This is a genomic window from Lentzea albida (genome assembly GCF_900111005.1).
GTDB classification, from domain to species: Bacteria; Actinomycetota; Actinomycetes; order Mycobacteriales; family Pseudonocardiaceae; genus Lentzea; species Lentzea albida.
Genome location: NZ_FOFV01000010.1, coordinates 227,998 through 285,668 on the forward strand (window position 1 = coordinate 227,998; position 57,671 = coordinate 285,668).

The window sequence follows — 57,671 nt, forward strand, 5'->3', positions numbered from 1 at the left end:
CCGGATCCGGTGTGGTGAAGGTGCCGCACGGACGCTGGACGTTCAACGGGTCGACAGTCGCTGTGCCAGCCAGTACGCCACCTCGGTGAGCAGTCCGGGGTCCACCGGCTCGCGCAGCAGGCGGCGGTAGGACGTCAGCGCCGGGGCCCGGGAGTCGCGCCGCAGCAGGTGCGTCAGACCGGGCACCCGGCGGACGTCGGCGCCGGGCACGAGGGAAGCGACCACGTCGAGGTCGTCCGGGTCGACCTGGAGGTCCTTGTCGCCGGTGATCGCGAGGACCGGCGCGGTGATGCCGGGCAGGTCCTCGCGGGGGTCGTAGGCGAGTTGCTCGCGCCACCAGCGGGCGTTGACCTTCATTCCGCCGACGCGGGCGACGTCCGTGGTGGTCGCTTCCAGCGCGGCCAGTTGCCGGGAACCGATGCGGCCCAGCAACGGCGTCAGCGGCCGCACGGGACGGGGGAGCGTGCCCGCGACGCGCGAGGCTTGCCAGAGCAGGGCCTCCTTGCCGGAACGGGCGTAGCCGGCGAGCAGGACGACGGCCGCGGGCCGTTCGTGGGCGCCGAGCCACAGGGCGTGGACGGCGCCCTCGCTGTGCCCGACCACGCCGACGGCCTCGGACCTGATCTCCGGCCGTTGCCGCAGCGCGGTGAGGGCGGCTGCGGCGTCCGCGCGGTTGTCGAGGAAGCCCGCCTGACGCCAGTCGCCGGGGGAGGCACCCACCCCGCGCCGGTCGTAGCGCAGGGACGCGATCCCCGCTGCCGCAAGGGAGTGCGCGAGCGGACCGCCCAGGTCCATGCGCACGCGTCCGGCGTTGGAGTCGCGGTCCACCCGTCCTGAACCGGGTAAGCAGAGCACCGCGGGGTGCGGACCCGGTCCTGGAGGCAGCGTGAGCGTGCCGTGCAGGGTGTGACCGTCGGCGTTGAGCGAGATCTCGGTGGCCGTGCCGCGGACGTGGTGGTCGATCATGGTCGCTCCTCACTGTTATCAGTTTTGAGAACAGTATCACCGGTGAGATCGTGGTGGCCATGGCCGACTTGGACCTCCTGTTGCACCCGGTCCGGCTGCGCATCGTGCAGGCGCTGCTCGACGGGCACCCCAGCACGACCACGCAGCTGCGCGAACGCCTGCCGGAGATCGCGCCGGCGACGATGTACCGGCACGTCGCCGTCCTCGCCGACGCGGGCGTGCTCGAGGTGCTGCAGGAGAAGCGGGTGCGCGGCATCATGGAGCGCACCTACCGGCTGCGCTGGGACCGCGCGCAGCTCGACGAGTCCGGCCGCGCCGCCATGACCCCCGACGACCACCGCCGCGCGTTCACCGCGTTCACCGGCAGCCTGCTCGCGGAGTTCGGCCAGTACCTGGCCCGCGACCCGGCCGACCCGGTGGCGGACGGTGTGACCTACCAGCAGGCCGCGCTCTGGCTGACCGACGAGGAGCACGCGGAACTGCTGGCCGAGCTGCGGGCCGCCGTCACGGCGCGCACCGGCCGATCGCCGGGCGAAGGTCGCACCCGCCGGATGGTGAGCCTGGTGGCGATGCCCGTCGAGGAGTGACGCCGTCCCGCAGACCACTCAGGAAGCCGGTTGCGCGGGTCAGCGGGGTTCGTAGCGCCGCAACGGCTGCGACCGCCGCACCAGCTCGCGCAGGTCGGTGAGGGTGCCGTGGGCCGCGCCCACGGCACGCGCCTGCACCAGCACGTTGCCCAGCGCCGTCGCCTCGGCGGGCCCCGCGACCACGGGCAGGCCGCACGCGTCGGCGGTGAGCTGGCACAGCAGCTCGTTCTGCGAGCCACCACCGACGACGTGCACGACCTCGACTTCCTTGCCGGACAGCCGCTGTGCGTCCTCTACGGCGTCACGGTGGGCCAGCGCCAGACTGTCCAGGACGGACCGCACGACCTCGGGCGGGGACAGGCTCTTCCCGCACCACCGCTCGATGCGCGCCGGCATGTCACCGGGCGGCAGGAACACCGGGTCGTTGGGGTCGAACACCGCCCCGGACGCCGTCGCGGCCTCCCGCAGCAGGGGCTCCAGCCGGGCGTTCCACGTCCGCAGGCACTCCTGGAGCAGCCACAGGCCCATCACGTTGCGGAGGTAGCGGATCGTGCCGTCGACGCCGCCCTCGTTGGTGAAGTTCGCCGCCCTGCTCTCCTCGGTGAGCACCGGCTCGGGCAGCTCGACGCCGACCAGCGACCAGGTGCCGCAGGAGATGTAGGCGAATCGATCATTCGTCGCGGGCACGGCGACGACGGCGGAGGCGGTGTCGTGCGAGCCGACCGCGGTGACCGGCACACCCTCGAAAGCGCCCGCCGGGTCTCCCGGGTGGCGCAGCGGCGGCAGGAGGCCGGGCAGGTCACGGGTCAGCTCGGGTGACCACTGTCCTGTTCGGACGTCGATCAGGCCCGTCGTGGTGGCGTTGGTGTACTCGGCGCCGCGCTCGCCGGTGAGCCAGTACGAGATCAGGTCCGGGATCAGCAGGAGCTGCGAGGCCTGGGGGAGCAGGGATTCGGCCCTGAGCTGGAACATCGTGTTGAACGGCTGGAACTGCAGGCCGTTGACCTCGTACAGGCCCTCGGCCGGTGTCACACCCTCGGTGCGGGAGTCGCGGTAGCAGAACGGGTCGGCCAGCAGCTCGCCGGACGCGTCGAGCAGGCCGTAGTCGACGGCCCAGCTGTCGATGCCGATGCTGTCGACCTCACCGGCGAGCCGCAACCCTTCGAGGACCTCGCGGTGCAGGCCGCGGACGTCCCAGCGCAGGGAACCGCCCTGGTGCACCGGCCCGTTCGCGAACCGGTGCACCTCCTCGACGTGCACGGCGTCGTCGGTGACGACCCCGCGGACCACCCGGCCGCTGGACGCACCGAGGTCGACCGCCGCGACCGCAGTCGGTCTGGCCGTCATCGCAGGAACGCCGCTGCCACGCCGGCGTCGACCGGCACGTGCAGGCCGGTCGTGAGGGACAGGTCGCCCGCTGTCAGCGCGAACACCGCCGCCGCCACGTGCTCGGGCAGCACCTCGCGCTTGAGCAGGGTGCGCTGGGCGTAGAACTCGCCGAGCTCCTCCTCCGGCACACCGTAGACCGCGGCTCGCTGGGCGCCCCAGCCGCCGGCGAAGATGCCGGAGCCGCGGACCACGCCGTCCGGGTTGATGCCGTTGACGCGGATGCCGTCGGCGCCCAGTTCGGCCGCCAGGAGGCGCACCTGGTGGGCCTGGTTCGCCTTGGCCGCGCCGTAGGCGACGTTGTTCGGGCCGGCGAACACCGCGTTCTTGCTGGAGATGTAGACGATGTCGCCGCCCATGCCCTGTGCGCGCATGACCCCGGCCGCCTGCTGCGACACCAGGAACGAGCCCTTGGCCATCACGTCGTGCTGGAGGTCCCAGTCGGCCTCGGTGGTCTCGGCGAGGGGTTTGGAGATCGACAGGCCCGCGTTGTTGACCACCAGGTCCACGCCGCCGAACGCCAGCGACGCCGCGCGGAACGCCTCGGCGATGCCGGAGGCGTCGGTGACGTCGACCGTCACCGGCACGGCCACGTCCGGGGAACCGATCCCGGCAGCGACCTCACGTGCCGCGTCACCGTCCCGGTCGGCGACCACGACGCACGCGCCCTCGGCCGCCAGCCGCACGGCGACCGCCCTGCCGATGCCCGAACCGCCACCGGTGACGAGCGCGACACGGGTGGCCAGCGGCTTGGGCTTCGGCATCCGCTGGAGCTTCGCCTCTTCGAGCGCCCAGTACTCGATGCGGAACTTCTCGCGCTCCTCGATCGGCGCGTACCGCGAGACCGACTCGGCGCCGCGCATCACGTTGATGGCGTTCACGTAGAACTCGCCCGCCACGCGCGCGGTCTGCTTGTCGCGGCCGAAGCTGAACATGCCGACGCCCGGCACGAGCACGACGGCCGGGTCGGCACCGCGCATCGGCGGGCTGTCCGGCTCGGCGTGCCGCTCGTAGTAGGACCGGTAGTCGTCGCGGTAAGCGGAGTGCAGCTGCCCCAGGCGTTCCACGACGTCCGCGAGCGGCGCGGTCGGCGGCAGGTCGACCACGAGCGGCCGGACCTTGGTGCGCAGGAAGTGGTCCGGGCACGACGTGCCGAGCGCGGCGAGTTCGGGATGCCGTTGCCGCGACAGGAAGTCCAGCACCACCTCGGAGTCGGTGAAGTGGCCGACCTGCGGGCTGTCGGTGGAGGCCAGGCCGCGGATCACGGGCGCCAGTTCAGCGGCACGGAGATGCCGTTCCTCCGAAGCAAGAGGTTCGTGCACCACCGGGCCGAACGGCTCCGCGCGGCCGTGCTCGTCGAGGTAGCGCTGCGCACCGGCGATGATCTCCAGCGAGTGCGCCTCGCACTCCTCGCTCGTCGCACCCCACGCCGTGATGCCGTGCCCGCCCAGGACGACCCCGATCGCCTGCGGGTGGTCGCGCCTGATCGCCGCGATGTCCAACCCCAGCTGGAAACCCGGTCGTCGCCACGGCACCCACGCCACGCGGTCGCCGAAGCACGCCTTGACCAGCGCCTCACCGTCCGCGGCCGTCGCGAACGCGATGCCGGCGTCCGGGTGCAGGTGGTCGACGTGCGCCGCGTCCACCAGCCCGTGCATGGCCGTGTCTATCGACGGCGCCGCGCCTCCCTTGCCGTGCAGGCAGAAGTCGAACGCGGCGACCATCTCGTCCTCGCGCTCCACACCGGGGTAGACCTCGGTCAGCGCGCGCAGCCGGTCGAGCCGCAGCACCGCGAGCCCGGACTCCTCCAGCGTGCCCAGGTCACCACCAGATCCCTTGACCCACATGAGGTCCACCGGCTGTCCGGTCACCGGGTCGACCTGCGACCCCTTGGCCGAGGTGTTGCCGCCCGCGTAGTTGGTGTTGCGCGGATCGGCGCCGAGCCGGTTGCTCCTGCCCAGCAGTGCTCGCACCTGCTCCATCACGCACCCCACCCGGCGGCCTCGCCACCGACTCGTTCCGCGACGATCCGCTCCGCGTACCCGGACCGCCGGTACGCGGCCATCGGATCCGGGTCCAAGCTCATCTCTTCGCGCAACTCGCGCAGAAGTGGCCGCACGTCGGTGTTGTAGGCGTCCATCAACGCGGCGTTCGCGCCGAGCACGTCCCCGGCCTGCTGTGCCGCGGCCAGTTCGGCGTGGTCGACCAGGAGCGCCTTCGCCGTGGCCTCCTGGACGTTCAGCACCGACCGGATGATCGCCGGGATCTTCGGCTCCAGGTTGTGGCACTGGTCGAGCATGAACGCGATGCCGGCCGCAGGCTTCAGCGCGTCCGCCAGCACGATCTCGTGCATGATCCGGAACAGTTGGAACGGGTCGGCCGCCCCGACCATCAGGTCGTCGTCGGCGTAGAAGCGCGAGTTGAAGTCGAACGCGCCGAGCTTCCCGGCCCGCAGCAGGAACGACACGATGAACTCGATGTTCGTGCCCGGCGCGTGGTGGCCGGTGTCGATCACGACCTGCGCCTGGTCGCCCAACTGCTGGCAGTGCGCGAACGCCGTGCCCCAGTCGGGCACGTCCGTCACGTAGAAGGCGGGCTCGAAGAGCTTGTACTCCACCAGCATCCGCTGATCCGGGCCGAGCCGCGCGTACGTCTCCCGCAACGCCTCGGCGAGCCGGTCCTGGCGGGCGCGGATGTTGTCCTGGCCGGGGTAGTTCAGCCCGTCCGCGAACCACAGCTTGAGATCACGCGATCCCGTGGCGTCCATGATGTCGACGCACTCGAGGAGGTGCCCGAGAGCCTTGCGCCGCACCGAGGCGTCCGGGTGGCAGACGCTGCCGAGCTTGTAGTCGTCGTCCTGGAACACGTTCGAGTTGATGGCCCCCAACGCTACGCCGCGCTCACGGGCGTAGGAGGCGAGCTTGCCGTAGTCGTCGACCCTGTCCCACGGGATGTGCAACGCGACGGTCGGCGCGACCCCGGTCAGCCGGTGCACGACCGCGGCGTCGTCGATCTTCTCGTACGGCGTGCGCGGAACTCCCTGCTGCGCAAAGACCTTGAATCGCGTGCCGGAGTTCCCGTACGCCCACGAGGGGGTCTCGATCCGCTGGTCGCGCAACGCGTCTTTCACACTCATCGTTCTCCCCAAAACTCAGTCGAGGTGGAAGACCTCGTCGAGCGGCGTCATCCGTTCGTCGGCGTTGCCGTCACCGACGAAGAACTCCGCCATCTCGGTCTGCCAGCGCGCGTTCACCTCGGTGCGCGCCATCTCCGCGAGAGCCGCGTCGAAGTCGTCGCACTCCAGGTAACCGACGAGCAGGCCGTCCCCGGCGAGGAAGAGGCTGTAGTTGCGCCATCCCGCGTCGCTGAGGGCGGCCCGCATCTCCGGCCACACCTCGCGGTGCCGCGCCCGGTACTCCTCGAGCCGGTCGGCGCGGACCCGCAAGGTGAAGCAGACGCGCATGTCAGAAGTCGAACTGGTCGATGTTGTCCTTGGTGAACACCGTCGGCGGGCCGAGCACGACCTCGCCCTTGGCGCCGATCGTGTAGTCACCCAGGTCGCCGGCCTTGTACTTCTCGCCCTCCGCGCCGGTGATCTGCCCGGACGCGAGCGCGGCGGCGGTGTAGGTCGCGAGGTAGCCGAGCTTGCTCGGGTCCCACAGCGCGAACGACTTGACCGTGCCGTCCTGCACGAACTTGCGCATCTGGTTCGGCGTGCCGAGACCGGTCAGCTGGACCTTGCCCTTGTACTCGGACGAGCTGAGGTACCGGGCGGCCGCCGCGACACCGACGGTGGTCGGCGAGATGATGCCCTTGAGGTTCGGGTGCGCCTGCAGCAGGCCCTGGGTCTTCTGGAACGACGTCTGGTCGTCGTCGTTGCCGTACGCGGTCTCGACGAGCTCGAGACCCGAGTACTCGGGCTTCGCGAGCTCGGTCTTCATGACCTCGATCCACGCGTTCTGGTTGGTGGCGTTGGGGGTCGCGGACAGGATCGCGATCTCGCCGGACCCGCCGACCGCCTCGCTGATCAGCTTGACCTGACCGGCGGCGATCTCGTTCGACGTGGCCTGGTTGATGAACACGTCCCGCGCGTCCGGCGCGGCGTCGGAGTCGAACGTGACGACCTTCAGGCCCTGCTGGCGCGCGCTCTTCAGCGCGGGCGCGACGGCGTTGGCGTCGTTCGCCGAGATCACCAGCGCGTCCTGCTTCTGCTGCGCCGCGGTGTTGATGTAGGTGACCTGTGAGGACGCGGCCGCGTCGGACGGTCCGGTCGGCTTCACCTCGGCCTTGATCGCGGTGCCCGCCTGCTCGGCGCCCTTCTGCGCCACGGTGAAGTACGGGTTGTTGACCTGCTTGGGCAGGAACGTGATCTTCAGACCCTCCTTGAGGGCCGCGTTCGGATCACCCTTCGCGGCGTTCGTGGCGCCACCGGTCTGGTCACCGGCGCTGTCCTTCGTGGTGCCACCACCGCAGGCGGTGAGCGCGACGGCCCCGGACACCACCAGGGCAAGCACTAAACGTGTGTTCATGGCGCGGCCTTCCTCAGACTTGCGACGCGACGGGTGACGGACGGGGCGAGAACGCTCACCAGCAGCAGGAGGCCGGTGACGATGGTGAGGACCTCCGTGGAGGTGTCCTGCAGGATCAGGAGGTTGCGCAGGCCGCCGAGCAGCAGCACGCCCGCGAGCACGCCGAACAGCGTGCCTTTGCCGCCGAAGATGGACACGCCCCCGAGCAGCACGGCGGCGACGACGGCCAGTTCGAGCCCGAGCCCGTTGTCGGCGCGGGCGCTGGAGAACCGGAACGTGTAGACGATGCCGGCGATCGCGGCCACGGCCCCGGCGAGCACGAACAGGGACAGCTTGATCCGCTTGACCCGGATGCCGGAGAACCGGGCACCCTCCTCGTTGGCGCCGATCGCGTAGACGGACCGGCCGAACGAGCTGGCGTGCAGCGCGACTCCGAACAGGACGGCGAGCACGGCGGCCAGCACGATCGGGTACGGGATGTCCGTGCCGGGCACCGGGGTCGTGCCGAACGACGTGTAGCTCGCCGGGAAGTCGGCGACCGCGGTGTCGCCCAGGACGACCAGCGCGAGGCCGCGGTACAGGGCGAGCGTGCCGATCGTGACGGCCAGCGACGGCAGTCCGAGCCGGGTGACCAGCAGTCCGTTGACCGCACCGCACACCGCCCCGACCACGATCACGGTCGGCAGGATCGTCTCGAGCGACCAGCCCGCGTTCCACAGCCAGCCGATCATCGCGCTCGACAGGCCGAGCACCGACGCGACGGACAGGTCGATCTCGCCCGCCACGACCACCAGCGTCAGCGGCAGCGCGATCAACGCGATCTCGCCGATGTCGAGGCCGAGGTAGAAGAGGTTGCCGCCGGACAGGAACGAGCCGTCCGTGCCGGCCTGACCGGTCAGCGCGACGACGATCAGCAGGAACACCAGCGCGGTCTCCCACCGCAGGAAGTTACGCATGGCTGGTCCCTTCCGAGGTGCGCAGGGCCTTCGCCAGCCGCAGTGCGAGGAGCCGGTCGACGGTGATCGCGCTGAGCAGCAACGCGCCCGAGATCGCCTGCTGCCAGAACGCGGGGATCTGCAGCACCACCAGGCAACTCGTGATCGTGCCGAGCAGGAGTGCGCCGAGCGCGGCCCCGGTCACCGTGCCCGACCCGCCGAAGATCGCGACACCGCCGACCACGACCGCCGCGACGACCTGGAGTTCGAGCCCCGTGCCCGCCGCCGCGTCGACCGTGCCGTACCGGGCCACCCACAGCGCCCCGGCCAGCCCCGCGACGAGTCCGGAGAGGACGAACGTGGTGAGCATCCGCTTCGCGACCGGGATGCCCGCCAGTGTCGCGGCCTCGGGGTTCGAGCCGATCGCGTACAGCTCGCGGCCGGACCGGTAGGAGCGCAGGTACACGGCCGCCACCACGATGACGACGAGCGTGATGAGCACGAGCACCGGGATGCCCATGACTCGGGCGCTGCCGAGGTTCAGCAGCGCGTCCGGGAGGTTCGCCGCGTTGACCTGCTTGCCCTGGGCCAGTGCGAAGTCGACGCCGCGGAACACGTACAGCGTGCCGAGCGTGACCACGAGGCTGGGGACGTTGCCCAGTGCCACCAGAAGGCCGTTGAGCAGTCCGCACGCCAGCCCGACCGCGATGCCGAACCCGATGCCCAGCAGCAGCGGGGTGCCGGGGTTGTCGGCGAAGTGCTGGGCGGTGAGGAACGCGGACAGGCCGAGCACCGAGCCCACGGACAGGTCGACGTTGCGGGTGATGACGACGAGGGTCTGACCCACCGCGAGCAGGGCGACGATCGAGGCGTTGAGGAGGAGGTCGCGCAGGCTCTGCGGCTGGATGAAGCGCGGGTTGACGATCGCCGTGGGGATGACGACGAGCGCGAGGGCCACGACGATGCCGAGTTCGCGGACGCGGCCGACCCGGGTGGAGAGGCGCCGGGCCGCGGTGCGGCGGGAGGGTGCGACGGCGGGGGTGAGTTGAGCGGTCACGGGCCCACCGCCAGGGCTCGGTTCGCGACGGCCTTGCGGCCCACGGCCTTCCGGCCCACCGCCGGGGTTCGGCTCGCGCGGGCCGTCCGGCCCACCGCCAGGGCCGGGCTCACGACGGCCGCCCGACCCGCCACCGTCCGGGCGGCGACCACACGCCCTGCCACGCCTTCCTGCGCCGTCACTTCGCCCCCACCTGACCCGCGGCCGCCAGCGCCACGCGTTCCTCCGTCGCCTCGGCCCGCGAGAACTCCTCCACCAGCCGCCCTTCGTGCATCACCAGCACCCGGTCGGCCATGCCCAGCACCTCCGGCAGCTCCGACGAGATCATCAACACCGCCACGCCCTGCCCGGCCAGTTCCGACAGCAGCCGGTGCACCTCGGCCTTCGTCCCGACGTCGATGCCGCGGGTCGGCTCGTCGACGATCAGCACGGACGGCCCGCGCGCCAGCCACTTCGCCAGCACGACCTTCTGCTGGTTGCCGCCGGACAACACGCCGACGGGGTCGCCCAGCCGGGAGAACTTCAGCCGCAGCTTCACGGCCCAGTCCTGCGCCAGGGCGCGCTCGGAACGTCGCCGCAGCAACCCGAAAGTCGACAGCCGGCCCAGTGAGGCCAAAGCGGTGTTGCGTTCGATGGACGCGTCCATCACGAGTCCCTGCTGGCGGCGGTCTTCCGGCACGAACCCGATGCCGGCGGCCATCGCGGCGGTGGGGGAGCCGTACTTGAGCTTGCGGCCACCCACGTGCACGGAACCGCCGTCCGGGCGGTCGATGCCGAACACCGCGCGCGCGACCTCGCTGCGTCCGGCTCCGACAAGTCCTGACAGGGCGACGATCTCGCCCGCGCGGACGTCGAACGACACGTCGGTGAAGACGCCCTCGCGGGTGAGTCGCCGCACCGCCAGTTTCACCTCGCCCGCCTTGACGTCCTCCTTGGGGAAGAGCTGCGAGAGCTCGCGTCCGACCATCCTGCGCACCAACGAGTCCGGCGTCTCCGGCTCCAGCCCGCCGGACCACACGAACTCGCCGTCGCGCAGCACCGTGGCGCGTTGGCACAGCTCGAAGACCTCGTTCAACCGGTGCGAGACGAACAGCACGGCCGCGTCCTGCGCCCGCAACGCCCGCACCACACCGAAAAGTCGCTGCACCTCGTGGGCGGACAGGGCGGCGGTCGGCTCGTCCATGACGATCACGCGGGCGTCGAACGACAGCGCCTTGGCGATCTCCACGAGCTGCTGGTCCGCAATGGACAGTCCACGCGCCGGGCGGGCCGGGTCGAGGCGGACCCCGAGGCGGGAGAACAGCTCCGAGGTCCGCGCGTGCAGGGCGGCCACGTCGATGCGGCGGCCGAACCCGAGCGGCTGGCGGCCCATGAACACGTTCTCGGCCACCGACAGGTCGCCGAACAGCGTCGGTTCCTGGTAGATGATCGCGATGCCCGCGGCCAGGGCGTCGGCCGGACCGGAGAACCGGCGCTGCTCGCCGTCGACCAGCACCGCGCCCGCGTCGGGGCGGTGGACGCCCGCGAGGGTCTTGATCAGCGTCGACTTGCCGGCGCCGTTCTCCCCGAGCAGCGCGTGGGCCTCGCCGGGCAGCAGTTCCAGCGACACCCCGGACAACGCGCGGACGGCGCCGAAGGACTTGCTCACCTGCTCCAGTGCCACCACGGGAGGTCGGTCCACGTCCGTGTCTCCTCGATGTTGAAACGTTTTAACACCTGAGTTACGAGCACTCTGAGTGCGCTACGTCACCATGTCAAGGGTTGCGGGGTACGATTCGTTGTCACGTTTCAACAAAGGAGCCGCCGGTGAAGCCGTCAGTGGGCATCCGCGACGTCGCGCAACACGCCGGCGTGTCCAACGCGACCGTCTCGAACGTGCTGAACCGGCCGGACGTCGTCGCCCCGGCGACCAGGCAACGGGTGCTGGCCGCGATCGAGCAACTGGGCTTCGTGCGCAACGAGTCCGCGCGTCAGCTGCGCGCGGGCCGCAGCAGGGTGCTCGCCTACGTCGTGCTCGACGCGGCGAACCCGTTCTTCACCGACGTGGCACGTGGTGTCGAGGACGCGGCACGGGAGGCGGGCCTCGCCCTCTTCCTCTGCAACAGCGCCTCCGACGGCGGCCGCGAACGCGAGTACCTGGAGCTGCTGCACGAGCAACGCGTCGAGGGCATCCTGATCACCCCGGTCGACACGGAGAGCGCACAGCTCGCCGAACGCGGCACGCCGATCGTGCTGGTCGACCGCGAGGCGACGGACGGCACGCGGTGCTCGGTCGCCGTGGACGACGTGCTCGGCGGCGAGCTCGCGGTCACGCACCTGATCGAGAACGGCCACACCCGCATCGCGATGGTCGGCGGCCCGCTGTCCATCCAGCAGGTGCGCGACCGCCGCGAGGGCGCGCTGCGGGCCCTGCGCAACGCCGGTCTGCCGGACGACGCCCTGACGTTCCTCGAGACGAAGAGCCTGCAGGTGTCGGAGGGCCGGGGTGCGGGGGAGAGGCTCGTCGGCCTGCCCGCGTCCCGCCGGCCCACCGCGGCGTTCTGCGGCAACGACCTGGTCGCACTCGGTCTGCTCCAGTCGATGACGCAGCAGGGCCTGCGCGTGCCGGACGACCTCGCCGTCGTGGGCTACGACGACATCGACTTCGCCGCGGCCGCCGCCGTGCCGCTGACGTCGGTGCGCCAGCCGCGCGAACAGCTCGGCCGCACCGCCGCCCAGCTGCTGCTCGCGGAGAACGAGCCGGACCACGAGCACCGGCACGTGAAGTTCCAGCCGGAGCTGGTGGTCCGGGCCTCCACCGCGATCAGGCGACGCTGATCGGCGGCCGTTCGAAGCGGAGGAAGCCGCACGGTTGGATCACCCGTCGGGTGGGCACCCAGAGGTGGTCCCGAGCCCGAACGGAAAGGCCTTGCTCATGCCGTCGGACACAGTTCTCCTCGCCGACCGGTACAGGTTGGGTGAGGTGCTCGGCACCGGTGGCGTCGCGGAGGTGCGCCGGGCCAGGGACGTCCTGCTGGCACGGGACGTCGCGGTCAAGCTGTTCCAGCCGGGTGACGACCTCTCGGACGCGCGCCGCATCGACAAGGAGATCTGCGCACTGGCCGGGCTGTCGCATCCGGGCCTGGTCAAGGTCTACGACGCCGATCCCTCCGGCGAGACTCCGTACCTGGTCCTGGAGCTCATCGAGGGCAAGACCCTGCGCGATCGCATCGCGAAGGGGCCGATGTCCGTCGAGGAGGTGCGACGGGTGGGGGCGGCCCTCGCGGACGCGCTGGCCCACGTCCACTCCCGCGGTTTCATCCACCGCGACGTCAAGCCGTCCAACATCCTCTTCGACGACGACGGCCTGCCGCGTCTCGCCGACTTCGGGCTGGTGCGCTCGGCCGACGAGGCGGGTCTGACCAGGACCGGCCAGGTGGTCGGCACGGCCGCCTACCTCGCGCCGGAGCAGGTGCGGGGCGAGGACCTCACGTCGGCGGTCGACGTCTACGCGCTCGGGCTCGTCCTGCTGGAATGCCTCACCGGGCAGCGCGAGTACCAGGGCGCCGAGGTCGAGTCCGCGGTCGCCCGCCTGCACCGGCCCCCGGCGATCCCGGACGACCTGCCGTTCGACCTCGTGCGACTGCTGTCGAGGATGACCTCCCTGAGCGTGGCCCGCCGCCCGTCCGCCCACGAGTGCGCCGAAGCCCTGCGCACCCCCTCCGCGGACACGCCCACCGTCGTCGTGCCGAAGCCGCGCTCCCGCGGACTGCTCGCGGCCGCGTCGGCCGTGGTGCTGATCTCGGCCATCGGCACGGGGATCAGCGCGTGGAACAGCGTCACCGCGACCGGTGCCGACCAGCCGGAGACGACCGCTCCCGCCTCGACCGGGACCCCGGTGAGCACCGCGGTGGTCACCCCGGCGCCCGTCGCGGTGCAGCCGTTGCCGCCGGCCGACGCGCCGCCCGCCGTGCAGGCCGTGGACAACCGCAAGGCCGCCCCTCCTCCCGCACCGGCGGACAAGGGCAAGGCCGCCTCCGGCAAGGGAAAGCCCGGCAAGGGCGAGAACAAGGGCAAGGGCTGATCACTCGTCCCTGTCGCGGTGGCTGCCGCGCAGGGAACCGGGGTGCGCCTTGGCCGACGGGTCGTTGCGCGTCTTGATGAGACTCGCGACCGTGACGACCACCAGGATTGCGATGATCACGCCCAGGCTGAGCGGGGTCGGCACCTCGGGCACGCTCTCCGAGATGTCCACGTGCGCCCAGTGCAGGATCAGCTTCACACCGATGAACGCGAGGATGATCGCGAGACCGGCCGAGAGGTAGACCAGTCGGTCGAGCAGGCCCTTGACGAGGAAGAACAACGCCCGCAGGCCGAGCAGCGCGAACGCGTTGGCGGTGAAGACGATGTAGGGCTCCTCGGTCACGCCGAACACCGCGGGGATCGAGTCGAGCGCGAACAGCAGGTCGACGCCGCCGATCGCGACCAGCACGATGAACAGTGGCGTGGCGAGCCGCTTGCCGTCGACGCGGGTGAAGATCTTGCCGCCGACGTAGTCGTCCGTGACGGGGATGAGCTTGCGCGCGGTCTTCACCACGACGTTGTTCTCGACGTCGGGGTCCTCGTCGCGGTGCCGGAAGAGCTGCACGGCGGTGAAGATCAGGAGAAGGCCGAACAGCAGGAACATGAACGAGAACAACGACAGCAGCGTCGCGCCCACGGCGATGAAGATGCCGCGCATGATCAGGGCCAGCACGATGCCGAACGTCAGCACCTTGTGCTGGTGCTCCTCGGGCACCAGGAACGTCGTCATGATGATCACGAAGACGAACAGGTTGTCGACCGAGAGGCTCTTCTCGACGATGTAGCCGGCGAAGTACTCCGCGCCGAACCCGCCGCCGTGCGCGCTGGCGAACCACACGCCGAAGGCGACCGCGACGAGGATGTAGAACACCGACCACAGAGTGGCCTCGCGGAAGCCGATCCGGTGTGGTCTCCACGCCGCCAGAACCAGGTCGACCGCCAGCAGCAGGACGATCACACCGATCGTCGTCGCCCACGTCAGTCCGCTGATCTCCAGCACCGCAACCCCTCCGGCCGCCCGGTCCGTCCGCAGGGGACGTTACCGGGCGGACGGCCGGAGCGCCGTCAGGGACTCGTCGTGAACTCCGGTGTCGTCACCCGGTCGAACCCGACGCGCCGGGTCGGTCCGGTCATCGTCAGCTTCACCGCGGAGTGGATGTTCGCGCTGGACGTGCCGACGTGCAGCTCGACGTCCCCGGGATCGACCTGGCGGTGGCCCGCGCGGCCGGTGTAGGAGGTCAGGTCGGCGTGCAGCCGGGCGGTGACGGTGCGGGTCTCGCCGGGCTCGAGGTCCACCTTCGCCGCGCCGACCAGCTGCCGCACGGGCCGCGCGACCTCGGCGACCGGGTCGTGCAGGTAGATCTGCACGACCTCGCTGGTCGGGACGTCCGTGTCGTTGCGCACGACCACGTGCACCGTGCAGAAGCCGTCGGTCGGCCACTCGCGTTCCTCGCAGCCCGCCGTGACCCACGAGGCCGGTGCGTAGGAAAGCCCGTGCCCGAACGGGAACAGCGGCGTCGGGTCCACGTTGCTGACCTCGGTGCGCCTGCCGAGCTGCGCGCTCAGGTAGGTCGAGGGCTGGCTGGAACCGGCGCCCGGGAAGCTCACCGGGAGCCTGCCGGACGGGTTGACGCGTCCGCCGAGGACACCCGCGAGTGCCGGTCCGCCCTCCTGGCCCGGGTAGAACCCGCACACGACGGCGGCCAGCCGGTCGACCTGCCGGGACAGGTCGTAGGGCCGGCCCGAGAGCAGCACGAGCACGACCGGCATGCCGGTGCCGAGCACCGCCTCCAGCAGTTCCTCCTGGCGGCCGGGCAGCTTCAGGTCCGCGGCGTCACATCCCTCGCCGGACGTGCCGTTGCCGAAAAGTCCCGCCTGGTCGCCGAGCACGACGACGCAGACGTCCGCCTGCCGGGCCGCCTCGACGGCCTCGGCGATCTCGTCGTCCGTCCCGCCGAGCACGGGACAGCCGCGCGCGAACACCACGTCGTGGTCCTGGCGCAACGCCTCCACCACGGTGGTGACCTCGACGCCGATCTCCACGTCCGGGTGGTGCACGCCGACGTGCAGCGGGAACGAGTAGCAGCCCATCATCGCGCCCGGCTCGTCGGCGCGCGGGCCCACGACGGCCAGTCGCTTGCCCGTCAACGGGAGCACACCGTCGTTCTGCAGCAACACGATCGAACGCTCGGCCACCTCGCGGGCGAGCGCACGCGACTCCTCGTCGTCCAGGTCGAGGTCCGCGGCGGGCGCGGGGGAGTAGTCCGGGTCCAGCAGGCCCAGCTCGACCTTCTGCGTCAGCACGCGCGTCAACGCCCTGTCGACGAGCTCGACGTCCACGCGGTGGGAACAAAGGCCTTCGAGCAGCGGCTCGCCGAAGCAGTCCACAGTGGGCAGTTCGACGTCGATGCCGGCCGCCAACGCCAGCGCGGCCGCGTCCTCGCGCCCGGCGGCGACCCCGTGCAGCTTGTGCAGGAACGCCACGGAGAAGTAGTCGGACACCAACGTCCCGGTGAAACCGTACTCGTCGCGCAACCGGTCGGTGAGGAGCGTCGCGTCCGCGGCGGCGGGCACACCGTCGTTGTCGGCGTAGGAGTTCATGACCGACCTGGCGCCCGCCTTCAGCGCCATCTCGAACGGCGGCAGGACGACGTCGGCGAACTCGCGCGGGCCGATCGAGACGGGGGCGTGGTTGCGCCCGGCGCGCGAGGCCGAGTAGCCCGCGAAGTGCTTGAGCGTGGCCACGATCCCGGCCAGTTCGAGGCCTTCGACGTAGGCGGACCCGATGAGGCCGACCAGGTGCGGGTCCTCGCCGATGGTCTCCTCGACCCGGCCCCACCGCAGGTCGCGCGTGACGTCGAGGACGGGGGCGAGGCCCTGGTGGATCCCGAGGCGGCGCATGGAGTCGCCGATCCGCGCCGCCATGCGCCGCACCAGGTCCGGCTCGAACGTGGCGCCCCAGCACAGCGGTGACGGGTACACGGTCGCCTGCCAGGCGGCCAGCCCGGTCAGGCACTCCTCGTGCGCCACCGCGGGGATCCCGAAGCGGCTCGCCTCGATGATCTGCCGCTGGGTGCGGGCGAGCGTGCGCGCGCCGACCTCCGGCGCGATCGGCCGGGTGCCGAACACGCGGGTGAGCTGGCCGATGCCGTACCGGGTCAGCTCGTCGAAGTCCCGCGGTGCCACGGCGAACTCGTGCTGGTGCGGGGCCATCTCGCCGACGGCGTCGATGCCGACCCAGACGCCCTGCAGCTGCGCGACCTTCTCCTGCGGCGTCATGCGCGCGACCAGGTCGCGCACTCGGTCGGCCACGGGGGCGTGCGGATTGCGCCAGACCTCGTCCGGCGTGGTGGCTTCTGTCGTCACAGGAACAACCTCAGGGTGTCAGGGGACGTGTCGACCGCCGGACGACCAGATCGGTGCCCAGGGTGATGTGGGTGTCGGCGGGCTCGTCGCCGTTGATGAGCCGCACCAGCAGTTCGAGGGCGCGGTGGCCCATCTCGCGGATCGGCTGCTCCACCGTCGTGAGCGGCGGTGTGCACAGCGCGGACTCGGGGATGTTGTCGAAGCCGACCACCGAGACGTCCTCCGGCACGCGCAGGCCGAGTTCGAGCGCCGCCTCGATCGCGGCGATCGCGGTGGTGTCGTTGGCGGCGAAGATCGCGGTTGGCCGGTCGGGCCCGCTCAGCAGCTCACGAGCGGACGCGGCGGCCACCTCGGCGTCGTAGTCGCCCCTGCGGACCAGCGACTCGTCGACCGGCACCCCCGCGCTGGCGAGCGCTCCGCGGTAGCCGGTCTCGCGCTGCTGCGCGGACTTCAGGTCCGCGCGGCCGGTCAGCATCGCGATCCTGCGATGACCGAGTTCCAGCAGGTGCTCGGTCGCGAGCCGCCCGCCGTGCAGGTTGTCGGAGTCGACCGTGGGCAGCGCCGCGCGGCCGGTGTGCGGGTCGACGGCGACCACGGGCGTACCGGGGATGCCTTCGAGGTCGACGGCGGGCGTGACCAGCACGGCTCCGTCGACGAGGGTGCCGCTCAGCCGCGTCAGGTACCGCTGCTCCCAGCCGTGGGGGTCACCTGTTCGGCCGCCCGCCGAGTAGACGACGAGTTCGAAGCCGGTGCCGCGGATCGCGTCCGCCGCGCCCTTGAGCAGTTCGGTGCTGAACGGCTCGATGTCGGCGACGAGGATGCCGATGACGTTCGTCCGGTGGTTGCGCAGGCTCTGCGCGACGAGGCTCGCCTCGTACCCCAGGTCCTTGATCACGGCGGTGACCCGCGCGAACGTGTCAGCGGAGACGCCGTAGCGGTTGTTCAGGACCTTGGAGACGGTGGCGACCGAGACGCCGGCCTGAGCGGCGACGTCCTTGATCGTGACGCGGGAGCGTGGGGGCACCGGGTCAGGCTAGCCGTGTAAAACGTTATCGACAACGATTGACACGACACGGGTTCTCGCGGCAGTCTCTGGCCCCAACACACGCAGTCCAACCGGCCGACGTCGTCAGGAGTGGACCCCCGATGCGTTCCAGAAAGCCCCTTGCCCTCTTCGCCGCCGCGGCGTTCGTGCTGGCCGGGTGCGGTGGTGGTGGCGGTGATGCCTCCACTGAAGGCCCCGTGACGCTCACGTGGTGGCACAACAGGACCACCGAACCGATGAAGTCGAAGTGGCAGCAGATCGCCGACGACTTCCACAAGACCCATCCGAACACCTCGTTCACGATCGAACCGATCCAGAACGAGCAGTTCCAGACCAAGGTGCCCCTCGCACTGCAGGGCAACACCCCTCCGGACCTCTTCCAGCAGTGGGGCGGCGGAGCGCTCGCCGACCAGCTGAAGTCCGGCAAGCTCGCCGACATCACCGAGGCCTCGTCCGGTTGGATCGGGCCGCTGGCCAAGAACGCCGACGGCTGGAAGGTCGGCGGCAAGCAGTACGGCGCGCCGTACCTGATGCACGCGGTCGGGTTCTGGTACCGCAAGGACGTCTTCGCCAACGCGGGAATCACCTCGACACCGACCACTGTGGACGAGTTGAACGCCGCGGTCGCGAAGCTGAAGACCGCGGGGATCGTGCCGATCGCGCTGGGCGGCAAGGACCGCTGGCCCGACGCGTTCTACTGGGCCTACTTCGCGGTGCGCCAGTGCTCGGTCGACACGCTGAAGAAGGCGGTCGAGAAGACCGAACTGGCCGACCCCTGCTTCACCAAGGCCGGGGAGAACCTCAAGAGCTTCCTGGACACGAAACCGTTCCAGGACGGGTTCGTCGGGACGCCCGCTCAGCAGGGGGCGGGCAGCTCGGCGGGCCTGGTCGCCAACGGCAAGGCGGCCATGGAGCTGCAGGGCGACTGGCAGCCCGACGTGATGCAGGCGCTCACCGAGGACAAGGAACTCGCCTCGAAGATCGGCTGGTTCCCGTTCCCGAGCGTGCCGGGCGGGCAGGGCGATCCGACCGTGATGCTCGGTGGCGGTGACGGGTTCTCCTGCACCACGCGTGCCGCCAAGGCGTGCGCGGAGTTCCTCGGGCACCTCGTCGGTGACGACGTGCAGAAGATCCTCGCCGAGACCAACTCCGGTCTGCCGGTGACCCCCGCCGGTGTGGCGGCGCTGAAGAGCGAGCCGCACAAGGTGATCGCCGCGGCCATGTCCAAGGCGTCGCACGTGCAGTTCTACTTCGACACCGCGTTCCCGACCAAGGTCGGTCAGGCCCTCAACGACACCATCGCGAACTTCTTCGCGGGTCAGGGCGGACCCGACACCATCGTGAAATCGGTGAGTGAAGCAGCTGCCGGGAACAAATGATGAGTGCCGCGATCACCACGCGGCCGCCGACCGCCCCCGTGCCGCACGCGCCAGCGGCCGGGGGCACCCGGCGGCGGTCCCGACTCCGCACCCGCCTCGAGCTCGCGTTGCTGCTGGCCCCGGCACTGGTGTTGTTCGTCGGATTCGTCATGATCCCGATCGGGGTCGCCGCGTACTACAGCCTCTACTCGTGGAGCGGCTTCGGCCCTCTGACCGACTTCGTGGGCCTCGACAACTACGTCGACGCCCTGTCCGGTGACGTCTTCCAGAGCGCCGTCGGGCACAACATGATCATCGCGGTGCTGTCGATCGTCGTGCAGCTGCCGCTCAGCATCGGCCTGGCCATGCTGCTCAACCGCAAGCTGCGCGGCCGGACGTTCCTGCGGATGGTCGTGTTCGCGCCGTACGTGCTGTCCGAGGCCGTGACGGCCGTGATCTGGCTGCTCATGCTGCAGCCCGGTGGATTCGTCGACGAGGTCCTGCGCGCGGTGGGACTCGGCGGGCTCGTGCAGCTGTGGCTCGCCGACCAGTCGATGGTGCTCTACACGTTGTTCCTCGTGATCACGTGGAAGTACATCGGGTTCGGCGTGATCCTGCTGCTGGCCGGGTTGCAGGGTGTGCCGGCCGAACTGCGAGAGGCAGCCGCGCTCGACGGCGCGAGCCCCTGGCAGACCACCCGGCACGTCGTTCTTCCGTTGCTGGGACCGACGATCCGCGTGTGGATCTTCCTCTCGGTGATCGGGTCGCTGCAGCTGTTCGACCTCGTCTGGATCATGACGCTCGGCGGTCCCGCCAACGCGTCGACGACCATGGCGGTCTACCTCACCGACCACGGCTTCAAGCGCTACGAGTTCGGCTTCGGCAGTGCGGTCGCGGTGATCCTGTTCATCATCTGCTTCGTGTTCGCGTTGTTCTACCAGCGGTTCGCCCTGCGCAGGGACACCGAGGGCGCTGTGACGTCGGGGGTGCGCTGAGGTGGTACGCCGCAACAACATCACCGGTTACCTGGCGGCGATCGCCGTCATCGGTGTGACCGTGGTCCCGCTGCTGTTCGTCGTGCTGGGCGGGTTCCGCACCACGGCGCAGATCAACGCGTCGCCCGCCGGGCTACCGGGGCCGTTCGTGTTCGACAACTACGTCGAGGTCGCCACGTCGCCGCAGTTCTGGCGGCTGCTCGGCAACAGCGCGCTGATCGCGGTGATCGCCACGACGCTGGCGGTCGGGCTCGGCTCGATGGCGGCGTTCGCCTTGTCCCGCTACGCGTTCCGGGGCAGGGAAGGGCTCTACACCCTGTTCACGCTCGGCCTGCTGTTCCCGCTGGGCGTCGCGGCGCTGCCGCTGTACCTGTGGCTGCGCCAGCTCGGGATGCTGGAGAACCCGCTCGGCGTCGCGATCCCGGAGGCGGCGTTCTCGCTGCCGGTGACGATCGTGATCCTGCGGCCGTTCATGCACGCGATCCCCGGTGAGCTCGAGGACGCCGCACTGCTCGACGGCGCGGCCAAGCTCGGTTTCTTCTGGCGGATCCTGCTGCCGCTGTCGCGGCCGGCGCTCATCACGGTGTCGGTGCTCGCGTTCGTCACCAGCTGGAACTTCTTCCTGCTGCCGCTGCTGGTGTTCAACGACTCCACCAACTTCACCCTCCCGCTCGGCGTGGCGATGTTCCAGTCCGAGCACACCCAGGACACCGCGAAGGTGCTCGCCTTCACCGCGTTGTCCATGATCCCCGCGCTCACGTTCTTCGTGCTCGCCGAACGCCGGATGGTGGGCGGCCTGACCGGCTCTGTGAAGGGATGACCGTGCGAATCCGACTGGCAGTTGGCCTCGCCGTGCTGGTGGTGGCCGCGCAGGCCGCGCCCGCCTCGGCCGGGGGACCGTTGCAGGGCGTCACGAAGAGGTACGTGGGCAGTGCGGTGGCCGTCCAGCACCTCGAGGCCGAGGCGGACTACAAGGCGGTGCTGACGCGGGAGTTCGACAGCGTCACGCCGGAGAACGAGATGAAGTGGGGCACCGTCGAGGCGGTGCGCGGCCAGTACGACTGGTCCGGCGCGGACGCGATCGTGGCCTACGCGAAGAAGACCGGCAAGTCCGTGCGCGGCCACACCCTGGTGTGGCACAGCCAGTTGCCCGACTGGGTGGGCGGTCTGGAAGCGGCGGAGCTGCGCGAGGTCGTGCGCGACCACGTGAAGACCGAGGCCGGCCGGTACCGCGGCAAGATCCGGGCGTGGGACGTCGTCAACGAGGCGTTCAACGAGGACGGCACGCGCCGGCCGACGGTGTTCCAGGAGAAGCTCGGCGACGGCTACATCGCCGACGCGCTGCGCTGGGCGCACCAGGCCGACCCGAAGGCCAAGCTCTACATCAACGACTACAACATCGAGGGCCTCAACCCGAAAAGCGACGCGACGTACGAGTTGGTGCGTTCGCTGAAGCGGCAGGGCGTGCCCATCCACGGCGTCGGCATCCAGGCGCACCTCTCGCTCATGTACGGGTTCCCGTCCGGCATGAAGGAGAACATCGCGCGGTTCGCCGCGCTCGGCCTGGACGTCGCGATCACCGAGGCGGACGTGCGGATCCCGTTGCCCGTCACGCCCGAGAAGCTGGCCGCGCAGGCGGACTACTTCGGGCAGGTCTGGGACGCCTGCCACGCGGTGAAGCGGTGCGTCGAGTTCACCACGTGGGGCTTCACCGACCGGCACTCGTGGGTGCCGGACGTGTTCCCCGGTGAGGGTGCCGCCTGTCTGTTCGACGAGAACCTGGTGCCGAAACCCGCCTACGCCCGGCTCAACCACCACGGGCCGCGGCCGCGGTAGCCGTGCCTCGGCGCGGCACTCGTAGCACCCCGGTGGTGCGGTCTGTTCCGGCCGCACCACCGGGCACCACCTCAGGACTTCGCTGCAGGCTCTAGCGGGGAGCGTCCACTTGGCACAGTTCGAGAACCCGATCCTCCCCGGCTCGCACCCGGATCCGTCGGTGTGCCGGGCGGGATCGGACTACTACCTCGTCACCTCGACGTTCGAGTACTTCCCCGGCCTGCCGATCTACCACAGCCGGGACCTGGTGCACTGGCGGCTGCTCGGGCACGTGCTGGACCGCCCGTCCCAGCTGCCGTTGCAGGGGGTGCGGGCGTCCGGTGGCCTGTACGCGCCGACGATCCGGTACCACGACGGCGTGTTCTACGTGGTGTGCACGCTGGTCGACGGCACCACCAAGAGCGGCAACTTCGTCGTGACGGCCGCGGATCCGGCCGGCGAGTGGTCGGAGCCGCAGTGGCTGCCCGAGGCGGACGGGTTCGACCCGTCGCTGTTCTTCGGCGACGACGGCCGCGCGTGGTGGACGGGCACCCGCGAGGTGCCCGGTGGCGGGCCCGGTCAGACCGAGGTGTGGCTGCGCGAGTTCGACCCCGTGCACAGGGAGCTGATCGGGGACGAGCACGTGCTGTGGACAGGCGCGTTGCGGGACTCCGTCTGGCTGGAGGCGCCGCACCTGTACGAGGTGGGAGGGAAGTACGTGCTGCTCTGCGCGGAGGGCGGCACGGACTTCGAGCACTCGGTGGTCGTGGCGACGGCGGACGAGGTCACCGGCCCGTACCGCGGTTCGCCGCTGAACCCCGTGCTGACCCACCGCCACCTCGGTCGTGACCACCCGATCGCCGCCGCCGGGCACGCGGACCTGGTGCTCACGCAGCACGGCCAGTGGTTCGCGGTGTTGCTCGCGACCCGGCCCTACGGCGGTTACAACTACAACCTCGGGCGCGAGACGTTCCTCGTGCCGGTGTCCTGGGAGGCGGGCGGTCCGGTGTTCAGCCCCGGTACGGGCAGGGTGGAGACGCGGTACGACGTTCCGGTGCTGCCCGCGCACCCGTGGCCGGAGGTGCCGGAGACCGACGACTTCGACGGGCCGGTCCTCGACCCCTCGTGGATGTTCCTGCGCACACCGGACGAGGTGTTCTGGTCGCTCGCGGACCGGCCGGGTCACCTGCGGCTGCGGGTGCGCCCGGAGTCGGTGACGGACCTGGCCACGCCGAGCCTCGTCGTGCGGCGCCAGCAGCACCAGGACTTCCACGCGTCCTGCGTGCTCGAGTTCGACCCGGCCCGGCCGGGGGAGACCGCGGGAATGGTGTTGCTGCAGAACGACGAGCACCACGTGCGGCTGCTGCTCGGCAGCCACCGCGAGGTCACCCTCGTGGTCCGCGCCGGCGGGCAGGACACCACGCTGGCGCGGACCACGGTGCCCGGCGGCGCCGTGCGCCTGTGCTTCGAGGCGACCGGCCAGGACCACCGGGCGCTGGTCGCCTCGGGCGGTGGCGAGTGGCGGCCGCTGGGCGAGCCGTTCGACGGACGGGTGCTGAGCACGCAGGCGGCAGGCGGGTTCACCGGCGTGCACATCGGACTGCTGGCGACGAGTTCCGGTGCGCCGAGCGGGTCGTGGGCCGACTTCGGCAGCTTCACCTACCGCGGGCTCAGTCCCTCGCGAGAACGTTCTGCAGCAGGGTGAGCGCCTGTTTGGCCACGACGTTGAACATGCCCATGGTGGTGTCCCGCTTGCCGAGCACCACCATGAGCGTGTCCTCGTCGACGCCGAACACGCCCACCTGACCGGAGTCGCCCTCGAAGAACACCGCCTTCGGGAGGCCGATCCGGGCCTGCGAGGTGAACTGGCTCGCGAGACCGGCGGAGGCCGCGGCCATCGCCGCGACGCCGTCGTCCTCGACGTCGCGCGTGACGCCGCACAGCACCAGGCCGTCCCGCGTCGCGATCAGCACACCGTTGATCGAGATCGTGTCGATGCTGCCGTGGATCTCCTGCAGTGCCTCGGTCATCTTCCTGGCGTTGGTGCCCGCTGCCTGTCGCGCCATCGCCGGTGCGGCCACCGGCGTCGTCGATCCGCGCCTGCGCAGGGGCAGCGCGCCGGAGTTCTGCGCTGCCTGGGTGGACATCGCGGTCAGACCGTCAGGTCGGCTTCGATGGCCTTCAGGCTGTGCCTGGCGAGCGCGAGGTTGGCGCGTTCGCGGTCCAGCACGAGGTAGAGGAACAGCGAGTCACCCCGCTTGCCCTGCGACAACAGGCGGATCAGGTGGTACTGGCGGTGCAGGGTGATCAGGATGTCCTCGATCTCGTCGTTCAGGCCGAGAGCCGAGATCACCCGCTGCTTGGACCGCACGACCTCCGTGTTGCCGGCCGCGGCCACCTCGAGGTTCAGCCAGTCGCCGCCACCGATGGACCCGAGCGACATGCCGCTGTCGTAGTCCACGAGCGCCACCCCGAGCGCGCCGGTGATGTTCATGGCTTCTTTGAGCGCCGTTTCGATGTTCATTCCGGTGTTCGTCTCCTCGTGCGCGCCTGTTCACACGCGGTGACGACTTCCCCGAGTCTCGACCGAAATCCGCTGGCAGACCGCGTGATCACGTCACCCTACGTCGCGACGCGGGGGCGAATGACAGGCCCGTTCGGAGCAACGTGCACGCGTTCGTGTCTCTTTAGGACCGAACGTGCGCACTGCTCACAATCTCTACATAGGACCGGTGGAGGTAGGCCTGGAGCACCGCGCCGACCCACGGGAAGTCCGCCCTCAGCTCTCGCAGGATGCCCAGCGTGGGGGTCCGTGGTGGTGTGGTCCTCGATGTCCAGTGTCACGGTCGTGCCCGGCGGACACGACTCCGCCCTCACGTCCCGTGCGACGGGACGTGGGGGCGGAGCAGGAGTGCAGCACCCTGGCCGGGCGGTGTCCGGGCTACTTCGGGTCGAGCACGAACAGCGGGATCAGCCGGTCCGTCTTCTCCTGGTACTCGGCGTAGTTCGGGAAGGCCGCGACGGCCCGCTCCCACCACCGCGCCCGCTCCTCGCCGTCGACCTCGCGCGCGGTGTACTCACCCTTCGCGGTGCCGTCCTGCAGCGAGATCTCCGGGTACGCCTTGATGTTGTGGTACCAGGTGGGGTGCTCGGGGGCACCGCCCTTGGACGCCACGACCGCGTAGCTGCCCTCGTGCTCCACGCGCATCACCGGGGTGTAGCGCAGCTTGCCGCTCTTCGCACCCCGGACGGTCAGGAGCACGATCGGCCTGCCCGCGACCTTGATGCCCTCGGTCGTCCCGGTCTCCAGGATGGTCTTGGTCTGGTTCTGGACCCACTCGGTCGGGCTGAGTTCCACGTCTGCCATGAGACGATCAACGCATCCGGGCCCCGCCGCATTCCTCGGCGCGGCCCGGAGCCCCACGACCTGCGGGTTCTTCACCTGAGCGGGTGAGGCTCACCGCCGGACCATGGTCCTCTGCACCGCGATGAACACCAGCAGCAGGACGCCGATCACGATCTTCGTCCACCACGAGCTGAGCGTGCCCTGGAACGAGATCAGCGTCTGGATCGTGCCGAGCACCAGCACCCCGGCCAGCCCGCCGAGCACGTACCCGACGCCGCCCGCCAGCAGCGTCCCGCCGATCACCACGGCCGCGATGGCGTCGAGCTCCATGCCCACGGCGTGCAGGCCGTAGCCGGAGAGCATGTAGAGGCTGAACAGCAGCCCGGCCAGCGACGAGCAGAGGCCGCTGATGACGTACACGCCGACCTTCACGCGGGTGGTCGGCAGGCCCATCAGCAGCGCGGACGACTCGCTGCCGCCCACCGCGTACACCGTGCGGCCGAAGCGGGTGCGGTGCAGCACGTACATCGCGGCCGCGACGACGAGCAGTGCGATCACGACGTTGTAGGTGATCGTGACGCCGCCCGGCAGCTCGATCGCAGCGGTGGCGACGTCGCGGAACGTCCTGTCCTTGATGGACACCGACTCCACGCTGATCACGAAGCACAGGCCGCGGGCGAGGAACATGCCGGCGAGCGTGACGATGAACGGCTGGATGTCGAACTTGTGGATCACCAGCCCCATCAGCAGGCCGAGCGTCGACCCGATCAGCAGCACGGCGACGACCACCAGCGGTACCGGCCAGCCCGCCTGCAGCCCCGAGGCCGTGACCATGGTGGACAGTGCGACGACCGAGCCCACGGACAGGTCGATGCCGCCGCTGAGGATCACGAACGTCATGCCCGCGGCGAGGACGATCAGGAAGGCGTTGTCGATGAACAGGTTCGCGATCACCTGGCCGGACGCGAACCCGTCGTAGCGCGCCGAGCCGACGCCGAACGCGAGGACGAACAGCGCGACGGTCGCGAGCACCGGCAGGAAGCGCGACGGCACGCGCGGGGCGAGAGTGGTCATGACGGGACCGCCACCTTCCGGAAGCTCAGCGCGGCACGGGCCTTCGGTGCCTGGACCAGGCACACGGCGATCACGACGACCGCCTTGAACACCAGCGTCACCTCGGGGGCGACGCCGATCGTGTAGACGGTGGTGGTGAGGGTCTGGATGATCAGCGCGCCGAGCAGGGTGCCGGTCAGCGAGTACCGCCCGCCGGCGAGCGAGGTGCCGCCGATGACGACGGCGAGGATCGCGTCCATCTCGATCCACAGACCGGCGTTGTTGGCGTCGGCCGCGCTGACGTTCGAGCTGATCATCAGGCCGGCGATGCCCGCGCACACGGCGGCGAACACGTAGACGGTCCAGATGATGGTCCTCGACCGCACACCGGCGAGGCGGGAGGCCTCGGGGTTCACCCCGACGGCCTCGATCAGCATGCCCAGTGCGGTCTTCCTGGTCACGAACGCCACCAGCCCGAGCACGAGCAGGCTGATCAGGATCGAGATCGGCAACACCAGGAACCCGGCGCCGACCTGCTTGTAGGCGGTGTTGTTGACCGTGACGATCTGGCCCTCGGTCACGAGCATCGCGACACCGCGACCCGCGGTCATCAGCACCAGGGTGGCGATGATCGGCTGGATGCCGAGCCCCGCCACCAGGAAGCCGTTCCAGAGCCCCAGCACCGCGCACAGCACCAGGGCGATGGCCATTCCGGCGATCGCGGTGCCGGCGCTGCCCGACGTTCCGATGTGGACACACGTCACGGCGCCCGCGATCGCCGCCACCGCGCCGACCGAGAGGTCGATGCCGCGGGTGGCGATCACCAGCGTCATGCCGAGCGCGATCAGCAACGTCGGGGCGCCGTTCTTCAGCACGTCGACGAGGCCGCCGTAGAGGGCGCCGTCCTGCATGCGCAACGAGAAGAAGGAGGGCGTCACGATCAGGTTGAGCAGCAGTAGAGCGGCCAGTGCGAGCAACGGCCACAGCAACCGGTTCTTCACGACACCACCTTCTCCGGCGCGGCCCCGCCCGCGATGAGTTCCACGACCTCGTCGACGCCGGTCACCGAGCCGTCCAGCTCGGCGATCTTGCGCCGGTCGCGCAGCACGACGATGCGGTCGGAGATGCGCACGACCTCCTCCAGTTCCGCGGAGATGAACAGGACCGCGGTGCCCTCCGCGGCCAGGGTCGTGACGAGCTGCTGGATCTGGGCCTTGGCACCGATGTCGATGCCGCGCGTCGGTTCGTCGAGGATCAGCAGCCGCGGCTCGGTGACGAGCCAGCGCGCCAGGAGCACCTTCTGCTGGTTGCCGCCGGACAGGGTGCGCACCAGCGCGTCCGGGTTGGCGGGCCGGATGTCGAGCGCCTTCAGGTACTTCTCGACCAGCTGGTCCTTGGTCCTGCGCGGTAGCGGGCGCGTCCAGCCGCGTGCGGCCTGCATCGCGAGCACGAGGTTGTCGCGGATCGAGAGGTCCGCGACGAGGCCCTCGCCCTTGCGGTCCTCGGAGCTGAACGCGATGCCCGCCGCGATCGCGGACCGGGGCCCGCGCAACCGCAGGGGCTTGCCGTCCACGACCAGCCTGCCGGAGTCCGCTCGGTCCGCGCCGAAGAGCAGCCGGGCGAGTTCCGTGCGGCCGGAGCCGAGCAGACCGGCGAGGCCGACGACCTCGCCCGCGCGGATCTCCAGGTCGAACGGGTCGATGGCGCCGCGCCTGCCGAGCTCCGACGCGTGCAGCAGCACCGGTCCGTCGGGGTGGCGCTTCTCCGCGGCGTCCTCGATGGCCTCCAGCGCGCCGAGGTCGCGGCCGATCATCTGCGCGATGAGCGTGCGCCGGTCCACGTCCGCGGTCAGGTGCTCGCCGACGAGGGAACCGTTGCGCAGCACCGTCATCCGGTCGGAGATCTCGTAGACCTGGTCGAGGAAGTGCGACACGAACAGGATCGCCACGCCCTCGTCGCGCAGCACGCGCATGATCCGGAACAGCTCGGCGACCTCACCCGCGTCCAGGCTGGACGTCGGCTCGTCGAGCACCAGGACGCGGCAGTCGACGGCGATCGCGCGGGCGATGGCGACGAGTTGCTGCACGGCGATCGGGTGTTCACCGAGGCTCGACCCGGGGTCGATGTGCACCCCGATGCGCGCGAGCACCTCCCCGGCGCGCTTGCGCATCGCCGGGAAGTCGATGCCGCCGAACCTGCGCGGTTCGCGGCCCAGCAGGATGTTCTCCGCGACCGTGAGGTTCGCGCAGAGGTTGACCTCCTGGTACACCGTGCTGATCCCGGCGTGCTGGGCCTCGCCGGGGGAGGAGAACGCCACCTCGTCACCACCGAGCACGACCTGCCCGCCGTCGGGCCGGTGCACGCCGGTCAGGGTCTTGATCAGGGTGGACTTGCCGGCGCCGTTCTCGCCCATGAGGGCGTGCACCTCGCCGGGGAACAGCCGGAAGTCGACGTCCTGCAACGCTTTCACGCCGGGGAACGCGAGGCTGATGCCCCGCATCTCGACGACCGGTGGTGGTGGTTCGTTCAACGGCGGGGTCATGGGCACTGGCCTTCGTCGTTGGGGCCGCGGGGCCCGTCATCGGGATGCGCGTCCACGACGGGCCCCGCGGTGCTCGGGGGGTCTTGCCTCGGTGCCGGGGCGTGCCGGCGGCTTTCCGCCACCGGCACGACCACCGGCTCAGTACTGGCGCTGGGGGAGCGCGGCCTTCGCCTGCTCCTGCGTGAACGTGCCCTCCTCGGTCACGACGCGGTTGGGCACCTCCTCGCCGGCCACGACCTTCTTCGCCAGCTCCATCAACTGCTTGCCCAGCAACGGGTTGCACTCGACGATGAAGTTGATCTCGCCGTTCGCCAGCGCCTGCATGCCGTCCTTCACCGCGTCCACGGTGATGATCTTGATGTCCTTGCCGGGCACCTTGCCCGCCGCCTTGATCGCCTCGATCGCGCCCAGGCCCATGTCGTCGTTGTGCGCGTACACCACGTCGATCTTCGGCTGGGACTTGAGGAACGCCTCCATGACCTGCTTGCCGCCGGAGCGGGTGAAGTCACCGGTCTGCGAGGCGACGACCTTGATGTCGGGCTTCGACGCGATCTTCTCCTCGAAGCCCTTCTTGCGGTCGATCGCGGGCGCCGCGCCGGTGGTTCCCTGCAGTTCCACCACGTTCGTCGGGCCGGAGGCGTTCGCCACCAGCCAGTCGCCCGCCCGGCGGCCCTCCTCGACGAAGTCGGAGCCGAGGAACGTCTTGTAGAGCGACGTGTCGTCGGAGTCGATGGAGCGGTCGGTGAGGATCACCGGGATGTTGGCGCGCTTGGCCTCCAGCAGAACCGTGTCCCAGCCCGTTTCGACGACGGGGCTGAACGCGATCACCGACACCTTCTGCTGGATGTAGGAGCGGATCGCCTTGATCTGGTTCTCCTGCTTCTGCTGCGCGTCGGAGAACTTGAGCTCGATCCCGGCGGCCTTGGCCTCGTCCTGGATCGACTTGGTGTTGGCGGTGCGCCAGCCGCTTTCGGCGCCGACCTGCGCGAAGCCCATGGTGATGGTGCCGCTGCCGGACGAGGCGGTGCCTCCACCGCCTCCCGAGCCGCACGCGGTGAGCGCGCTCAGCAGGACCACGCCGGCAACTGTCGTGATCTTCTTCAGCACTGGGATTCCTCCGGGGTGACGACGGTGTCGCGGAGCCTGACCGCCTGTCCTCCAGCTGTCAGGTGCACAAGAGTGAACGCTCACAACTGCTGCGTCAAGGCCTTGCTTGTAACAAGCACGCAGCCCTATGTTAACGCTCACTTCCGAGCTTGGGAGGGAACCCCGTGTCCCGCAAGCACGTCCTGTTGAGCGCCGCACTCGCGGCATCCCTGCTGGTTGCCGTCCCCGGATCCGGGGCGGCCGCCGAAACCGACTACACGATCAAGATCGACGCCACCAAGAAGGGCGCGTCGATCGACGACTCGATGTACGGCGTCTTCTTCGAGGACATCAACCGCGCAGCCGACGGCGGCCTGTACGCGGAGCTCGTGCAGAACCGGTCGTTCGAGTACGACCCCGCGGACAACGCGGGCTACCACGGCCTGACTTCCTGGGCGCCGCACAGCGGCACCGTGGACGTCGCCGACGACGCCGGACGCCTGAACGAGCGCAACCGGCGTTATCTGAAGCTCGGCCTGCCCGCCGGTGTGATCAACTCCGGCTACAACAGCGGGATCGCCGTGCGGGAGGGCCAGCGCTACGACTTCTCCGTCTGGGCCCGCGCCGACCGGCAGGCGCAGCTGACCGCCACGATCACCGACCCCGCTGGGAACGCCCTGGGCGACCCGGTGAACGTGCAGGTCCGCGGCGACGGCTGGACCCGGTACAGCGGAACGGTCCGGGCGAAGAAGACCTCCACCACGGGCAGGCTCCTCGTGACCGGTGCCGGCACCGGGACCCTGCGGCTCGACATGGTCTCGTTGATGCCGCAGGACACCTTCAAGGGCCACGGCCTGCGGCGCGACCTCGCCGAGAAGATCGCCGCGCTGAAGCCCGGCTTCGTCCGGTTCCCGGGCGGCTGCCTGGTCAACACCGGCAGCCACTACGGCTACGACGCGCCGAACTTCGAGCGACGCCGGTCGTACCAGTGGAAGGACACCATCGGCCCGGTCGAGCAGCGCGCCACCAACTGGAACTTCTGGGGCTACAACCAGTCCTACGGACTCGGCTACCACGAGTACTTCCAGTTCTCCGAGGACATCGGCGCCATGCCGCTGCCCGTCGTGCCCGCGCTGGTCACCGGCTGCGGCCAGAACCGCGCGACCGACGACCCCGCGTTGCTGGCGCGGCACGTCCAGGACACGCTCGACCTGATCGAGTACGCGAACGGCCCGGCCGACTCGGTGTGGGGCCGCAAGCGCGCCGAGATGGGGCACCCCGAGCCGTTCGGGCTCACGCACCTGGCCGTCGGCAACGAGGAGAACCTGCCGGACGAGTTCATGGCGCGCTTCGTGCGGTTCCGCGACGCCATCAACGCCAAGTACCCGGACATCACCGTCGTCAGCAACTCCGGCCCCGACGACACCGGCGGCACGTTCGACCGCCTGTGGCAGCTGAACAAGCAGGCCGGCGTGAAGATGGTCGACGAGCACTACTACAACAGCCCGAGCTGGTTCCTGGAGAACAACAACCGCTACGACTCCTACGACCGCAACGGTCCCAAGGTGTTCCTCGGTGAATACGCCTCGCAGGACAACAAGTTCTACAACGCGCTGAGCGAAGCGGCGTTCATGACGGGGCTCGAGCGCAACGCCGACGTCGTGAAGCTCGCCTCCTACGCGCCGTTGCTGGCCAACGAGGACTACGTCCAGTGGCGCCCGGACATGATCTGGTTCAACAACCACGCGTCGTGGGGTTCGGCCAGCTACGAGGTCCAGAAGCTCTTCATGACCAACGTGGGCGACCACGTGGTGCCGAGCACCGCGTCCGCCACGCCCTCGACGCAAGCGCCGATCACCGGCGCGATCGGGTTGTCGACGTGGGCCACCGCCGCGACCTACGACGACGTGAGCGTTACCAGTGCTTCCGGGCAGGCGTTGTTCAGCGACGACTTCTCCGGCGGTGACGCGAAGTGGACGAAGTCCGGCCGCGGCGCGTGGAACGTCGTGAACGGCGCCTACGTGCAGTCCGACGCGGCGGCGGAGGACGCGCTCGTCACGGCGGGCGACAAGTCCTGGCGCGACTACACGCTGAACGTCAAGGCGGTGAAGCAGTCCGGGCGGGAAGGCTTCCTCGTCGCGTTCGGCGTGCAGGACACCGGCAACTACTACTGGTGGAACCTCGGCGGCTGGAACAACACCCAGTCCGCCGTGGAGAAGGCCGTCGGCGGCGGCAAGAGCACGCTGATCTCCAACGGCACCCGCATCGAGACCGGACGCGAGTACGACGTGCGCGTCGAGGTGCGTGGGCGGCACGTTGCGCTGTTCCTCGACGGCCAGAAGTGGGGCGAGTTCACCGACGACAAGCTGGCCGAGCCGTTCCGGCAGGTCGTCACCCGCGACGTCGCCACCGGCGAGCTGATCGTCAAGGTGGTCAACGCCCAGGACAACGCCGCCCGCACGCGCATCGACCTCGGCGTCCCGGTCGCCCCGACGGCACGCGTGACCGTGCTGCAGGGCCGTCCCGACGACGTCAACACCGAGTTCACCCAGCCGATCCGCCCCCGCCTCGACCAGGCGCGGGTGGCGAGCAGCTTCACGCACACGTTCCCGCCGAACTCCGTCACGTTCTTCCGGATCAGGAGCCGCTCGTGATCAACCGACGATCCCTGCTGGCCACCGGCGGCCTCCTGGCCGCGACCGGTGCGCTCACGTCCGCCACGCCCGCCGCCCTCGCCGCGGAACCGGCCTCTGACCTGCCCACGCGCAACCCGCTCGTCGAACAACGCGCCGACCCGTTCGTCACGCCGCCGGTGGACGGCATGTACTACCTGACCGGGTCGGTGCCGGAGTACGACCGCGTCGTCATCCGCGGTGCGTCCACGTTGGACGGTCTGTCCTCCGCCCGTGAACGCACCATCTGGCGGCGGCCGTCGTCGGGCGTGATGGGCGGCTACATCTGGGCGCCGGAGCTGCACCGCATCGACGGCAAGTGGTACGTGTACTTCGCCGCGGGGGACAAGGACGAACCGTTCCGCATTCGCACCTACGTGCTCGAGTCCTCGAACGCCGACCCGCGCGAGAGCGGGTGGGTGCTGCGCGGGCAGATGGTCACGGCGTGGGACACCTTCACGCTCGACGCGACCACGTTCACGCACCGCGGCAAGCGCTACTTCCTGTGGGCGCAGAGCGAACCCGGCATCGCCACGAACTCGAACCTCTACATCGCGGAAATGGCTTCACCACTGGCGTTGAAGACCACCCCGGTGCGCATCGCGACGCCCACGCTGTCGTGGGAGGTGCAGGGCTTCAAGGTGAACGAGGGGCCGGCGGTGCTGATCCGCAACGGCCGGGTGTTCGTGACGTACTCGGCCAGCGCGACCGACGCCCGGTACTGCATGGGCCTGCTGACCGCCGACGAGAACGCGAACCTGCTCGACGCGCGGTCGTGGACGAAGTCGCCCAACCCGGTGTTCACGACGAACGCGGCGACCTCGCAGTACGGCCCGGGGCACAACTCGTTCACCACGGTGGGTTCCACGGACGTGCTCGTCTACCACGCCCGCGACTACCGGGACATCACCGGTGATCCGCTGTTCGACCCGAACCGGCACACCCGCGTGCAGAAGGTGCACTGGAACGCGGACGGCACGCCGTCCTTCGGGGTGCCGGTGGGACGGGGCGGCCCGATCGTGCGGCTGTCGCCCCTGGACGCGCCGTCGCTGGTGGTGCGGCACTACGAGTACGCGCTGCGGGCCGACGGCAACGTGCGCGAGCTCGCCGACACCCAGTTCCGGTTCGTGCCGGGATTCCTGGGCGCCGGCACGGTCGCGGTGCAGTCAGTGAACTTCCCGGACCGGTACGTGCGGGGAGATGTGCTCCGCATCGACCCGTTCGAGGACACCGACGCCTACGGCCGTGCCGCGAGCTTCGTCCGCGTGCCGGGACTCGCGGACTCGAACGCGGTCTCCCTGCGGATGGGCGCGGACACGTACCTGGCCCACGACAACGGGCGGATCGTGTTGTCCAGACCAGGTGGTGACCGCGACGCGCGCCGACGTGCCACGTTCCGCCTGGAATGAGTGGACAATGAGCACTGCATCGAAGCCGACCAGGTGTTATCGCTAACATCGTCGGCGCAGATCAAGGATCGGAGACCGCTAGTGGAGAAGACCTCGCGTGAACCCGCGATGACCGATGTCGCACGACTCGCCGGGGTGTCGCACCAGACGGTCTCGCGCGTGCTCAACAACCACCCGAACGTCCGCGAGCAGACGAGGCTGCGCGTCCAGGCGGCCATCAAGGAACTCGACTACCGCCCCAACCGCGCGGCCCGAGCCCTCGTCACGGGAAAGACCCAGCTCATCGGCGTGGTGGCGCAGAACTCGACGCTCTACGGCCCGGCCTCGCTCCTGTCCGCCTTCGAGGAGGCGGCAGGAGGGGCCGGCTTCGCCGTCAGCGTGGGCAGGGTCAAGGTCCTCGACCGCGACTCGATCGCCGCCGCCGTGGAACGCCACCGCGACCAGCGGGTCGCGGGCATCGTGGTGATCGCCCCGACCTCCTCGGCGGCGGACGCCCTGGCCGACGTCCCGGCGGGCGTCCCCCTGGTCACGGTGGACGGCGACCCCGACCGCCCGACCCCGCTGGTCACGGTGGACCAGGCGGTGGGCGCGTTCGACGCCACGAAGCACCTGCTCGACGCGGGCCACGACACGGTCTGGCACGTCTCCGGCCCCGCGGACTGGTTCGACGCGGCGGGCCGGGTCGAGGGCTGGCGCTCGGCCCTCGAAGCGGCCGGTGCCGAGGTCCCGCCGGTGATGGCGGCGGACTGGAGCGCCGCCTCCGGCTACCGGGCGGGCCAGATGCTCGCGCGGATGCCCGAGGTCACCGCCGTCTTCTGCTCGAACGACCACCTCGCCCTGGGCGTGCTGCGGGCCATGAGCGAGCGGGGCAAGAAGGTTCCGCACGACGTGAGCGTGGTGGGCTTCGACGACGTCTCCGAAGCCGCGTACTTCATCCCGCCGCTCACCACCGTGCGGCCTGACTTCGCCGCGGTGGCCCACGAGACGCTGGGGTTGCTGCTGGAGCAGATCAGCGACGGTGAGACCACCCGTCCGCGCCGGACGGTGGCGCCTTCGCTGGTCAAGCGGGAGAGCGTGGGTCCGCCGCCTCGCTAGTGGGCGGAGGTTCGGCCGGGCAACGCCTGGTGTGGCCGGCCTGAGGTCGGTGCCCTGGGAGGTGTGCTCGTGTCCGGCGGGAGGTGGTCGTCGCAGGCCGTGCGCCCGCTGAACCGGCGCCTGGTAAGGGCGGGCCTGTGTCCGACCTGAGTCGGTCGCCGCACGCCGTGCGCCCCCAAGCCGGCGCCCTGTGCTGCGCCCACCCCGACCGGCCCCGCTCGCGTGCCCCGCACCGAGCCCTCTCCCCGCCGCGCCCCGGCGGCGCCCCCGCGCGCCCACTCCGCCCGAGGCGCCCGAGCGCGCCTCGGTTGTCGAGCGCTCACCTCCCGCCACAATCCTTTCCCCTCCAGGGAAATCACGATGTCCCCGGCACGTCTTGACTCGCCGATTGTTAGCGATAACACTCAGGTCGTGACTGACATGACGATCGACCGCGACGCGTGCGTGGTGGGTGTCGACTTCGGCACGTTGTCGGGCCGCGCCGTGGTCGTGCGGGTCCGCGACGGCGCGGAGCTGGGCACCGCCGTGCACGACTACCGCCACGGTGTGGTGGACCAGGTGCTGCCCTCGACCGGCCGGCCGTTGCCGCCGGAGTGGGCGCTGCAGGTCCCTTCCGACTACGTCGACGTCCTGCGCACCGCCGTCCCGCAGGCCGTCGAGGCGGCCGGGATCTCCGCGGACCAGGTCGTCGGCATCGGGACGGACTTCACGGCCTGCACGATGGTGCCGACCACCGCGGACGGCACGCCGTTGTGCGAACTCGAGGAGTTCGCGGGTGATCCGCACGCGTACGTGAAGCTGTGGCGCCACCACGCCGCGCAGCCGCAGGCCGATCGCATCAACGAGCTGGCGCGGCAGCGCAAGGAGCCGTGGCTCGCGCGGTACGGCGGGCTCATCTCCTCGGAGTGGGAGTTCGCCAAGGGGCTGCAGCTCCTCGAGGAGGCGCCCGAGGTCTACGCGGCCACCGAGCACTGGGTCGAGGCCGCGGACTGGATCATCTGGCAGCTCACGGGCACGTACACGCGCAACGCCTGCACGGCCGGCTACAAGGGCATCCTGCAGGACGGCGCGTATCCCACCGAGGAGTTCCTGGCAGAACTCAACCCGGGCTTCAGCACGTTCGTCAGGGACAAGCTCGACCACCCGTTGTCCGCGCTCGGCGACAAGGCGGGCACCCTCACCGCGCAAGCCGCCGGGTGGACCGGTCTGCGGGAAGGCATCGCGGTCGCGGTCGGCAACGTCGACGCGCACGTCACCGCTCCCGCGGCGCAGGCCGTGAACCCCGGCCAGATGGTCGCGATCATGGGCACCTCCACGTGCCACGTCATGAGCGGGTCCGACCTGCGCGAGGTGCCGGGCATGTGCGGCGTCGTCGACGGCGGCATCGTGCCGGGGCTGTGGGGCTACGAGGCCGGGCAGAGCGGCGTCGGCGACATCTTCGCGTGGTTCCTGCGCAACCAGGTGCCGCCGAGCTACCACGACCAGGCCCGCGAACGCGGCATCAGCGTGCACGAGCTGCTCTCGGAACTGGCCGCACAGCAGGAAGTCGGCGAGCACGGGCTCGTCGCGCTCGACTGGCACAGCGGCAACCGGTCGGTGCTGGTCGACCACGAACTGTCCGGTGTGGTCGTCGGCCAGACGCTCGCCACCAAGGCCGAGGACGTCTACCGCGCCCTGCTGGAGGCCACGGCGTTCGGCACGCGCGTCATCGTCGACACCTTCACCGACGCGGGCGTGCCGGTCACCGAGCTGGTGATCGCGGGCGGGCTCACCAAGAACTCCCTGCTGATGCAGATCTACGCCGACGTGCTGGACCTCCCGCTCTCCGTCATCGGCTCGGCACAGGGGCCGGCGCTCGGCTCCGCGATGCACGCGGCCGTGGCCGCGGGCGCGTACGGCGACATCCGCGACGCCGCCGAGAAGATGGGATCGGTGCGCCGCAACGTCTTCGTGCCCGACCAGAAGAACGTCGAGGCGTACGAACGGCTCTTCCTCGACTACCAGGAGCTGCACGACTACTTCGGCCGGGGTGCCAACGATGTCATGCACCGGTTGCGCGGGTACCGCCGTGCCGCGCTGGAGGGGAAGAGCTGATGTCACCCACCGCAGAGCTGCGCCGCACCGTCGCCGAACTGCACCGCGAGCTGACCCGCTACGAGCTGGTGACCTGGACCGCGGGCAACGTGTCGGCACGCGTGCCCGGCCACGACCTGATGGTCATCAAGCCCTCCGGGGTGTCCTACGACGAGCTGGGTCCCCACGCGATGGTCGTGACGGACCTGCACGGCACGCTCAAGGAAGGTGAGCTGGCGCCGTCGAGCGACACCGCGGCGCACGCGTACGTGTACCGGCACATGCCGGAGGTCGGCGGCGTCGTGCACACACATTCCCCCTATGCCACAGCGTGGGCGGCGCGCGGGGCGCCCATCCCGTGCGTGCTCACGATGATCGCGGACGAGTTCGGCGGCGACATCCCCGTCGGGCCGTTCGCGCTGATCGGCGACGACTCGATCGGCAAGGGCATCGTGGACACGTTGAGCACCAGCAGGTCGAAGGCCGTGCTGATGCGCAACCACGGCCCGTTCACCGTCGGTGAGACGGCCGTCAAGGCGGTGAAGGCCGCGGTGCTGCTGGAAGACGTCGCCCGGACCGTCCACTTCGCACTCCAGCTCGGCAAGCCCGACGTGATCGACCAGCAGCACGTCGACCGGCTCTACGAGCGCTACCAGAACGTTTACGGCCAGTGAGCCCAGAAGGAGAGCACATGGCGGACAAGCCCCAGATCTGGTTCCTCACCGGCAGCCAGCACCTCTACGGCCCCGAGACGCTCGACCAGGTCGCGGCCCAGTCCCAGCAGATCCAGCGGATGCTCACCGACTCCGGCCGGATCAGCGCGGAGATCGTGTGGAAGCCGGTGCTGACCGACTCTGGCGCCATCCGCGCGGTCATGCAGGAGGCGAACAACGACCCGTCGTGCGTCGGCGTGATCGCGTGGATGCACACGTTCTCGCCCGCGAAGATGTGGATCACCGGGCTCGACCTGCTGCGCAAACCGTTGCTGCACCTGCACACGCAGCTCAACGAGGCGTTGCCGTGGTCCACGATCGACATGGACTTCATGAACCTCAACCAGGCCGCGCACGGCGACCGCGAGTTCGCCTACGTGCAGACCAGGATCGGGGTGGCGCGCAAGACGGTCGCGGGGCACGCGAGTGATCCCGTGGTGGCCGAACGGATCGACGGCTGGGCTCGTGCCGCCGCCGGCGTCGCGCACCTGCGCGGCCTGAAGCTCGCCCGCTTCGGCGACAACATGCGCGACGTCGCCGTGACCGAGGGCGACAAGGTCGAGGCGGAACTGCGGTTCGGCGTCTCCGTCAACACCTACGGGGTCAACGACCTGGTGGACGTGGTCGACGCGGTGCCGGACGCGGGCATCGACCTGCTCGTCGCCGACTACGCGGAGGCCTACCGGCTGAGCCCGGAGCTGGCACGCGGGGGAGAGCGGCACGAGTCGCTGCGCTACGCCGCCCGCATCGAGATCGGCCTGCGGTCCTTCCTGGACGACGGCGGCTTCGGCGCGTTCACCACGAACTTCCAGGACCTGGGCGGGTTGCGGCAGCTGCCGGGCCTCGCCGTGCAGCGACTCATGGCCGACGGCTACGGCTTCGGCGGTGAGGGCGACTGGAAGACCTCCGCGCTGCTCGCCGCGGTGAAGGCGATGGGCACCGGCACGGGCCGCGGCACGTCGTTCATGGAGGACTACACCTACCACTTCGGGCCGGGCGAGCCGAAGATCCTCGGCGCGCACATGCTGGAGGTCTGCCCGACGATCGCCGCCGACCAGCCGTCCTGCGAGATCCACCCCCTGGGCATCGGCGACCGCGAGGACCCGGTGCGGCTGGTGTTCGACGCCGCGTCCGGACCCGCCGTCGTGGTCGGCCTCGCCGACATGGGCGACCGGTTCCGGTTGGTGGCCAACGAGGTCACGGTCGTCCCGCCGGACGAGCCGCTGCCGGCGCTGCCGGTCGCGCGGGCCGTGTGGAAGCCGGAGCCGTCGCTCTCGACCTCCGCGGAGTGCTGGCTCACGGCGGGCGGACCGCACCACACGGTGATGACGCAGGCCGTCGGGGCCGAGGTACTGCGGGACTTCGCGCAGATGGTCGCCACGGAGCTCGTGCTGATCGACTCTGCGACGACCCCGGCCTCGTTCGCGGACCGGTTGCGCTGGAACTCCGCCTACCACCGCCTCGCGCTGGGGATCAGCTGACGGGCGTGGAACTCGGCGATCTGCCGCCACGTCGCGACGGGGTTGGAGTACATGGGGAGCTGCCCGCTGTGCGGGATCTCCGCGAGCTCCACCCCGTTCGCGTCGAGCAGCGGCAGGTACGAGAGCCCGGCGCACTGCTCGCCGTAGAGGTACATCCGCGGGCAGGGCAGTGAGAGGAACTTCTGCAGCAGGTCGCCGTGGTCGGCCAGTTCGACCATGGAACGGAAGTAGCCGGCCACGGCACCGCGGCGGACCTTGTTCGGGAGGTTAGCCGCGTAGAGCCCACCGCCGTAGCAGGACGACGCGCGGGTGCGCTCGGCGAGCTGGAAGAGGTACTCACCCGGATCGCGGTGGTGCAGCGACTCCCGGCTCAGCACGCAGTCCTCCGGCGCGAGCACGCCCTTGATGTTCACGAAGCTCAGCACCCGGCCGGGTTCCGCGTGCGCCAGCAGGAGCGCGGTGAGCGCGCCGGTCGACTGCGCGACGACGTGGAACCGGCCGATGCCCGCGCGTTCGAGCACCGCACGGGCGGTCTCCACCAGGAACGGCAGGTCGATCGCCCCGAGGTCGCCGCACTCCGTGGCGCCGCAACCGGGTGCGTCGTAGGCGAGGAATCCGCGTGCGGCGAACTCGTGCCGGTGCGTGATGTCGAGGTAGTCCTCCTTGCTCGTGCCGAAGCCGTGCAGCAGGACGACGGGATCGCCGGAGCCCTCCCGGCGAACCGACGCGATCTTGAGGTTCACCCCGTGGATGCGGAGCGGGAGGTGCTCGTGGGCCACTCTGGCGGCCGATGGCATGGCTGTACCCCGGTTTCTCGCAGGTGCGGGACTGCGGAACGATCTGCGAGCATGCCAGCGCCTGTGAACGCTCACAAGTAGTTGAACCTTTCATTTTCCCGGTCCGTATTCCCCTTGTGCCGGCAGAAAACGTCCCCTACTCGTGAGGTTCGGATATGTCGAGAGCGCATGCACGACCGCAACGGAGCAAACGGGTGATCGTGGCCGGGCTGGGTGTCGCGGCGACCTTGACCGCGGTGACGGCGGCCGTCGCCTTCGCCGGTGGCGAGACCGCGACGGGCGCCGTGGTGTGCCCGCAGCCGGTCGTCCCCGCCGTTCCGGCCGCGGCGCAGGCCGAGGTGCGGCGGGAGCTGGCGAACCTGGACAAGCAGATCGCGGAGGCCAACGAGCGGCTGCGCACCTCTGCCGGTGAAGGCGGGCCGAACTTCGTGCAGAACGCGATCCTCGGTCCGTTGGCCAGCAAGCGCGTCGCCGCGCTGAACCGCATCGAGACGGCCATCGGCCGGGTCGCCGCGAAACCCGAGGGGCTGGAGAGGTTCGCGACCTGCGGGCTTGGTCAGGCACCCGCCGTGTCCGCACCGCCGACCACCTCGAAACCCGCCGCGAGCGGATCGAGCGCACCGGTGGCCGGTGGGGCGATCGAATGCCCGTCGCCCGTGCTCCAGGACGTGCCGGCGGCCGCGCGGGCCGAGGTCGACCGCGAGCTCGCGAACCTCGGCAAGCAGCTCGCGGAAGCGAACGAGCGGCTGCGCACCTCGGTCGGTCAGGGCGGGCCGAACTTCGTGCAGAACGCGATCCTCGGCCCGTTGGCGAGCAAGCGCGCCGCCGCGCTGGACCGGATCGCGATCGCCGTCGGCCGCGTGCAGGCGCGGCCCCAGGGACTGGAGCGCTTCGCCACCTGCTCGCTCAAGTGACTCTCCTCGGGGTTCGAGCGAGCGGCTGCCCGCAGGGGTGAGCGTTCCCAGGAGGCCTGCCGGACGGACGCGCCTCCGTCCGGCAGGACCTTGACGCACCAGTAGGTTCTCGATAGATGTTAGCGTGAACATCGCGCGTTCAACGGAGAACCGATGACCAGACTCCCTGCTCTGCTCGCCGCTTCGGCGCTCATGCTCTCCACCGCGACGCCCGTCACGGCCGCCGCCGACGCCGTCCTGGTGCGGCCGGATCCGACCTACCAGCAGGAGCCCTTCCAGGGCTGGGGGACGAGCCTGGTGTGGTTCGCCAACGCCACCGGCGGCTACCCGGACGAGATCCGCAACCGGTTGGCCGAGCTGCTGTTCGGTGAGGACGGCCTGAACCTCGACATCGCCCGCTACAACATCGGCGGCGGCAACGCCCCCGACGTGCCGCCGTACCTGCGGGCGGGCGCCGCGGTCCCGGGCTGGTGGAAGGCGCCGGAGGGGACCACGCGGGAGGACACCGACTGGTGGCGGCCCGGCGATCCGCGTTTCTTCGACGCGGCGGCGGATCCACGTCAGCGCTGGTGGGTCGACCGGATCAAGCGGGACGTGACGCGGTGGGAGTCGTTCAGCAACTCGCCGCCGTGGTTCCAGACCGTGAGCGGGTACGTGTCCGGCGGCTTCGACCCGAACGCGGACCAGTTGCGCGAGGACAGGATCGGCGACTTCGCGGCCTACCTCGCACAGGCGACCGCGGAGCTGGAACGCGCCCACGGCATCCGGTTCGCCACGGTCGACCCGTTCAACGAGCCCAACACCTCCTACTGGCGCACCACGCTCGGCCCGGACGGCAACCCGACGGGCGGGCGGCAGGAGGGAGCGCACATCGGGCCCGCGTTGCAGGCGAAGGTCGTGCCCGCGATGGCGGAGGCGTTGCGCGCCAACGGCCTCAAGGCGGCCGTGTCCGCCCCGGACGAGACCAATCCCGGCATCTTCGCCGAGAACTGGGCGGGTTATCCCGCCTCCGCACGCGCGCAGGTCGGCCAGCTGAACGTGCACACCTACGGCACGGCACGCCGCACGACCGCCCGGGACATCGCCAAGGGCGCGGGCAAGCCGTTGTGGATGAGCGAGGTCGACGGGCACTGGGGTGCAGGGCAGAGCTTCACGAGCATGGACCCCGGACTGGGGATCGCCGAGCGCGTGATCGACGACCTGCGCGAGCTGGAGCCGCGTGCCTGGCTGCTGTGGCAGGCCGTCGAGGACTACAACAACATGAGGCCCGGTGCCGAGTCTCCGGACGGCATGAACTGGGGAGTGGTGCAGATCCCGTTCGACTGCGGGCCGGGGGACACCCTGGCGACGTGCCCGGCGCGCGTGAACACGAAGTTCCACGCGTTGCGGAACTTCACCCACTTCGTGAGGCCCGGCGACCGCCTGGTGAAGGTGAACACCACGACGGACGTGGCGGCGGTGCGCGGCACCGAGCTGAAGTCCGTGGTGCACCTCAACAAGAGCGACCAGGCGCAGTCCGTGACGCTGGACCTGTCGGCGTTCGGGTCGGTGCGGCCGGGCGCGTCCGTGCGACCGGTCGTGACGGACCAGCACGGCGCGTTGGTCAAGGGCGCGGCCGTGAACGTGCAGAACCGCCGGGCGACCCTGTCCGTGCCCGCCAGGTCGGTCACCACCTTCGAGGTGAACGGCGTGAGCGGGGTGAACCGCGCGGCGGCGCTCGGTGGGGAATACCGGCTCACGGGGGTGCAGAGCGGCAGGTCCCTGGCGCCGTCGGGCACCTCGCTCGTCCAGCGCACCACCGATCCTTCCGCGGCGGACCAGGTGTGGCGCGTGGAGCGGCGTTCGGGCGGCTACGACCACCGCGCGCAGTTCTCGATCGTCAACGCCGCCACGGGGCAGCGGATCGCGGTGAACGGCGCCGACGTCGTGCTGGGCACCGCGGACGGGCCGGCCGCGAGGTGGGTGCTGTCCTCGACGGGGGACGGCACATGGACGTTCGTGAACGCCTCCACCGGCAGCCTGCTCGACGTGATCGGGGAGTCGCGTGAGGACGGTGCCCGGATCGGGACGTACCACGCGACCTCGGGGGCCAACCAGCGCTGGACCGCCGTTGCGCGCGGTTAGCGGCCTGCTGGCGCTGGTCCTGCTGGCGGGGTGCTCGGCGCCCCCGCCCGCACCGGCGCCGCCGACCCGCGCGTCCCAGAAGCCGCCGACGCTGGTCAACGAGCAGGTCCGCGCGGAAGGCGTGCTGCACTTCGTGCGGGACGTGGTCGACGGCCGGACCGTGGAGCTGGCGGACGGCACGAAGGCCCGGATCGCGCAGCTGGCGGCCCCACCCGCCTGCGGTGAGGCGGGCGCGCTCTCGTTCGCCAGGACGACGTTGCTGGCCAGCGCGGTGCGCATCAGCCCGATGCTGTCCGGCGACGTGAAGCTGACGCTCGAGGACGGCACGGACTACGCGTTGCTCGCCGTGCGGCAGGGCGCCCTCCGGGCGGAAGGAACCGACGGCGGCGCGCTGCTGACCGCCGAGTCCGAGGCGGCCGCCGCCGACCGCGGTCTGTGGGGCCCGCCCTGCGAAGCGCCGGCGGTCGCGCCCACCACCACGACGACGGTCCCGCCGCCACCGCGTCTCACGACCACCGCCGCGCCCCCTCCCGCACGGACGTGTGCCGTGTCGTACCGGCTGGCCGGGCAGTGGCCCGGTGGTTTCCAGGCGCAGGTGACCGTGCGCAACACCGGTACCGCCCCGATCAACGGCTGGGTGCTGCGCTGGACTTTCGCGAGCGGGCAGGTGGTCACCGAGATGTGGAACGCGACGCCGAGGCAGTCCCGTGGGACCGTCGACGCCGTGAACGCCCACTACAACCCGCTGATCCAGCCGGGTGGTTCGGTGGAGATCGGGTTCAACGGGTCGGCACAGCGCGGAAACGCCGCTCCGACGGGGTTCACGCTCAACGACCAGCCGTGCTCGGTCGCATGATCACGCGCTTTCGCGCACGACGAGCGCGGACGGGTAGAACGTCGTCTCGGCGGCGTCGCGGCGGTCGAGCACGGCCCGTGCCGCCGCGGTGGCGATCTCCTCCACGGGGTGGGTGCTCGTCGTGAGCGCCGGCCTGCTCAGCCCCGCGAACGCGATGTCGTCGAACCCGGCGACCGCCACGTCGTCCGGCACCCGCACGCCGAGCGCGTGCAGTCCGTCGAGGACACCGAGGGCGGTGAGGTCGCTGAGCGCGAAGACGGCGTCGGTGTCGGGCCACCGCGTCATGATCTCGACGGCGGCGCCGGCTCCCCGTGCCGCGGTGAAGTCACCGGGGACGACGCGGGGTTCGGCGCCGGTCGCCTCCAGCACCTGCCGGTAGGCCTCGACCGCGCGGTCGCCGCAGGGCAGCCACGACGGCCCGGTCACCATCGCGATCCGGCGCCGCCCGGTGCGCACCAGGTGCCGCACGACGCCGTCGGTGCCGGCGCGGTTGTCGACGTCGAACGACGGCACGTGCCGCGTGCCGACCCCGACCGCGGCGACCCGCCCGCGCAGGGCCCTCGGCACGGTCTCGAGCGCGGGCCGGGTCGGGTTCACCACCACCAGCCCGCCGAGCCCGCGGCCGTCGGCGAGCCGGGCGAGTGAACCGGGGTCGTGCAGGGGTAGCCAGTGCAGTGAGACACCGACCTCGCGCTCGGCGGCGACGTGCGCCGCCGACGTCAGCACGCGCCCGACGTACGGGTCGTCGAGCACGGCCGCGGTGCGGCCGATGACGGCGATGGCGAGGCGAGTGCCGGTCCGCGTGACCAGCGCGCGGGCGGAGGCGTCCGGCACGTAACCCAGGGCGGCCACCGCGGCGGTGACACGATCCCTCGTACGCTGTGATGCCGGTCCTTGTCCCGTGACAACACGTGAGGCGGTGGCCCGGGACACGCCCGCGGCCCGTGCCACGTCATCAAGCGTGGCGGTGCGTTCAGCCGTCATCTCAGCAGTATTGCGGTGGAAGCGCTTCCATGTGTGGGATAAGAACTTCTGTATCGAGAGAGGGAGGGACCGGGATGTCGGTCACGGTGCCGCGCAGTCACGTCCGAGCCGCCGCCGCGGGGGTGGCCGTCACGTTCGGGCTGAACGGCGTGGCCGTGGCGACGTGGTTCGCCCGCGTCCCCGCCGCCCGCGACGCGCTGGGCCTGACACCGGGCGCACTGGGATTGCTGCTGTTGTCGATGTCGGCCGGCGCCTGCCTGGCGATGCTCACCGCGGGCGAGGTCACGCACCGGTTGCGCCCGAAGCGCACCGTGGCCGTCGCGGCCGTGACCGTCGCAGTGGGACTCGCGGTGGCGGGCGTGGGCATCGGCGCCTACCCGTCGGCGATCCTCACGGCCGTCGGCATCTTCACCCTCGGCTACGGCTCCGGCCTGTGCGACGTGGCGATGAACGTGGAGGCCGCCGAGGTGGAACGCGCCCTCGGCAAGACGGTGATGCCGCGCTTCCACGCCATGTGGAGCCTCGGCACGGTCGCCGCGGCCGGTCTCGCGTCGTTCGTCGCCTGGGCCGCCCTGTCCGTGACCGCGCACCTGGTCGTGGTGGCTCTCATCGTGGCTGTGGGCACCCTGGTCGCCACCAGGACGTACCGGTTCGCCGGCGAGGCGGAACACGGCACCGGCAGCGGCGTCCTGGCCGCGTGGCGCGAGCCCCGCACGTTGCTGATCGGCCTGCTCGTGCTGGTGCTGGCGTTCACCGAGGGCACCGCGAACGACTGGGTGGCGGTCGCGTTCATCGACGGGTACGAGGTCGATCCCGCGCTCGGCGCGCTGGTGTTCGGCGTGTTCGTCACGACCATGACGTTCGGCCGGATCTTCGGGACCATCGCGCTCGACCGGTGGGGGCGTGTGCCGGCGATCCTCGTGTCGATGGTGCTGGCGGCGTCCGGGGTGGCGCTCGCCGTGTTCGCCGGGTCGTTCCCGGTGGCGATCGTGGGTGTCGCGGTGTGGGGGCTGGGGACCGCACTCGGATTCCCCGTGGGGATGAGTGCCGCGGCGGACGATCCGGCTCGGGCGGCGGCTCGGGTCAGCGTGGTGGCGGTGATCGGGTACACGGCTTTCCTGGCCGGGCCGCCTCTGGTCGGGTTCCTGGGCAACGAGGTCGGGGTGCTGCGGGCTCTGCTCGTGGTGCCGTTCTTGTTGCTGCCCGCGTTGGCGCTGGTGCCGATGCTGCGTCCGGTGAAGGCCGAGTAACCCGCTGGCCGTGGTGCGCGATAGCACCTGCACGTCGCCGGGTGGTCCGGCGGCGTGCCGTCGGCGAGTGGAGTTGTTCGCATGGGGTTGCCCGACTCGGAACTGGAAGCGCCATCCCCGGCGGGACGGATGGGCAAGGCGGCCGAGTACCTCGTTGCCGCGACGTGCATCCTGGCGTCGCGGGGCCGTCTGAACGTCGCGACGCAACTGATCGACGACGAGGGCATCGACCTTCTGTTCAGCTCCGCTGACGCCGTGACGAGCCTGGCCGTGCAGGTGAAGGCCCGCATGTCGACCAGCAAGCGCGTCAAGTCCGAGACGTTCATGGCGTTCGTCCGCACTCAGACGTTCCGGCCGCGGCCGAGCCTGGACATGTTGTTCGTGGCGATCGACGTCGACAGGGGCGCGATCATCGCGGCCTGGCTGGTCCCGAGCACGGTGTTCGCAGAGGAGGCGACCGAGTCGGTGACTCAGGGGCGGTACCGCTTCTACGCCTCGTTGAAGGAAGGCGGCCGCGACCGCTGGCAGACGTATCGGCTCGCCCCTGAGGAACTGGCGCCACGACTGTTGGCTCGGCTGCGTGAATTGGACGATCGAACAATCTGAACGTTCAACCATTCGACCGCATTCGATTCGAAAAAACGTCGAATACCGAGTCGAATTGTCGAATGAATTCACTTCGTTGACGCACGGCGGACGCATTCGTAATACTCGTTTCACGATCGTGGACGGTGTTCAAGAATGTGAATCCTTTCTGAAGGGTATTCCGTCATGCGGCTTTTCGTCAGCGCGCTGGTTCTGGCCTGCGCGGGTACCGGGGTGGTCCCGGCGCACGCCCACGACCCCGCCCGGCAGGTGCTGGCCGCGGGGGACGGCTGGGCGTCGGCCGGGCCGGGCACGACCGGGGGTGCGAAGGCGCGGAACGTGCACGACGTGCGCACGCGCGCCGAACTGGTCGAAGCCCTGGCGGCGCCGGGTCCGAGGATCATCGCGGTCAAGGGCGTGATCGACGCCAACACCGCGGACGACGGCACACCGTTGCGGTGCGCGGACTACGAGACCGACGGCTACACGCGGGCCGCGTACCTCGCGGCCTACGACCCGGCGGTGTGGGGGTGGGAGCGGGAGCCCGAGGGGCCGCTGGAGGAGGCGCGGACCAGATCGGCGAAGAAGCAGGAAGCGACGATCGCGCTCACCGTGCCCGCTGACACGACGATCATCGGTGCGAGCCGAGGCGCCGGGATCACGGGTGGCAGCCTGCGGATCCACAACGTGCGCAACGTGATCGTGCGCGACCTGACCTTCCGCGACACCCACGACTGCTTCCCGCAGTGGGATCCGACGGACACCAGTCCCGGGGCGTCGCCGGGCAACTGGAACTCGCTGTACGACTCGGTGTCCGTTCAGAACTCCGAGAACGTGTGGGTCCACCGCAACACGTTCACCGACGCGCCCAACCAGGACGCCAAGCAGCCGCTCCACTTCGGACGGCCCTACCAGGTGCACGACGGGCAGCTCGACATCACGAACGGGGCCGATCTCGTCACGGTGTCCCGCAACCTGTTCGCCGAGCACGGCAAGACGATGCTGATCGGCTCGTCGAACTCCTCGACCACCGATCCCGGCAAGTTGCGGGTCTCGGTGCACCACAACGTCTTCCGCGACGTGCTGGAACGCGCCCCGCGGGTGCGGTTCGGGCAGGTGCACGTCTACAACAACCTGTACGAAGGCGCGCAGACGTACAGCTGGGGTGTCGGCGTGCAGTCGCAGATCTACGCCCAGAACAACTTCGTCAGGGGCATCGCGGCCGAGGAGGTCGTCTACAACTGGGGCGGCACCGGGATCACCGACGTCGGCAACCTCCTTGACGGCAAGGCGACGAGCTTCGTCGAGGCGTACAACACCGCGTTCCCCGACAAGGCTCTCGGCCGGGACGCCGGGTGGACGCCGACACTGGCCCGCGGGCTCGAGCCGGCGCAGGGGATCAGGCACCTGAAGGCGGGCGCGCGCCGGTGAGGACCCGCACCTGGGCGCCCTACGCCCTGATCGCGCCGACGCTGGTGCTGATGGCGGTGTTCCTAGTCTACCCGATCGCGAGCGTCGGGTGGTTCAGCCTGCGCCAGCACACCGTCACGCAGCCGTGGAAGAACGGCTTCATCGGGTTCGAGAACTTCCGCCGGATGCTGTTCGAGGACCAGCTCTTCTGGCAGAGCCTCGTGTTCAGCGCCAAGTGGGTCGCGGTGGAGGTCGGCCTGCAGCTGGTGCTGGGGCTGGTGCTCGCGCTGATCGTCAACGAGACGTTCGTCGGACGGGCGGTGGCGCGAGCGCTGGTGTTCTCGCCGTGGGCGGTGTCCGGGGTGCTCACCACCGGCATCTGGATCCTGCTCTACAACCCGTCCACGGGGATCTTCCAGCAGCTCGCGCAGTGGGGGATCGGCGATCCCGGCACGTCGGTGCTCGGGGACCCGGCGACCGTGTTCCCCGCGACCGTCGTCACCGAGCTGTGGCGCGGGGTGCCGTTCTTCGCGATCCTGCTGCTCGCCGACCTGCAGACCATCCCGAACGACCTGTACGAGGCCGCGTCCGTCGACGGCGCCGGGCGGTGGCGGCGGTTCGTGAGCGTCACGCTGCCACACCTGCGGGACGCGATCGTGCTGTCCACGCTGCTGCGGGCGGTGTGGGAGTTCAACAACGTCGACCTCATCTACACGCTCACCGGTGGTGGGCCGGCGAACCAGACCACCACGCTGCCGCTCTACGTGGCGCGCAAGGCCGTCGACTCGCACGACTTCGGCTACGGCTCGGCGCTCACCACGGCGGGCTTCGTGATCCTGCTGTTCTTCTCGATCCTCTACCTGAGGCTGTCCAAGTTCGGGAGCCGGGCATGACCCAGACGCTGATCCGCCCGGAGACCCCGGTCGTGCCACCGCCTTCGCCGCCGCGACGCAGGAGGCGGAAAGACCCCGGCCGGTATCTGAGGCTGCACCTGCCGTTGGTGCTCTACCTGCTGTTCACGCTGATCCCGTTCTACTGGATGCTGGTGTTCGCGCTGAGGCCGGCGGGGGCGACCTCGCTCGTGCCGTGGCCGATCACGTTCGAGCACTTCGACACCGTGTGGAACGGTGTCGGCTTCGGGTTGTTCTTCCAGAACAGCCTGATCATCGGCGTCGGCACGCTCGTCGTCGTCACCGTGTTCGCGCTCATGGGCGGGTACGCGCTGGCGCGCTTCCGGTTCCGCGGCCAGCGGGTGTTCCTGCTGGCGTTGCTGTGCACGCAGTTCATCCCCGGCGCGATGATGCTGATCCCGCTGTTCGTGATCTTCAAGTCCGCCGGGCTGCTGAACAGCCTGACCGGGCTGGTCATCGCGGACACGGCGTTCCAGCTGCCGCTCGCGCTGATCCTGATGAGCGGGTTCGTGCGCAACGTCCCGGTCGAGCTCGAAGAGGCCGCGATGGTCGACGGATGCACGCGGCTGCGCGCGTTCTTCGCGGTCACCCTGCCGCAGCTCAAACCCGCGCTCGTGGCGGTCGGGTCGTTCGCGTTCATCGGCGCCTGGAACAACTTCCTGTTCGCGCTGATGTTCGCGAGCAAGCAGGACAAGTTCACGCTCCCGGTCGGGCTGAGCTACGCGCTGGGGGAGTTCAACACCGACTTCGGGGCGCTCGCGGCCGGTGGCGTCGTCGCCGCCGTGCCGGTGGTGCTGGTTTTCGCCGTCGTGCAGCGGTTCCTCGTGCAGGGGCTCAGCGCGGGCGCGGTCAAGGGATGAGGGAGAGATGATGAGGAGACTGCTGGTCGCGCTCGCGCTCGTGGTGAGCGCGTGTTCCGCCGGGCAGGACGGTCCCACGACGATCACGTTCTGGGACAACAACGGCGGCCCCGGCCGCACCCCGATCTACACCGAGCTGATCAAGCGGTTCGAGGCGGCGAACCCGGACGTCAAGGTCGAGTACGTCGGCATCCCGAGCTCGTCGGTGCAGCAGAAGTACGACACGGCCATCGCCGGTGGCGCGACGCCCGACGTCGGTGGCGTCACCACCTCCTACCTCGCGCACCTCGTCGGGCAGGACGCGCTCGAACCGGCCGACGAGCGGGTCGAGAACGGCGCTCTGAAGGGCAAACTGCTGCCGGGCCTGCTGGAGACGGTGCGCCAGACCGCGCCGGACGGCAAGCTCTACGCCGTGCCCGCGTCGGGCAACATGGACGTGATCTGGTACCGGTCCGACCGGTTCGAGGAGGCCAAGATCGCCGAACCGTCCACGTGGGACGACCTGGCGAAGGCCGCCACGCAGCTCACGAAGCCGGCCGAGAACCAGTACGGCTTCACCATCCGCGGTGGCGCGGGCTCGATCTTCCAGCTGCTGGCCGAGGCCTACTCCTACTCCGGCGTCGAGAAGTTCTACGAGGGCGGCAAGAGCACCGTCGCCGACCCGCGCAACGCCGAGCTCGTGCGCAAGGTCGCGGAGCTGTACAAGAAGGCCACGCCCGAGGCCGACGTGAACAACAACTACACGCAGATGGTCGCCCAGTTCACCGGCGGCACGGTCGCGATGATGCACCACAACCTCGGCTCCACCGCGGACGTCATGAAAGCGCTCGGCCCGGAACGCGTCAGCGCCATGCCGTTGCCCAAGGGCCCGTCCGGCAAGCGGACCGTGGTGCCGAACCCGACCGACGGCTTCGCCGTGTTCAAGGGGTCCGAGAACAGGGAGGCGGCCTGGAAGTTCGTCGAGTTCCTGACCTCGGCGGAGAGCAACGGCTACTGGAACGAGAAGGTCGGCCAGATCCCGGCCAACACCGATGTGCGCGGCGCGGAGTGGATCCAGGAGAACCCGGCCGTGAAGATGGCGCTCGGCGTGCTGGAGGACCCGGCCACCGTGCTCGTGCCGGCGCCGGTCTACCTGCCGGAGTACTCGTCGATCACCAAGACCGACACCGAACCGCTGTACCAGAAGGTGTTGCTGGGGCAGATGCCCGCGCAGGAGTTCCTCGACCAGCTCGCGGCCAAGCTCACCACCGCCCAGCAGGACTGGGAGAAGCGCAAGTGATCGAACGGGTGGTGGTGCGGACGTTCAAGACCACGGCGGCGACCTCCGTCGACCCGGAGGGGCACCGGCACCCGGCGCCCGAGCACGAGGTCGTCGAGGCGCTGCTGGAGGTCACCGACACCGACGGCGTCACCGGGTACTGCCAGGTCCAGCCGGACCAGGTGCGTCCCGCGGCGCTGGACAAGCACGTCAGACCCGTGTTGCTGGGCCAGGACCCGTGGGACCGCGAGCGGCTCTGGCGGCTCCTCGCGAGGCGCCAGCGGGGAGCGCACGGCGGGTTCACCGACCGCGCGCTCGGGTTCGTCGACCAGGCGCTCTGGGATCTGGTGGCGCGCAAGGTGGACCTGCCCGCGTGGAAGCTCGCCGGGGGCGCGCGCGACCGGATACCTGCCTACGCCAGCACGATGTGCGGCGACGCGGACGGCCTCGCGACCCCGGCCGACTACGGGGACTTCGCGAAGCACCTGGTGTCGCTGGGATATCGGGCGATCAAGCTGCACACCTGGATGCCTCCGGTACCCGGAGCACCGGACGTCGCGCGGGACGTCGAGGCCTGCCGGGCCGTGCGGGACGCGGTCGGGCCGGACGTCGCGCTGATGCTCGACGCGAGCCACTGGTACTCGAGGACCGAGGCCCTGCGGCTCGGCAGGGCGTTGCAGGAGCTGGACTTCTACTGGTTCGAGGAACCGATGGAGGAGGCCTCGATCAGCTCCTACCGGTGGCTCGCGGAGCAGCTGGACATCCCGGTCATCGGCCCGGAGGTGGCGTGGGGCAAGCACATGACCCGCGCCGAGTGGGTCAGCAGCGGCGCGTGCGACATCCTCAGAGCCGGTCCCGCGGGCAGTGGTGGCATCACACCGGTGCTGAAGACCGTGCACCTCGCGGAGGCGTTCAACGTGGACTGCGAGATCCATGGCAACGGCTCGGGCAGCCTCACCGTGCTCGGGGCGACGGACGCCGGCCGGTGGTACGAGCGCGGCCTGCTGCACCCGCACGTCGACTTCGACCGGGTCCCGCCGCACCGCAACGCGATCGCGGATCCGCTGGACGAGAACGGGTGCGTGACGCTGCCGGAGATATCGGGAATCGGCGACGACTGGAATTTCGAACACATCGGAGTTCACACTCTTGAAGTGTGGTGAGAAATCGAAGAACTGATTATCGAATATCTTCGAATTGGTTGACCGCTCTGCCGGGTGCTGGTTTCGTGAGTTCTACCGCCGCTCACCACATTGGGAGCGTGAATGAATTCGAAACGTGCAGCACTGATTTCCGCGGCCGCGCTCGTCATGGGCGCGGTGTCCATTCCCCAGGCGACCGCCGCACCGTTCGGGCTGGTCGGCTGGGCCACCCAGGGAGGGGGTACGACGGGTGGCGGCAGCGCCACCCCCGTCACCGTGACCACGGCGTCCGCGTTCGTCGCGGCCGCGAAGGCGTCCGGCGCGGCGGTGATCCGGGTCTCCGGCACGATCTCGCTGTCGAGCATGACGAAGGTGGCCTCGAACAAGACCATCGAGGGAGTCGGCTCGTCCTCGGCGATCACCGGGCAGGGCCTGAACATCGCCAACGCCTCGAACGTGATCGTGCGCAACCTCAACTTCCGCAGCTGGGGCGACGACGCGATCAACGTGCAGTACTCGACCCGCGTGTGGATCGACCACAACACCTTCTCCAACGGTTATGACGGTGCGGTCGACGTCAAGCGGGCGTCGGACTACGTCACGGTGTCCTGGAACAAGTTCAGCAGTCACAACAAGACGATGCTGCTGGGCCACAGCGACGACAACGGCTCCGAGGACCGCGGCAAGCTCCGGGTGACCTACCACCACAACTGGTTCGACGGAACGCAGCAGCGCCACCCGCGCGTGCGGTTCGGCAACCCGGTGCACGTCTACAACAACTATTACGGCGGCGTGACCGACTACGGCGTCGCGTCGACCGTCGAGGCCGGTGTCCTGGTCGAGGGCAACTACTTCGAGAACACCGAAGACCCGTTCCACCGCGGTGAGGGCAGCTCGGCCGGCGGCTCGCTCGTGGCGAGGAGCAACCACTTCGTCAACTCCGGAACGGGCGACCAGGGCGGTTCGGTCAAGAGCCTGCCCTACTCGTATCCGCTGGACGGCGCGAGCAGCGTGAAGAGCGTGGTCACGGCCGGTGCCGGAGCCGGGCGCGGCTGACGGGACCCAGGGGCGCCCCCGGTGGCGGGGGCGCCCCTGCTATTGCCTGGGACCGCTCCCAGAATTCCACTCGAAGGGAGCAGTAAGAGGAACCGCCAGAGCAACAAGTATTGCGCCGCAAAGAGTAACGCGAAGAGCTGTGCGGCGCAGAACCTGTTGCACCTGTGATCGGTTGGTCGCTGTGGGCCACGTTACAGTGCCGTGAACTCTGGGAGCGCTCCCAGTTGTCGAGAGGGCGGCGGCATGACTCGACGAAGAGTGGCGTTGGCGGTTGCGGCGGTGGTGCTGATCGGCGGGACCCCCGCCGTCGCGGCACCTGCTGCGGTGGCCTGCACCGTCACCTACCAAGTCACCAACGAGTGGAACAACGGATTCGGCGCTGCTGTGTCGATCCGCAACGACGGGGAGGCGCTGAACGGCTGGAACCTCACGTGGACGTTCCCGGACGGGCAACGCGTCACGCAGGGGTGGAGCGGCAACTTCACGCAGAACGGCGCCGTTGTGAGCGTCACCAACCCCTCCTGGGCGCCGACGCTGCCTTCGGGTGGCACCGCGCAGGTGGGCTTCAACGGCAGCAAGGGCTCGACGAACCGGCCCCCGACGGACTTCGCCGTGAACGGCGTGTCCTGCACGGGCCCCAACCAGTCGCCGTCCGTGGCACTGACGGCACCCACCAGCGGCAGCAGCTACACCCTGCCCGCGCAGATCCCGCTGGCGGCGACCGCGCAGGACGCCGACGGCACGATCGCCAAGGTCGACTTCTACGCCGGCACCACGCTGGTCGCGACCGACACCAGCGCGCCGTTCACCGGCACGTGGACGTCGGCGCCGGCCGGTGACCACAGCATCACCGCGCGGGCGACGGACAACCGCGGCGCCACCACGACCTCGGCCCCGGCCGCGGTCAAGGTCCTCTCCGGGCCGGCGGTGCTCGCCTCGCCGAGCGCGGTCTCGGTGAAGCAGGGCCAGACGGCGACGTTCGACGTCTCCCTGGCCACGGCACCGAGCCAGCCGGTCACCGTCACCATCACCGGCAGCGGCAGCACCGACCTGACGGTGAGCCCGGCGACGCTCACGCTCTCCGGCACCGCCAAGCAGACGGTCACGGTGACGTCGGCGAACAACGGTGGCGCGCTCGGCACGGCCACGTTCACCGCGTCGGCCACCGGCTACAGCCCGGCGACCGTCACGGTCAAGGAACTCGACCCGTCCACTTCGGACTTCAACAAGGCGTTCCTCGACCAGTACAACAAGATCAAGGACCCGGCGAGCGGCTACTTCCGCAAGTTCGGCGACCTGCTCGTGCCCTACCACTCGGTCGAGACGCTGCTGGTGGAGGCACCGGACCACGGTCACCAGACCACGTCCGAGGCGTTCAGCTACTACCTGTGGCTCGAGGCGAGCTACGGCCGCGTCACCGGGGACTGGGCTCCGTTCAAGTCCGCGTTCGCGTCGATGGAGAAGTACATCATCCCGGCGAAGGCCGACCAGCCGACCAACGACAAGTACGACCCGTCCAAGCCGGCGACCTACGCGCCGGAGCACCCGAGGATGGACCAGTACCCGTCGACGCTCGACGGCACCGTTTCCGTGGGCCAGGACCCGATCGCGGCGGAGCTGAAGTCCGCGTACGGCAACTCGGACGTCTACGGCATGCACTGGCTGATCGACGTCGACAACACCTACGGCTTCGGCCGCTGCGGTGACGGCACGACGGCACCCGCGTACATCAACACCTACCAGCGCGGCTCGTCGGAGTCGGTGTGGGAGACCATCCCGCAGCCCTCCTGCGACACGTTCAAGCACGGCGGTCCCAACGGCTTCCTGGACCTGTTCACCAAGGACTCGTCCTACGCCAAGCAGTGGAAGTACACCAACGCGCCGGACGCGGACGCCCGCGTGGTGCAGGTGGCGCTGCTGGCCCAGCAGTGGGCCACGGCGCAGGGCAAGGCCGGTGACATCTCCGCGGAGATCGGCAAGTCCGCCAAGATGGGCGACTACCTGCGGTACGCCATGTTCGACAAGTACTTCAAGCGCATCGGCAACTGCAACAGCCCGTCGTCGTGCCCCGGCGCGACCGGCAAGAACAGCGCGCACTACCTGATGTCCTGGTACTACGCGTGGGGCGGCGCGACCGACACGTCCGCCGGCTGGGCGTGGCGCATCGGTGACGGTGCCTCGCACCAGGGCTACCAGAACCCGCTGGCAGCGCACGCTCTCGCGAACGTGCCGGCGCTCAAGCCGTTGTCCGCCACAGGGCAGCAGGACTGGGCGACGTCGCTGAACCGGCAGCTCGAGATGCTGCAGTGGCTGCAGTCGGCCGACGGCGGTCTCGCCGGCGGCGTGACGAACAGCTGGGAGGGCCAGTACGCATCGCCTCCCGCCGGCACGCCGACGTTCTACGGCATGTACTACGACGCCCACCCCGTGTGGCGCGACCCGCCGAGCAACCGGTGGTTCGGCTTCCAGGTGTGGGGGATCGAGCGCACGGCCGCTCTCTACCGGCTGACCGGTGACGCGCGCGCCAAGAAGATCCTCGACAAGTGGGTGCCGTGGGCGATCGCGAACACCACGACCGGCACGAACTTCCAGATCCCCGCGGACCTGGAGTGGTCGGGAGCGCCGGACACGTGGAACGCGACCAACCCGGGCTCGAACGCGAACCTGCGGGTGCGCGTGGTGAACCACAACCAGGACGTCGGCATCGCCGCGTCTTACGCGAAGGTGCTGCTGAACTACGCGGCGCGGTCGGGCAACGCCTCGGCCAAGACCACGGGTGAGGCGCTGCTGACCGGGCTGCTCGCGCACCAGGACAGCCTCGGCATCGCGACGCCGGAGACCCGCACGGACTACAACCGGTTCGACGACGTCTACAACACCAGCACGCTCGAAGGCCCGTACGTGCCGTCCGGCTGGACCGGGAAGATGCCCAACGGCGACACGATCGGCCAGGGCTCGTCCTTCCTGTCGATGCGGTCGATGTTCCGCAACGACCCGCAGTGGCCCAAGGTCCAGTCCTACCTGGACGGTGGGCCGGCGCCGACGTTCACCTACCACCGCTTCTGGGCGCAAGCCGAGATCGCGACGGCGTTCTCCCTGCACGCCGAGATCTACGGGTGAGGAGTCCCGAGATGAGGAAACGCATAGCTCTGTTGGCAGTCGCGGCCGCGGTCGGTGCCGTGCTCGTGCACACCGGCGGCACCGCGGTCGCGCACGGGTCGATGGTCTGGCCCGGCAGCCGCACCTACCTCTGCTACGAGGACGGCCGCGCCGGCGGCGGTGGCGGCGACCTGAACCCGACCAACCCGGCCTGCCAGGCCGCGGTCGCGCAGGGCGGCAAGCAGCCGCTGTGGGACTGGTTCGGCAACCTGATCAGCAACGCGGCCGGGCGCCACCGGGAGATCATCCCCGACGGCAACCTCTGCGGCCCCACCACGAAGTACTCCGCCTACAACCTGACGCGCGCCGACTGGCCCACGACCCAGGTGCAGGCGAACAGCCAGGTCACGTTCCGGTACAACGCGTGGGCGCCGCACCCCGGCACCTGGGAGCAGTACGTCACCAAGGACGGCTTCGACGTGACGAAGCCGCTCAAGTGGTCCGACCTCGAGTCGGTGCCGTTCGACAAGGTGACGAACCCGCCGCTGGCGAACGGTGAGTACGCCTGGCAGGCCCGCCTGCCCAACAAGTCGGGCCGGCACGTCATCTACTCGCTGTGGCAGCGCTCGGACAGCCCCGAGGCGTTCTACAGCTGCTCGGACGTCGTGTTCGGCGGCGGCACCGGTACGCCCGACACCACCGCGCCGTCCGCACCCGGCACCCCTGTCGCGTCGGGCGTCACCGCGAACTCGGTGAAGCTCGACTGGTCCGCCTCGACGGACAACGTCGGCGTCGCGTCCTACCGCGTCTACGGCGGTGGTCAGGTGGTGGCGACCTCCTCGACGAACTCCGTG

50 protein-coding genes and 1 pseudogene (2 of these 51 only partly in view) are annotated in these 57,671 nt (G+C 70.1%); 28 read left to right on the forward strand and 23 right to left on the reverse strand.

The features are described 5' to 3' along the window. On the forward strand, positions 1 to 89 hold the final stretch of the coding sequence (locus tag BMY74_RS24870; RefSeq protein WP_218159727.1) for a family 78 glycoside hydrolase catalytic domain. 3,013 nt of this gene lie to the left of the window's left edge; 89 of the gene's 3,102 nt are visible here — the last part of the coding sequence; the start codon falls outside the window, past its left edge; it ends in the stop codon at positions 87 to 89. On the opposite strand, the gene BMY74_RS24875 is transcribed toward BMY74_RS24870, so the two are convergent. Further along, positions 43 to 966, reverse strand: coding sequence for an alpha/beta hydrolase family protein (locus BMY74_RS24875; RefSeq protein WP_089920072.1), 924 nt, complete (start codon positions 964 to 966; stop codon positions 43 to 45). The two genes, BMY74_RS24870 and BMY74_RS24875, sit on opposite strands and share 47 nt — an antisense overlap. Before the next feature lie 59 nt (positions 967 to 1,025). Between BMY74_RS24875 and BMY74_RS24880 the strand changes: the two genes are divergently transcribed. Continuing rightward, on the forward strand, positions 1,026 to 1,553 hold the full coding sequence (locus BMY74_RS24880; RefSeq protein ID WP_089920074.1) for a helix-turn-helix domain-containing protein: 528 nt from the start codon (positions 1,026 to 1,028) through the stop codon (positions 1,551 to 1,553). Between the two features lie 39 nt (positions 1,554 to 1,592). Here BMY74_RS24880 and BMY74_RS24885 read toward each other — a convergent pair whose 3' ends face one another. Genes BMY74_RS24885 through BMY74_RS24920 form a run of 9 tightly spaced genes read right to left on the reverse strand, consistent with a single transcriptional unit; the run spans position 1,593 to position 11,141 of the window. Continuing rightward, positions 1,593 to 2,900, reverse strand: coding sequence for a rhamnulokinase (locus tag BMY74_RS24885; RefSeq protein WP_089920076.1), 1,308 nt, complete (start codon positions 2,898 to 2,900; stop codon positions 1,593 to 1,595). Continuing rightward, positions 2,897 to 4,921, reverse strand: a complete 2,025-nt coding sequence (locus tag BMY74_RS24890; protein WP_245786337.1) for a bifunctional aldolase/short-chain dehydrogenase — start codon at positions 4,919 to 4,921, stop codon at positions 2,897 to 2,899. Before BMY74_RS24890 ends, BMY74_RS24885 begins: the two co-directional genes overlap by 4 nt. Further along, the gene (rhaI, locus tag BMY74_RS24895; RefSeq protein WP_089920080.1) at positions 4,921 to 6,075 is read right to left on the reverse strand and encodes an L-rhamnose isomerase; all 1,155 of its coding nucleotides are present in this window, start codon (positions 6,073 to 6,075) and stop codon (positions 4,921 to 4,923) included. The genes BMY74_RS24890 and rhaI overlap by 1 nt, the downstream gene beginning before the upstream one ends. A gap of 15 nt (positions 6,076 to 6,090) precedes the next feature. Next, positions 6,091 to 6,402 (reverse strand): L-rhamnose mutarotase, encoded by a 312-nt coding sequence (locus tag BMY74_RS24900; RefSeq protein ID WP_089920082.1) that lies wholly within the window; start codon positions 6,400 to 6,402, stop codon positions 6,091 to 6,093. A 1-nt stretch (position 6,403) separates the two neighbouring features. Beyond that, a complete protein-coding gene (rhaS, locus tag BMY74_RS24905; protein ID WP_089920084.1) occupies positions 6,404 to 7,468 on the reverse strand; it encodes a rhamnose ABC transporter substrate-binding protein in 1,065 nt (354 codons plus the stop codon). Then, positions 7,465 to 8,424: an ABC transporter permease gene (locus tag BMY74_RS24910; RefSeq protein WP_089920086.1), complete on the reverse strand. Its 960-nt coding sequence runs from the start codon at positions 8,422 to 8,424 to the stop codon at positions 7,465 to 7,467. The genes rhaS and BMY74_RS24910 overlap by 4 nt, the downstream gene beginning before the upstream one ends. Next, complete coding sequence (locus tag BMY74_RS24915) at positions 8,417 to 9,460, reverse strand: ABC transporter permease (protein WP_089920088.1); 1,044 nt, start codon at positions 9,458 to 9,460, stop codon at positions 8,417 to 8,419. The genes BMY74_RS24910 and BMY74_RS24915 overlap by 8 nt, the downstream gene beginning before the upstream one ends. Continuing rightward, positions 9,457 to 9,642: a hypothetical protein gene (locus BMY74_RS44310; protein ID WP_143091697.1), complete on the reverse strand. Its 186-nt coding sequence runs from the start codon at positions 9,640 to 9,642 to the stop codon at positions 9,457 to 9,459. The genes BMY74_RS24915 and BMY74_RS44310 overlap by 4 nt, the downstream gene beginning before the upstream one ends. Further along, positions 9,639 to 11,141: a sugar ABC transporter ATP-binding protein gene (locus tag BMY74_RS24920; protein WP_089920090.1), complete on the reverse strand. Its 1,503-nt coding sequence runs from the start codon at positions 11,139 to 11,141 to the stop codon at positions 9,639 to 9,641. Before BMY74_RS24920 ends, BMY74_RS44310 begins: the two co-directional genes overlap by 4 nt. A 125-nt stretch (positions 11,142 to 11,266) precedes the next feature. Between BMY74_RS24920 and BMY74_RS24925 the strand changes: the two genes are divergently transcribed. Both BMY74_RS24925 and BMY74_RS24930 read left to right on the forward strand, forming a co-directional pair. Next, positions 11,267 to 12,277, forward strand: coding sequence for a LacI family DNA-binding transcriptional regulator (locus BMY74_RS24925; protein WP_245786338.1), 1,011 nt, complete (start codon positions 11,267 to 11,269; stop codon positions 12,275 to 12,277). Positions 12,278 to 12,374: 97 nt separating this feature from the next. Then, positions 12,375 to 13,523, forward strand: a complete 1,149-nt coding sequence (locus BMY74_RS24930) for a serine/threonine-protein kinase (protein ID WP_143091698.1) — start codon at positions 12,375 to 12,377, stop codon at positions 13,521 to 13,523. Here BMY74_RS24930 and BMY74_RS24935 read toward each other — a convergent pair whose 3' ends face one another. The 3 genes from BMY74_RS24935 to BMY74_RS24945 form a co-directional block, all read right to left on the reverse strand. Next, a complete protein-coding gene (locus BMY74_RS24935; RefSeq protein WP_089920094.1) occupies positions 13,524 to 14,522 on the reverse strand; it encodes a TerC/Alx family metal homeostasis membrane protein in 999 nt (332 codons plus the stop codon). Between the two features lie 65 nt (positions 14,523 to 14,587). After that, entirely contained in the window at positions 14,588 to 16,888 is a 2,301-nt protein-coding gene (locus BMY74_RS24940; protein ID WP_089920096.1) for a beta-xylosidase/alpha-l-arabinosidase, read from the reverse strand. Between the two features lie 10 nt (positions 16,889 to 16,898). After that, positions 16,899 to 17,912 (reverse strand): LacI family DNA-binding transcriptional regulator, encoded by a 1,014-nt coding sequence (locus BMY74_RS24945; protein ID WP_089920099.1) that lies wholly within the window; start codon positions 17,910 to 17,912, stop codon positions 16,899 to 16,901. A gap of 122 nt (positions 17,913 to 18,034) precedes the next feature. On the opposite strand from BMY74_RS24945, the gene BMY74_RS24950 reads away from it, so the two are divergent. From BMY74_RS24950 to BMY74_RS24970, 5 genes are all read left to right on the forward strand, one after another. After that, complete coding sequence (locus BMY74_RS24950) at positions 18,035 to 19,312, forward strand: extracellular solute-binding protein (RefSeq protein ID WP_089920101.1); 1,278 nt, start codon at positions 18,035 to 18,037, stop codon at positions 19,310 to 19,312. Continuing rightward, positions 19,312 to 20,286, forward strand: coding sequence for a carbohydrate ABC transporter permease (locus tag BMY74_RS24955; RefSeq protein ID WP_089920102.1), 975 nt, complete (start codon positions 19,312 to 19,314; stop codon positions 20,284 to 20,286). Before BMY74_RS24950 ends, BMY74_RS24955 begins: the two co-directional genes overlap by 1 nt. Position 20,287: 1 nt before the next feature. After that, a complete protein-coding gene (locus BMY74_RS24960; protein ID WP_089920104.1) occupies positions 20,288 to 21,106 on the forward strand; it encodes a carbohydrate ABC transporter permease in 819 nt (272 codons plus the stop codon). A gap of 2 nt (positions 21,107 to 21,108) precedes the next feature. After that, on the forward strand, positions 21,109 to 22,122 hold the full coding sequence (locus BMY74_RS24965) for an endo-1,4-beta-xylanase (RefSeq protein WP_245786339.1): 1,014 nt from the start codon (positions 21,109 to 21,111) through the stop codon (positions 22,120 to 22,122). Between the two features lie 109 nt (positions 22,123 to 22,231). Then, positions 22,232 to 23,806 (forward strand): glycoside hydrolase family 43 protein, encoded by a 1,575-nt coding sequence (locus BMY74_RS24970; RefSeq protein WP_089920108.1) that lies wholly within the window; start codon positions 22,232 to 22,234, stop codon positions 23,804 to 23,806. Here BMY74_RS24970 and BMY74_RS24975 read toward each other — a convergent pair. The 8 genes and pseudogenes from BMY74_RS24975 to BMY74_RS25005 all read right to left on the reverse strand — a co-directional run bounded on the left by BMY74_RS24975 (position 23,772) and on the right by BMY74_RS25005 (position 30,149). Further along, on the reverse strand, positions 23,772 to 24,248 hold the full coding sequence (locus tag BMY74_RS24975) for a roadblock/LC7 domain-containing protein (protein WP_089920109.1): 477 nt from the start codon (positions 24,246 to 24,248) through the stop codon (positions 23,772 to 23,774). The two genes, BMY74_RS24970 and BMY74_RS24975, sit on opposite strands and share 35 nt — an antisense overlap. A gap of 5 nt (positions 24,249 to 24,253) precedes the next feature. Then, positions 24,254 to 24,625 (reverse strand): hypothetical protein, encoded by a 372-nt coding sequence (locus BMY74_RS24980; RefSeq protein ID WP_089920111.1) that lies wholly within the window; start codon positions 24,623 to 24,625, stop codon positions 24,254 to 24,256. A gap of 202 nt (positions 24,626 to 24,827) precedes the next feature. Next, positions 24,828 to 24,954 (reverse strand): annotated as a pseudogene (locus tag BMY74_RS46280) (proline dehydrogenase family protein); the annotation flags it as partial. A gap of 88 nt (positions 24,955 to 25,042) precedes the next feature. Next, positions 25,043 to 25,468 (reverse strand): nitroreductase family deazaflavin-dependent oxidoreductase, encoded by a 426-nt coding sequence (locus BMY74_RS24985; RefSeq protein WP_089920113.1) that lies wholly within the window; start codon positions 25,466 to 25,468, stop codon positions 25,043 to 25,045. A 90-nt stretch (positions 25,469 to 25,558) separates the two neighbouring features. Then, positions 25,559 to 26,521 (reverse strand): galactofuranose ABC transporter, permease protein YjfF, encoded by a 963-nt coding sequence (yjfF, locus tag BMY74_RS24990; protein WP_089920115.1) that lies wholly within the window; start codon positions 26,519 to 26,521, stop codon positions 25,559 to 25,561. After that, positions 26,518 to 27,501: an ABC transporter permease gene (locus tag BMY74_RS24995; protein ID WP_089920117.1), complete on the reverse strand. Its 984-nt coding sequence runs from the start codon at positions 27,499 to 27,501 to the stop codon at positions 26,518 to 26,520. Before BMY74_RS24995 ends, yjfF begins: the two co-directional genes overlap by 4 nt. Then, positions 27,498 to 29,042 carry a sugar ABC transporter ATP-binding protein gene (locus tag BMY74_RS25000; RefSeq protein WP_245786340.1) on the reverse strand — a complete coding sequence of 515 codons (1,545 nt, stop codon included), beginning with the start codon at positions 29,040 to 29,042 and terminating at the stop codon, positions 27,498 to 27,500. The genes BMY74_RS24995 and BMY74_RS25000 overlap by 4 nt, the downstream gene beginning before the upstream one ends. 138 nt (positions 29,043 to 29,180) lie before the next feature. Beyond that, positions 29,181 to 30,149 (reverse strand): ABC transporter substrate-binding protein, encoded by a 969-nt coding sequence (locus tag BMY74_RS25005; RefSeq protein ID WP_089920119.1) that lies wholly within the window; start codon positions 30,147 to 30,149, stop codon positions 29,181 to 29,183. 164 nt (positions 30,150 to 30,313) lie between these two features. Here BMY74_RS25005 and BMY74_RS25010 point away from each other — a divergent pair, with 164 nt between their 5' ends. The 6 genes from BMY74_RS25010 to araA all read left to right on the forward strand — a co-directional run bounded on the left by BMY74_RS25010 (position 30,314) and on the right by araA (position 39,571). After that, a complete protein-coding gene (locus BMY74_RS25010) occupies positions 30,314 to 32,782 on the forward strand; it encodes an alpha-L-arabinofuranosidase C-terminal domain-containing protein (protein WP_218159728.1) in 2,469 nt (822 codons plus the stop codon). Next, a complete protein-coding gene (locus BMY74_RS25015; RefSeq protein WP_089920121.1) occupies positions 32,779 to 34,209 on the forward strand; it encodes a family 43 glycosylhydrolase in 1,431 nt (476 codons plus the stop codon). Before BMY74_RS25010 ends, BMY74_RS25015 begins: the two co-directional genes overlap by 4 nt. 108 nt (positions 34,210 to 34,317) lie before the next feature. After that, on the forward strand, positions 34,318 to 35,304 hold the full coding sequence (locus BMY74_RS25020; protein WP_089920307.1) for a LacI family DNA-binding transcriptional regulator: 987 nt from the start codon (positions 34,318 to 34,320) through the stop codon (positions 35,302 to 35,304). A 420-nt stretch (positions 35,305 to 35,724) separates the two neighbouring features. Continuing rightward, positions 35,725 to 37,398: a ribulokinase gene (gene araB / locus BMY74_RS25025; RefSeq protein ID WP_089920124.1), complete on the forward strand. Its 1,674-nt coding sequence runs from the start codon at positions 35,725 to 35,727 to the stop codon at positions 37,396 to 37,398. Beyond that, positions 37,398 to 38,051: an L-ribulose-5-phosphate 4-epimerase gene (locus BMY74_RS25030; RefSeq protein WP_089920126.1), complete on the forward strand. Its 654-nt coding sequence runs from the start codon at positions 37,398 to 37,400 to the stop codon at positions 38,049 to 38,051. The genes araB and BMY74_RS25030 overlap by 1 nt, the downstream gene beginning before the upstream one ends. A 17-nt stretch (positions 38,052 to 38,068) precedes the next feature. Beyond that, on the forward strand, positions 38,069 to 39,571 hold the full coding sequence (araA, locus tag BMY74_RS25035) for an L-arabinose isomerase (protein ID WP_089920128.1): 1,503 nt from the start codon (positions 38,069 to 38,071) through the stop codon (positions 39,569 to 39,571). On the opposite strand, the gene BMY74_RS25040 is transcribed toward araA, so the two are convergent. Further along, the gene (locus tag BMY74_RS25040) at positions 39,541 to 40,368 is read right to left on the reverse strand and encodes an alpha/beta fold hydrolase (protein ID WP_089920130.1); all 828 of its coding nucleotides are present in this window, start codon (positions 40,366 to 40,368) and stop codon (positions 39,541 to 39,543) included. The two genes, araA and BMY74_RS25040, sit on opposite strands and share 31 nt — an antisense overlap. A 194-nt stretch (positions 40,369 to 40,562) precedes the next feature. On the opposite strand from BMY74_RS25040, the gene BMY74_RS25045 reads away from it, so the two are divergent. From BMY74_RS25045 to BMY74_RS25055, 3 genes are all read left to right on the forward strand, one after another. Next, entirely contained in the window at positions 40,563 to 41,282 is a 720-nt protein-coding gene (locus tag BMY74_RS25045) for a hypothetical protein (protein ID WP_218159729.1), read from the forward strand. Between the two features lie 153 nt (positions 41,283 to 41,435). Then, positions 41,436 to 43,406: an RICIN domain-containing protein gene (locus tag BMY74_RS25050; protein WP_089920133.1), complete on the forward strand. Its 1,971-nt coding sequence runs from the start codon at positions 41,436 to 41,438 to the stop codon at positions 43,404 to 43,406. Next, entirely contained in the window at positions 43,393 to 44,262 is an 870-nt protein-coding gene (locus tag BMY74_RS25055) for a cellulose-binding domain-containing protein (protein ID WP_089920134.1), read from the forward strand. Before BMY74_RS25050 ends, BMY74_RS25055 begins: the two co-directional genes overlap by 14 nt. Here BMY74_RS25055 and BMY74_RS25060 read toward each other — a convergent pair whose 3' ends face one another. After that, positions 44,263 to 45,246: a LacI family DNA-binding transcriptional regulator gene (locus BMY74_RS25060; RefSeq protein ID WP_089920136.1), complete on the reverse strand. Its 984-nt coding sequence runs from the start codon at positions 45,244 to 45,246 to the stop codon at positions 44,263 to 44,265. A gap of 74 nt (positions 45,247 to 45,320) precedes the next feature. Here BMY74_RS25060 and BMY74_RS25065 point away from each other — a divergent pair, with 74 nt between their 5' ends. The 10 genes from BMY74_RS25065 to BMY74_RS25110 form a co-directional block, all read left to right on the forward strand. After that, the gene (locus tag BMY74_RS25065) at positions 45,321 to 46,496 is read left to right on the forward strand and encodes an MFS transporter (RefSeq protein WP_089920138.1); all 1,176 of its coding nucleotides are present in this window, start codon (positions 45,321 to 45,323) and stop codon (positions 46,494 to 46,496) included. Between the two features lie 81 nt (positions 46,497 to 46,577). Beyond that, positions 46,578 to 47,102: a hypothetical protein gene (locus BMY74_RS25070; RefSeq protein ID WP_089920140.1), complete on the forward strand. Its 525-nt coding sequence runs from the start codon at positions 46,578 to 46,580 to the stop codon at positions 47,100 to 47,102. Between the two features lie 165 nt (positions 47,103 to 47,267). After that, positions 47,268 to 48,512, forward strand: a complete 1,245-nt coding sequence (locus BMY74_RS25075; protein WP_089920142.1) for a pectate lyase family protein — start codon at positions 47,268 to 47,270, stop codon at positions 48,510 to 48,512. Continuing rightward, on the forward strand, positions 48,509 to 49,384 hold the full coding sequence (locus BMY74_RS25080) for a carbohydrate ABC transporter permease (RefSeq protein ID WP_218159730.1): 876 nt from the start codon (positions 48,509 to 48,511) through the stop codon (positions 49,382 to 49,384). The genes BMY74_RS25075 and BMY74_RS25080 overlap by 4 nt, the downstream gene beginning before the upstream one ends. Beyond that, positions 49,381 to 50,262 (forward strand): carbohydrate ABC transporter permease, encoded by an 882-nt coding sequence (locus tag BMY74_RS25085; RefSeq protein WP_089920143.1) that lies wholly within the window; start codon positions 49,381 to 49,383, stop codon positions 50,260 to 50,262. Before BMY74_RS25080 ends, BMY74_RS25085 begins: the two co-directional genes overlap by 4 nt. Before the next feature lie 10 nt (positions 50,263 to 50,272). Next, entirely contained in the window at positions 50,273 to 51,541 is a 1,269-nt protein-coding gene (locus tag BMY74_RS25090) for an ABC transporter substrate-binding protein (protein WP_245786342.1), read from the forward strand. Then, positions 51,538 to 52,683: an enolase C-terminal domain-like protein gene (locus BMY74_RS25095; RefSeq protein ID WP_089920147.1), complete on the forward strand. Its 1,146-nt coding sequence runs from the start codon at positions 51,538 to 51,540 to the stop codon at positions 52,681 to 52,683. Before BMY74_RS25090 ends, BMY74_RS25095 begins: the two co-directional genes overlap by 4 nt. A 102-nt stretch (positions 52,684 to 52,785) precedes the next feature. Then, positions 52,786 to 53,718, forward strand: coding sequence for a pectate lyase family protein (locus BMY74_RS25100; RefSeq protein ID WP_089920149.1), 933 nt, complete (start codon positions 52,786 to 52,788; stop codon positions 53,716 to 53,718). A 243-nt stretch (positions 53,719 to 53,961) separates the two neighbouring features. Next, entirely contained in the window at positions 53,962 to 56,838 is a 2,877-nt protein-coding gene (locus BMY74_RS25105; protein WP_089920151.1) for a glycoside hydrolase family 48 protein, read from the forward strand. A gap of 11 nt (positions 56,839 to 56,849) precedes the next feature. After that, on the forward strand, positions 56,850 to 57,671 hold the 5' portion of the coding sequence (locus BMY74_RS25110; RefSeq protein WP_089920153.1) for a lytic polysaccharide monooxygenase. 450 nt of this gene lie beyond the right edge of the window; 822 of the gene's 1,272 nt are visible here — the first part of the coding sequence; it begins with the start codon at positions 56,850 to 56,852; its stop codon lies off the right edge, out of view.

What these genes read in the sequence shown, in the direction of transcription:
- BMY74_RS24875 (WP_089920072.1), bottom strand. Translation starts at nt 966, where the DNA reads ATGATCGACCACCACGTCCGCGGCACGGCCACCGAGATCTCGCTCAAC.
- BMY74_RS24880 (WP_089920074.1), top strand. Translation starts at nt 1,026, where the DNA reads ATGGCCGACTTGGACCTCCTGTTGCACCCGGTCCGGCTGCGCATCGTG.
- BMY74_RS24885 (WP_089920076.1), bottom strand. Translation starts at nt 2,900, where the DNA reads ATGACGGCCAGACCGACTGCGGTCGCGGCGGTCGACCTCGGTGCGTCC.
- BMY74_RS24890 (WP_245786337.1), bottom strand. Translation starts at nt 4,921, where the DNA reads ATGGAGCAGGTGCGAGCACTGCTGGGCAGGAGCAACCGGCTCGGCGCC.
- rhaI (WP_089920080.1), bottom strand. Translation starts at nt 6,075, where the DNA reads ATGAGTGTGAAAGACGCGTTGCGCGACCAGCGGATCGAGACCCCCTCG.
- BMY74_RS24900 (WP_089920082.1), bottom strand. Translation starts at nt 6,402, where the DNA reads ATGCGCGTCTGCTTCACCTTGCGGGTCCGCGCCGACCGGCTCGAGGAG.
- rhaS (WP_089920084.1), bottom strand. Translation starts at nt 7,468, where the DNA reads ATGAACACACGTTTAGTGCTTGCCCTGGTGGTGTCCGGGGCCGTCGCG.
- BMY74_RS24910 (WP_089920086.1), bottom strand. Translation starts at nt 8,424, where the DNA reads ATGCGTAACTTCCTGCGGTGGGAGACCGCGCTGGTGTTCCTGCTGATC.
- BMY74_RS24930 (WP_143091698.1), top strand. Translation starts at nt 12,375, where the DNA reads ATGCCGTCGGACACAGTTCTCCTCGCCGACCGGTACAGGTTGGGTGAG.
- BMY74_RS24950 (WP_089920101.1), top strand. Translation starts at nt 18,035, where the DNA reads ATGCGTTCCAGAAAGCCCCTTGCCCTCTTCGCCGCCGCGGCGTTCGTG.
- BMY74_RS24955 (WP_089920102.1), top strand. Translation starts at nt 19,312, where the DNA reads ATGAGTGCCGCGATCACCACGCGGCCGCCGACCGCCCCCGTGCCGCAC.
- BMY74_RS24975 (WP_089920109.1), bottom strand. Translation starts at nt 24,248, where the DNA reads ATGTCCACCCAGGCAGCGCAGAACTCCGGCGCGCTGCCCCTGCGCAGG.
- BMY74_RS24980 (WP_089920111.1), bottom strand. Translation starts at nt 24,625, where the DNA reads ATGAACATCGAAACGGCGCTCAAAGAAGCCATGAACATCACCGGCGCG.
- BMY74_RS24985 (WP_089920113.1), bottom strand. Translation starts at nt 25,468, where the DNA reads ATGGCAGACGTGGAACTCAGCCCGACCGAGTGGGTCCAGAACCAGACC.
- yjfF (WP_089920115.1), bottom strand. Translation starts at nt 26,521, where the DNA reads ATGACCACTCTCGCCCCGCGCGTGCCGTCGCGCTTCCTGCCGGTGCTC.
- BMY74_RS25000 (WP_245786340.1), bottom strand. Translation starts at nt 29,042, where the DNA reads ATGACCCCGCCGTTGAACGAACCACCACCACCGGTCGTCGAGATGCGG.
- BMY74_RS25020 (WP_089920307.1), top strand. Translation starts at nt 34,318, where the DNA reads ATGACCGATGTCGCACGACTCGCCGGGGTGTCGCACCAGACGGTCTCG.
- araB (WP_089920124.1), top strand. Translation starts at nt 35,725, where the DNA reads ATGACGATCGACCGCGACGCGTGCGTGGTGGGTGTCGACTTCGGCACG.
- BMY74_RS25030 (WP_089920126.1), top strand. Translation starts at nt 37,398, where the DNA reads ATGTCACCCACCGCAGAGCTGCGCCGCACCGTCGCCGAACTGCACCGC.
- araA (WP_089920128.1), top strand. Translation starts at nt 38,069, where the DNA reads ATGGCGGACAAGCCCCAGATCTGGTTCCTCACCGGCAGCCAGCACCTC.
- BMY74_RS25040 (WP_089920130.1), bottom strand. Translation starts at nt 40,368, where the DNA reads ATGCCATCGGCCGCCAGAGTGGCCCACGAGCACCTCCCGCTCCGCATC.
- BMY74_RS25050 (WP_089920133.1), top strand. Translation starts at nt 41,436, where the DNA reads ATGACCAGACTCCCTGCTCTGCTCGCCGCTTCGGCGCTCATGCTCTCC.
- BMY74_RS25060 (WP_089920136.1), bottom strand. Translation starts at nt 45,246, where the DNA reads ATGACGGCTGAACGCACCGCCACGCTTGATGACGTGGCACGGGCCGCG.
- BMY74_RS25065 (WP_089920138.1), top strand. Translation starts at nt 45,321, where the DNA reads ATGTCGGTCACGGTGCCGCGCAGTCACGTCCGAGCCGCCGCCGCGGGG.
- BMY74_RS25070 (WP_089920140.1), top strand. Translation starts at nt 46,578, where the DNA reads ATGGGGTTGCCCGACTCGGAACTGGAAGCGCCATCCCCGGCGGGACGG.
- BMY74_RS25075 (WP_089920142.1), top strand. Translation starts at nt 47,268, where the DNA reads ATGCGGCTTTTCGTCAGCGCGCTGGTTCTGGCCTGCGCGGGTACCGGG.
- BMY74_RS25085 (WP_089920143.1), top strand. Translation starts at nt 49,381, where the DNA reads ATGACCCAGACGCTGATCCGCCCGGAGACCCCGGTCGTGCCACCGCCT.
- BMY74_RS25090 (WP_245786342.1), top strand. Translation starts at nt 50,273, where the DNA reads ATGAGGAGACTGCTGGTCGCGCTCGCGCTCGTGGTGAGCGCGTGTTCC.
- BMY74_RS25100 (WP_089920149.1), top strand. Translation starts at nt 52,786, where the DNA reads ATGAATTCGAAACGTGCAGCACTGATTTCCGCGGCCGCGCTCGTCATG.
- BMY74_RS25105 (WP_089920151.1), top strand. Translation starts at nt 53,962, where the DNA reads ATGACTCGACGAAGAGTGGCGTTGGCGGTTGCGGCGGTGGTGCTGATC.